This window comes from Mycobacterium sherrisii, assembly GCF_002102355.1.
Classification (GTDB): Bacteria; Actinomycetota; Actinomycetes; order Mycobacteriales; family Mycobacteriaceae; genus Mycobacterium; species Mycobacterium sherrisii.
On sequence record NZ_LQPT01000081.1, the window covers coordinates 1 to 57671 of the forward strand.

The window sequence follows — 57671 nt, forward strand, 5'->3', positions numbered from 1 at the left end:
CAGCGGCACTGACCGCCTAAACCATCAAGTCGAAGAATCACCCGACGGCCTCGTACACCACGTCCCTGGACTTGACCGTCCTGGGAGGATTCGCCGCCGGGCTACCCGCAGACCGCGCCGTACGAATGGTGGGACTGGCATGACTCTTATGGACAGCACGAGCCCACACGATGGTTCGGCGACCCCGACCCGAACGACCCCAACGACATTCGGCCACCGCGCGGCGATCGAGCATGGCGGGACGCGAATATTTCGTCTGAAAACACAAAAGCGCGGTAGCCGTCGAACGGCTACTCGCGCGCTATTCGGGCCGTGCAGAATTCGTTAGAGAATTCGGTGGTTTGCCCGATCGACCTGGTATCCGGCCGGAAACGACTTCTCGATGACCTGCAGTTGGTGGTCCACGCGGGACTCCAGCTCCAGCACGACGCAGCTATCGCCGAGAGATTTCGACTCGAGAACTATGTATCGCTGACCACAATCGGTGATCGGGTCGCCCGAGTGCAATTTCTCGACCGGCACCGACTCCGGAGTTGCATCTGCCTCCATCTCTGACACGTTAGGTCAATTCCGCTGGTGAGGAAATAGCCCGCGCCCCGACGCGACATCAGAGCATGCGTTTCACAAACCACCCGCCTCCGACCCGGAGCCGAGTAAATGCTGCCGGTCCGATGTTCGGCTGGGTTTGTGGACGGATTTGTGACTGTGGATAAGGACGTGGGGTGTCGGGGTTGGGGTGGGGTTGTGGGGCGTGTTTTGTCGTAGCCGGTCGTGAGGATGGGGGTATGTCGTTGACCGGATTGTCGAGCGCCGTGGTGGGGGTCAGCCCGAAGGAGCGGTTGGAGGTGTTGTTTGGGGAGTTGGCGGAGTTGACCGGTCAGCGCAATGCCATTGATGCCCGCATTGTGCAAATCACCGCCGAGATTGAGCGTGACGGGTTGTGCGGGATGACCGGTGCGCGGTCGGTGGCGGCGTTGGTGGCCTGGAAGACCGGGTCGTCATCGACCAACGCCCATACCATCGCCACCGTGGCGCATCGGCTCGAGGAGTTTCCCCGCTGCGCGGCGCAGATGCGAGACGGTCGAGTGTCACTGGATCAGCTCGGGGTGATCGCCGCGGGGGCGGGGCCGGGTTCTGATGAGCATTACGCGGCGCTGGCTCCGGTGGCCACGGTCAACCAGTTACGCACCGCGGTCAAACTCCAACCGCGACCCGCCCCCGAACCCCGCCCGGCCCCGCACGCCTCGATCAACAAGACCTCCGATGAGGAGTTCACCTGCTGGCGGATCAAACTTGCCCACCTCGATGCGGCGAGGTTCGAGGCGGCGTTGGCGTCGCACCGCGAGGCGCTACTCGCAGAGTGGAAACAGGATCACGCCACCAGCAACGGTGAGGTGGTGCCACCGCTGCCGGGGACGATGGAGGCATTCCTGCGCCTGGTGGAGACGGGCTGGGATGTCGAGGCGACCCGCCGCCCACACGGGCAACACACCACGGTGGTGGTGCACCTGGATGTGGCCGCCCGGGCCGCGGCGCTGCATCTGGGTCCGCTGCTGTCGGAAGCCGAACGCCAATACCTGACCTGCGAGGCCACCTGTGAAGTCTGGTTTGAACGCGACGGCCAACCCCTCGGCGCCGGGCGCAGCACCCGGGTGATCAACCGGCGGCTACGCCGCGCCCTCGAACACCGCGACCGCACCTGCGTGGTACCCGGCTGTGCGGCCACCCGCGGTCTGCACGCCCACCACCTCCTGCACTGGGAACACGGCGGTGCCACCGAGCTAGCCAACCTCGTGTTGGTCTGCCCCTACCACCACCGGGCCCACCACCGCGGCCTGATCACCCTCACCGGCCCCGCCGACCACCTGATCATCACCGACAACACCGGCCGCCAACTCAGCAACGCATCACTGGCACGCCCACCCCAACAACCCCCACCCAACGTGCCACCGTGTCCCGGACCCACCGGCGAACGCGCCCAATGGTGGTGGTACCAACCCTTCCAACCCCAACCACCACCCAACTAAACCACAACACCCAAACCCATTGGGACATAGACGATTTCGTCTCACATGGGTGACCCGCACCGGCGCGGAGGTGCGGCACGTCATCGAAGCACTAGGTGGCAACTGAGAACCGATAAGCGTTTCGTCTATCCCGGCGGCGGGCGCAAAGAATCGGGGAGTCAAAGTCAGCATCGGCGTCGCCGCGACCGGTGACGATCACACCGCGGGCATTGAGCTTGGCCAGAGCGTCAAAGTCTGGGTTCAAGCCGACGACAGACTGCACACAGCCGATTGCAAGCGAATGCATTCGAGCGCCTGTCGCCGAAGCCAGCCAATCACCGGTCACCAGAAATCCGACAGGCACACCGCCGTCGGGCTATCGGCAAGCGCTGCCGTTACGCTCGCGGATCGCTCGACGGCCGAACCGACCCGCGAGCCAGTTGGGCCAGCATCGCGTTGTAGGCGGCCAGGTCGGCGTCGTCGTCGCGATCGGCCGCCCGGTCGAGGCGCCGTGCGGTCCGCTCGTCGCTGCGCGCCCACTGCACCAGCAGGGCCAGCATCACGATCACGAGCGGCACCTCCCCCGCCGCCCAGGCGATACCCCCGCCCAGGTGCTGGTCACCCACCAGATCGGTGTGCCAACTCAAACCCAGGGACCGGTAGTAGGCCTCGCCGAGCACGGTGGGGGTGCCCATCAGCTCCACCCCGAAGAAGGCATGCAAGGGCAGCGAGGCGAACACCACACCCACCTTGGCCAGCGGCGGGATCGGCCGGGGTGTCGGGTCCACGCCGATCACCACCCAATAGAACAGGTAGCCGCTGACCAGGAAGTGCACATTCATCGCCAGGTGCCCGGAGTGACTGCCCACCGCGGCGTCGAAAATGCTACTGAAGTACAGGCCGTAAAACCCGGCGACGAACAGCACGGTGGCCACGATCGGATTGGTCAGCACGCGCGACACCTTGCTGTGCAGAGCGGCGAGGAGCCATTCCCGCATGCCGGGTGGGTCGTTGCGTCCGGCGGCGGGCAGCGCGCGCAGCGCGAGGCTAACCGGGGCGCCGAGCACCAGCAGGATCGGCACCAGCATCGACAACCCCATATGCGCGGCCATGTGCATGCTGAACATCGCCGGCATGTACCGGCCAACGCCCGACGAGGTGACAAACAGCAGGGTCAAACACCCCAACAGCCAGGCCAAAATGCGGCCAGCAGGCCAGTGGTCGCCGCGGCGCCGCAGCCGCAGTACCGCCGCCACATACAGCGCCGCGAAGACGATGGCGGCCGTGCCGAAGACCAGATCGAAGCGCCAGTCAAACAAGACGCGGGCCAGGGTAGGCGGTCCGTCGAAGTCGTAGCCGATCTCGGCTTCCGGGATCGACGGCAGCGGGTTCGGTGGTGGCGGCGGCGGGGTGCGGCCCAGCCCGACGGCGATGCCGAACGTCACCCCGAACAGGGCCGCCTCGGCGAGGGCCAACCGGATCAGGGGCTTGCGCGCCGCGGGATCGCGTTGCAGGGCAGCGACTCCCGTCCGGCGCTGCCGCCAGCCCAGCACGCCCAGCGCGCACAGCGCGACGAACTTGGCCAGCACCAGCCGCCCGTAGGTGGTGGTCAGCAGGTCCGACGGCAACACCCGCACCAAGGCGTTCATCACGCCGCTGAACCCCATCGCGACCCAGCACCACAGCGCGATCATCGAGAAGCGTCGCGCGGCCAGCGCGAGGTGGTCGCCCCCGCGCAGCGAATGGGCCAGCAGCGCCAGCAGGCCACCGGCCCACACGCTGGCGGCGACCAGGTGAATCAGCAGGCTGTTGGTGGCCAGGTCATGCGAGCCGCCGGCCGACGAGTGACCGGTGAGCCCGAGGGGAATTAAGGTGATCGCGGCTCCGACGCACAACAGCGGGGTCCACGACCAGCGCAGCACCGCGGAGCTGGCCAGCGTCACCAGCGCGGCCAGGACCGCCGTCCAGCGCCAAGCGGAGGCGGTGCTGATGAGGCTGGCCAGTGACCACAGCCGGAGCGGATCGAGCTGCTCGGACACCCGATGGCCGGACACGTCGGAAATCGTCAGCGGGATCAGCAGGACGGCGCACACCGTCCAGACCGCAGAGGCGACCGTTCCCAGCCGCAGCGCCCGGTAACCGCCGGCGTCCAGCACGCCGGACTGCTGCGGCGGCACCAGAAATGCCGCGAACAGGAACGATCCCACGGCCAGTACCGCGGCGATCTCCCCCACCGCCCGCACGAACGGCAGGCCCAGCGTGGTCGCCGGGCCGGGGTCGGGTAACCCGGTGGCCGTCAATGCCTCGGCCAGCGAGAGCGCTCCGATGCCGGCGGCCGTGCCACCGGCCAGCACCGCGACGCCGGTGAGCAGTGGCCACACCGTCTCCTGCGCACTGGCTGTGGACTGCCGACCCGTCATGCGTCCAGGGTATGGGCGGTCGCCGGCAAACCCCGCGCTACCCGGTCGGTCGGGCGGCGCGCTCCTCGCGTGCCCGGTACTCGCGGGCAAGGAATTGGTTGCGCGCGATGTTCTCGACGTAGTCGAAGTCGCGCAGAATGGCGCGCAATTCGCGCCGGAAGGCGATCCGGCGTTCGGCCAGATCCGGCGCCGGGCCGATCAGATCCTGATCGGCGACGACCTGCCGGGCGGTGGCGAAGAGCAGCGTGGACACCGACTCGCTGCTGCGCACCCGGGTTTGTGCCACGTATTGGCGGCCGACTCCGAGCGCCGACTCCGTGAGTTCCCGCTGCCCGACGTCGGCGGGCGCATCGCGCAGCACGTCGGCGACGATCTCGTAGGCCTCGAAGAACACCCGCAACATCGCGTCGGCCATCAGGGGGCGCTTGGCGAATAGCATCGCGTCGATCTCCTCGCCGCCGGCGGCGACGTGCGCTTGCCAGTCGTCGTGCCAGGCCATCTCCTCGGCGATGTGCTCGCGGAACGCCACCGAGTCGGCGAAATAGAAGTCGAATTTCAGCAGATCACGCAGCCGCATCGCCTGCGCCCAGAATGCCGCCATGCGGTCGCCGTCGACGGTACGGGCATGAGCCAGCGCAAGTTCGACAATCGAGGTCTCCAAGAAGGCGTGGATGACCGAGTTCCGGTAAAACGCGGCGGCGTGCTCGCTGTCGGGTGCGATGAGCCACACCGGTTCTCGCCCGCTGTCGACGCGGGTGATCGGGTGCCCACTCGACAGGGCGTCAACGGCCGCACGCACCCCATCCCGGGTGCGCAGCCGCAGCGCACTGGTGGACACGGGCGTCTGCTTGCGGTCGAGGTAGTCCAAGGAGTCCTGCAGCGTGTGGTGCAGTTGGTCCAGCGTCAGCGCCGCGCCACGCGTGGTCAGCAGCAACGCGCATACCAGACCCGTCGCCGTCACCGGCGTCGCACGCAAAATTCGCCACGCCACTTCGAACGACATCTTTTGCAGCGCAAGGCGTTTCGCGTCGCGGTCGTGGTCCAGCGGGCCGTGCGACGGGCCGAGGTATTGTCGCATCGACACGGCCTCGGGGAAGCGGACGTAGATCTTGCCGTAGTTACGTTCGCCCTGCGCCTTGATGAAGTTGTACAGCCACAGCACGCCCTCGGGTGTCTTCTCCCCGCCGCGAGCGTAGGCCGCGTACTCGGCCGTCTCGTGCAGCTGATCGAAACCGATCGAAACCGGTTGCAGCAGAATGTCTTCACTACGGCCATCGAGATACGCGTCGGCCACATAGGACATCAAACCGAGCTTGGGCGGCAGCATCTTGCCGGTGCGCGAGCGGGTGCCCTCGATCGACCAGCTCAGGTTGAACCGCTTCTCGACGATGTAACCGACGTACTCACGCAGGACGTACCGATAGAGCGGGTTGTTGGCGATGTCGCGGCGGATGAAAATGACGCCGGAGCGCCGCAGCAGCGGGCCCATCAGGCCGAATGACAGGTTGATGCCGGCGAATACATGCACCGGTGGCAGCCGATTCTCCTGCATCGCCACCGGCACCACGGCGCCATCGATGTAGGAGCGGTGCGAGAACAGCAGGACCGCGGGATGGATTTCCAGCGCGTTGCGCATGGCGGCGACCTGGAAGGCGTCATAATCGATTTCGGGGTCGAATCCGCGGCACACCGCCCTGGCCAAGACGGAAACGAGGTCGACGGACACCCGGCTCCACCCGGTGGCCAACTCGTCGAGCATCTTGCCCGCCTCCTCGACGGTCGCGCCCGGAATGGCTTTCAGCCCGGCGCGGAACCGGGAGGACGCCAGGATCTCGGGTTTCAACAGTCGAGGAGATTTGTATTGCGGGCCCAGTATCCGGTACTCGGCCCGCTCCAACGCCAAAAGCGCTCGGCGCGTGACGAATTGGGCGAAGTCGCGCTCGTCCTCGCCGACGGTGGTGTCGTGCCACTGCTGACGGAGTTCGGACACCTTGGCTGCTTCACCGGCTACAACCCGGGCTCGGTGCGGATCGCTACGCACGATGTGGCGCTGGCGACGGGCATTGGGGTGGTAGGGATCCCAACCCGGCAGCAGCCCGGCGACTTTCGCGACTCTGCCGCGATCCGGGGCGGGCAGCCAGAACACCCGCACCGGCACGATAAACCGGTCCTCCCCCGAAGCCAGTTGATCGGCAAGAAGATTCAGCGCCGACGACGACGCGCCGGCGGGCAGTTTGAGCACATCGAGCTTCACATCCGGGTTGCGTGCTCGTTGCTGACCCAGCCAGTCCATCACCAGCTGGGTTTCGACACCAGACCGCATGGACGCCAGCACCAGCGAATCCTGTGCCGTCAGGACTGCGCTGCTAGCCGCGGCCAATTGCGTCACGTGCGCCCTTCGGGCGGGGAGGTCATCTCGGTGTCGGATTCCTTCGGGGCCGGCTGCGGCGTCTGACCGTCTTTAAGCGCAACTTCCGATAGGTTCGGATGCTGCGGGGCGGCCTGGGGTTTGGCAGCAGGCTTGGGCGCCGCCTTCTTGGGCGCCGCCTTCTTGGGCTTCGCTTTCTTGGCCGGCGCCTTGGCCTTCTTGGTCGGGGACTTGGCCGGCCCTGATTTCTTCGCCGCCTTCTTCTCGGCGTACAGATCGACCTCGGGCAGTTCGTCAGCCGGCCAGTTGGCCAACGTGTCCAGATACAGCTGGCGCACCTCGGCGATGCGGTCGGGCAACGTCTCAACGGTCCAGTCCTGCACCGAAATCGGCGGGAACACCGCGACGTCCACCGTGCCCGGATTGATCGTGGTGGAGTTGCGGGCGGCGACGAGCTCCGCGTTACGGATCACGATGGGCACGATCGGAATCCCGACCGCCATCGCGATCCGGAAGGGCCCCTTCTTGAACGGCCCGACCTCGGTGGTGTCCATCCGAGTACCCTCGGGCGCGATCAGAATCGACAGGCCCTTCTTGGCCCGCTCCTCTACCGTGCGCATCGTTTCCATGGCGGCGACCGGATCGTCGCGGTCGATGAACACGCCGTCGGTCAACCGGCCCAGCGTGCCGATGATCGGGTCCTTTTGTAACTCCTTTTTGCCCACGGCGACCCAGTTGTCGCGCACCAGCGAGCCGGCAATCAAGGCATCAACCTGGTTACGGTGATTGAAGATGAACACCGCGGGGCGCTGCGCGGTCAGGTTCTCTTTGCCGATGACATTCAGGCTGACACCGGCGGTCATCAGCAACGACTGCGGGAACGTCGAGGTGAAGAAGTTGACGCCACGGCGGCGGCTGCCGGTCAACAAACCCACCCCCACCGCGCCGGCCGCGACCGGGAACATCGACCCGATGCCGGCCAGGGTCCGTATCTGCCGTCGCAATCCCACCGGACCGCGACTGTTGAAACGCAGGATCGGCCAGCCGCGCCGCTTGGCGACCGCGGCCATCTTGCCTTCAGGATTGGTGGGGCGTGGATTGCCGACCAGATACATCAACGCGACGTCCTCGTCGCCGTCGGCGTAAAAGTAGCTGTCTTTGAGATCGATGTCGTGTTCGGCCGCAAACCGTTGCACCGCAGCGGCTTTGCCCGGTCCCCATAGGATGGGCCTCACCACCTTGCCGGTCAGCAGTCCGTCTTCGTTGGTCTCGAACTTGTTGGTCAGGGTGTTGGTGATGCCCAGGAATCGGGCCACCGGGTTGACCTGGATGGTCAGCGCTGACGAGCTGAGCACCACGGTGTGGCCGCGGGCGACGTGGGCGCGCACCAGTTCCCGCATCTCCGGGTAGATGCGCGACTCGATCCGTTGGGCGAACAGTCGCTCGCCGATCTCGTCCAGGTCGGTCAACAGCCTCCCAGCCAGCGCGGCGGAGGCCTTACCGATCAGGTCCTCGAACTCGATGCGCCCAAGAGTGTGGTTGAGACCCGCCTGAACCATGGAAAGCAACTCCCCAACCCCCATGTCGCGCCGCCGCAGCCGCTCCTGGGTCAAGATGACGGCGGTGAAACCGGCGACCAGGGTCCCGTCCAGGTCGAAGAACGCGCCGATCTTGGGCCCGGGCGGACTGGCGAGGATCTCGGCGACCGAACCGGGTAGCCGCAAATCCTTTGCGGGCGCTCCCTTCTGGTTGTCTTCGGCGGGGCTCATGAGCTCGACACCGATCGCGACGTCGCTTCGGTTTGGGCGACGAACGACGCGGGCACCGCGCGTGGCGGCGGGTCACCGGCGAGCGCGAGGATCTCATCGAAGCCCTCCAGCAGGCATTGGGCGAACAACGCCTCCTCTCGCACCGCCGCGCGGTCATAGCGCACGGTGATGGTGCACCAACCCCCTCGCGAAATCAGCACCACCATCATCGCGACGCCGGGTAACGGACCAATGCCGTACTGCCGCAAGACTTTTGCGCCGGCAATGTACGTGTCGCCCGGGTACACCGGAACATTGCTGGCCTGTACATCCGAGCCGATGACCGAGCCGGTGATGCCCTCTAGCACCGCCGAGGGCAAGACGCTGAGCACCGGCGCCAACGCACCGATGATGTTCATCGCCGGCTCGTCGCGGCGCTGGGTCATCTGGGCGCGGATCTTCTTCATGCGCGACACCGGATCCGCGGTACCCAGTGGCGCGGCCAGGTTCACGCCGGTGAACCGGTTGCCGCCGGCAGTGTCGGCGTCGGCCCGCAGCGAAACCGGCACCGCCATCGGCAACGTGCCGATCGGTACTCCGAGCGCCTGGTGGTAGCGGCGCAGCGCGCCTGATAGACCGGCCAGGTACGCGTCGTTGATCGATCCGCCGCCGGCCTTGGCGGCCTTGTGCAGATCGGAGAGTCGGATGTCGATCGCCTCGGTGCGCGACGCCAGGCTGCGCCGACGCAACAACGGCGAAGGCTCCGCGGCGCGATTGATCACCCGCACTCCCGACACCGCGTAGTCCACGATTCCCGAAACCGTCGACACCGGTTCCAGGACGGCCCGACCGGCGGCCGACACCGCCCCGGCCACCGCACCCACGACACCGCCGACGATGTTCAGCGGCAAGCGGTTTAGGCCCTGGCGCATCAGGTCGTTGGGCGACAGGTCTTGCGGGACCGGCACCGGCGGTGTCGGTTTGGCCGGCGGATCGCGTTCGAGATCGTAGATTTCGGCGAACATCTCGACACCACCCACACCGTCGGTGACGGCGTGGCTGACGTGCAGCAGCGTCGCGGCCTTGCCGTCGGGCAATCCTTCCACCAGGGTGGCCGTCCACAGCGGCCGCGAGATGTCCAGTGGCGACTGCAAAATCAGCTCGCCGAGGTCGAACACCTGGCGCAGCGTGCCCGGTTCGGACACCCGCAGCCGGCGGACGTGGAAGTCCAGGTTGAAGTCGGGGTCGACCACCCAGCGCGGGGACGCGGTGGGCAATGTCGGCACGACGACCTTCTGCCTAAGCCGCAGCACCTTTCGCGACGCGTTCTCGAACCGGGTCCGGAACCGGTCCCAGTCCGGCGTGCTATCAAGCAGTTCCAGCGCCATGATGCCCGAGCGGGTACGCGGGTTGGCTTCGCCACGATGCAGCAGATAGTCCACCGGCCCCAGCTCGTCGGGCAATCTGGGACGTCCGTCGGGCTCAGCCATGATCATCAACTCGACGCGTCAACCTCGTCACAGCCGATCAAGCCTCCTGATTCAGCTTCATCACCCGGATAGCCCCACCAACGCTAGTCGGGATGACGGGCCGGTGAAAGGCACGATTCGGTCGCTACGCGAGCCGGTCACGGGTCGTGAGCCGTGCGCAACTCAGCTGGCTGAGGTCGCCGAGAGCGGCCACGAGTCGATCAGCGAGCTGTCCCGACGGCCGTAGACGATGCCCAAAAAGTCGCCGACGGCGTTGGCGGCCAGCCGCGACCGGGCCGTGGACAGGATGTCGAACGCGTGGTGGGCGTTGGCGAGCTCGGCGTGCGCCACCACCGGGGCGCCGGCCGCACGCATCGCCGCGCAGAAGTCCCTGGCCTGGGTGCAGGGCACCAATTCGTCCTTCTGTCCGTGCAGTACGAAGAAGGGCGGCGCTTGGTCGTGGACGTAGGAAATCGGCGACGCCGCGCGGAACCGTTCGGGTGTCTCGGTGTATCGAGCGCGCATGACGAACTGTTCGAGGAACGGCATCATCAGCTCGTGCATGGTGTCGGCGTTGGTGAAGTCGTAGACCCCGTAATAGGGCACCGCCGCCTGGACCGTGGTGTCGGCCTCTTCGAATCCCGGCTGGAATTGCGGATCGTTGGGGGTCAGCGCCGCCAATGAGGCGAGGTGTCCGCCGGCCGAGCCGCCGGTGATGGCGATGAAGCTGGGGTCGCCGCCGTAGTCGGCGATGTTCTCGCGGACCCAGGCGATGGCCCGCTTCACGTCGATCAGGTGCGCCGGGAAGGTGGCCCGCGGGCTCTTGCTGTAGTCGATCGACACGCAGATCCAGCCCAGTTCGACCATCCGGCTCATCAGCGTGTAGGCCTGACCGCGTTTCCCGTTGACGGCCCACGCCCCGCCGGGGACCTGGATCAACACGGGCGCGCGCCGGCCAGGCGTCGTGTCGTGGCGGCGCCAGATGTCCAGCAGATTGTCGCGACCGTGCGGCCCGTAAGCGATATCGGAGGTCTGTGCGGCATACCGACGGTGTGGGCCGGGTCGCTTCAACAGCCCGCCGCGTGGTGCGCATTCGGACTCTTCGCAGGCGGGGTGGCACACATCGTCGACATATCCCGACCCGAACGTCTCCTCGAGCGCCGCGGTGAGCGTCTGCTCCGCGCGCTGGCCGGCCCAGGTGGCGCCGACCCGACCGATCGCGGGCGTCGAGACTCGCGACAGCGCGTGCCCGGTTACCACGTGCGGGGGAAACTCGGTGGTCAGCCAGCCGGCAAACCAGCCCACGGCGAACGGCGAACCGCGCAGCAGCAGGGCGGCCGCCCGGGACGCGCCCCTGGCCTCGGCCAACAGGCGGAACGCTTGCGCACCAGCACTGGCGTACCGCCCGGTCTTGCTCCTGGCCACGCCCATCGAACGGCTCTCCTCGACCTCATGCACACGCCTCGTTGCGGTTAACAGCCGTTTACCGGCTGATGTTGTCCGTGTGTCGAGGGTCTATACGATAACCGGTTTCGCTAGCGGTGCAATGCTTTTCGCGCGTGTCGCGCCGGCGAGTCGGGGTTGCGGGCATTCTTGGATAGACTGACCTGCGCATTGCCTCCGTAGCTCAGGTGGATAGAGCAAGGGCCTTCTAATCCCTAGGTCGCAGGTTCGAATCCTGCCGGGGGCGCAGGTCAGAGAAGATTTTTAGTGCTTCAAATATACCTCGATTCACCGCTTATTCGGCGGATTTGGAGCGGTACCCGACACGGCCGTGTCGAGCAGGTCAGCGACCTCGGAGTGCACCTGGCCTCGTTTCATGTACGTGTCCTGTGTCATCGACACCTTGGCGTGGCCGAGCTGGTCAGCACCGATGCGGGCAGACAAGCCGCCCTCATCGATCAAGGTCGCGACGGTCTTGCGGAACGAGTGCGACGTCACGTCCGGTACGCCGAGCGCGGCACGGGCCTCGCGCCACTGTTGCGAGAAGTTGTCTGGATCGCGCAACGTGCCGACCGATGACGGGAAGATCACCTCGCACTCCCCTTCGATTGCCCGCCTGCGGCGCGCATTGAGCGCGTCGGCAGCGAACTTCGGTAGCGGTACCGTCCGGGCACTGTCCTCTGTCTTGGTCTCCGCGACACGCATTACACCCTTGCCCGCCGCCCGAACAACCTTTCCTGAGAGCCGTCGTCCGCCGGGATCATGCAATGCCTGTAGCCGAAGCTGCGGTAATCATCCGGCTGCCCCAGGTTTTCCCAGCCGTCAACCCAGAGGGCGCCCGCGGGCAACGGGACATCAGGGACGTCAGGTCGCAGATTATTGGTGGTGGTCATGGCCACTTCCTTTCGAGAGGAGTTGTTTGGAGAAGTATTATTTATAGCATTGCTATAACATATTCAACAAGGGCATTTTCGGCAAACGCCGAAAAACAAGGCGGGGGCGACGGAGATGCTTCTAGCGACGCTATACTGATCGGACCATGAATCACTTGGCCCTGATCAGACGCGCCGTCAGGCGCCGTGAACGGCATCGCGCGGACGACGACGCCGAGATACGTCGCCTCGTCTGCGAAGGCTTCGCCCAGGGCATTCCCGGTCGGGAGCTTGCCGACGCCGTAGGGGTATCAGTGCCCCGGATCTACCAGATTCGCGACGGCCGGCGTTGAGCACGTTCTCCGAGGTTAAGATAGACACATCGACTCCTTGTCAGTCGGTCACTCCCCGGCCTGCTCGCGCAGGCGCGGGGACTCTTCAATTTCTGCCGTTTATTCGGCGAATATGGCGGGCCTACGCCGTTAATTCCCGTTAGCTCCGGTTTGATCCAGTTGGCTTAAACCCTTGTGCCACAGCGTGAGTCGTTATCTCACGTTACTTTCCGGAATGTGCCATAACGCTAAATTTCCTAATCCCTAGGTCGCACGTTCGAGTCGTGCCGGGGGCACCAGCAGGTTGTATTACCTCGGGTGATGCTTGGATCAGGCGGCCGAGTCGGGCTTCGACAGGCTGTCGAGGTCCGGCAGGGGCTTGCTGCAGATTCCGTGAGCCTCGCGGTCGGGCAGTCCGAAGAGGCGTAGAAGTTCCTGGGTCACTTGGTCGGCGATGACTCCGTCATCGCGATCGGGGCGGTCCCTGATGAGGACGCCGGCACCTATCAGGACGCCACCCGCGATGGTGAGCGCTAGGTCTGGGTCGGCGATGGTGAAGCGCCCGGCCTTGATGGCGGCGGAGAGATCGCGTCGCGCTCGCGGGGCGACGCCGCGCTCGGAACTGATGAGCGCGAGCCCGTTGTTCAGGATGATCTGGGACTCCCGCGGACGTCGACGGAACAGCCGTCCGGTCAACCGGAAGCTGCACGCGAAGGTTTCGGCGGGATCGTCGATGGGTGCGGTCAACGCGTCGAGCAGCGCTCCGTGCGCGTCGAGGACGTCGGTTACCGCGGCGTCGAATAGTTCGTCCTTGCTGCTGAAGTGGTTGTAGAAAGAGCCCATCCCCACGTCGGCGGCCTGGGTTATGTCCAGCACCGGGACATTCAGCCGCCCTTCGGCGATGAACGTCTGAGCGGCTTTGATGAGTGCGGCGCGGGTGCGCTGTTTCCGGCGCTCGACCCGGTTCGCCGTCTGCTCGTTTGGAACGGTCATGGGACTCCTTGGCATCGTGCGCTGCGCACATTCTAGGCCCTTATCTCAGAAATGAGGATTTCGTCAAAATGTCTTGACTGAGCGTAACGTCGTATGTGACGATTTCGTCAGACACGCGGGAAGAGGTCCGGTGAGTCACAGAGTCGACGTCCATCACGACATCCACAGTGCGCACGGGGCACTTCGCGGCGAGCATCCCGGAAGGTCGCGCAATCCGGTGATCAAGGTGCGCGACATCGCCTGGCTGGAGTTCGACAAACCCGACCTGGTACGCGCTGAGGCTTTCGCCCGCGCTTTCGGGTTCCAGGTGTCGCTGAGCTCGCCCGACGAATTGCACCTGCGCGGAACCGATCCCGGTGCGGCGTGTGTGATCGTCCGGCGCGGCGATCGCAGTCGCTTCGCCGGAGTTGCCTTCGCCGCGCACGACGAGATCGACGTCATCAAGCTCGCGGACGCCGTCGGAGTGCCGGCGCGACCGCTCCCCGAGACCACAGGGGGCTTGGTGGCCGAGTTGGTCGATCCCAGCGGCATACCGGTGCGCGTCGTGGCCGGCATGCGTGAGTTACCCGCACTCCCGTCGCAACCACCCCAGCCCGTCAATGCCGACCACGAGGTTGCACAGATCAACACGACGCTGCGTCCGCCGCGGGTGCCGGCGCGCGTGCAGCGACTCGGGCACGTGGTCTTGCAGTCGACGAGGTATCTGCAGTCGCTCGACTGGTATCTCGACAACCTCGGCATGATCGTCAGCGACTTTTTGTTCTTCCCGGGTCAGCGAGAACGCGGACCCACCATGAGCTTCATCCGTTGCGACCGGGGCGCCACGCCGACCGACCACCACACCCTGGCGATGGCTCTTGGCCCGCGCGACCGCTACGTTCACTCCGCCTACCAGGTCGCCGACCTCGACGCACTGGCGGCCGGCGGTGAGTACCTGGCCGATCGCGGCTACGCCCGGTCATGGGGCATCGGCCGTCACATCCAGGGCAGCCAACTGTTCGACTACTGGCGCGATCCGGACGGTTTTCTGGTCGAGCATTTCGCTGACGGCGACATGTTCGACGACACCGTCGAACCCGGATGGGCACCGTTGACCGCAACCGGACTAGCGCAATGGGGTCCCCCGGTTTCCAAAGACTTTCTGGGAACCAGCCCCCGGCTCGTCCTCGACGAAGCGCTGTCGATGATCACCGGACTTCGCCGCGACAACGAATTCGACCGCCACCGCCTTTTCGGCCTACTGAGAGCAGCCTCCTCGTGACCATCTCCGTCCTGCGCACCGCCAACGCCTGGTACGTCCGAAACAGCAACGGCGCCAAACGAATTCGCACCGATGCCAGCACCACCGCGGAGTTGCTCGCCGACCGCGCCGCAATCGCGGCCGCCGCCGCCGACAGCGGGGCCGACGTCGTCGACCCCGCCGAACTGCAGCTGCAGTCTCCGCTCACGAAGCCGTGCCGGGTCATCGCACAGATGACCAATTTCGAGTCCCATGTCAAGGATTCGGGGATGGATCCCAAAACCATGCCGCTGACCTTCTTCCGCAAGTCGTCGGCCTCGATCAGCGGCCCCTACGACGACATCGTCAAACCCCGCCACGTCCGCTTCCTTGACTACGAGGTGGAGATCGGCCTCGTCATCGGGCGGGATCTGCCGGTGGGAACCTCGATTACCGACGCTAATTTGCCCGAGGCCATCGCGGGGCTGGTCATCACCAATGACGTCTCTGCGCGAGATGTCCAGTTGCCCCAGACGCAGTTCTATGAAGCCAAGTCCTATCCGACATTCACCCCCACCGGCCCGGCGCTAGTCCTGCTCAGCGCCGAAGAGCTCGTCCGCTTCGGCGATCTGCGGCTGCGGCTGTCGGTCAATGGTGACGAACGGCAGAACGCACTCGTCGAGGGCGACATGCTCTACCGGCCCCTGCGCGCCCTGCAGTCGTTGATCCGCTTCCAGGACCTCTTCGCGGGCGACCTGATCCTGACCGGCACACCCATGGGCACGGCGCTGAGCGCGCCGCCCAAGCCGATCGAGATCATCGGCTCCTTGTTGCCGCCCGCGGTGAGGTGGAAGGCATTCTTCAAACGTCAGGCGGACAACAAGAAATACCTACAGCACGGCGACGTCGTCGAGGCCCGGGTGGCCACCGACGACGGTGCCATCGACCTCGGCACCCAACGCACGACGGTCGTCTACGCGTGAGCCGTTAGCTACTCAGCGCCCTGGTCAGTATGCACACCGAAGGCGTGGAGTTCGTCCCGGTCGTCGTGATCGGCGCTGGACCCACCGGCGTCACGGTTGCGACCCTGCTCGCGCAGTACGGCATCGACGTGTTGATCCTCGATCGGTGGGAGGGCGTCTACCCCCAGCCACGCGCGGTCCACATGGACGACGAGGTCATGCGCGTCCTCGCCCGCCTCGGCATCGCCGACCGATTCGCGGAGATTTCGCGTCCGGCGCTCGGATTGCGACTGCTCGACAAGAGGCATCGGGTGCTCGCCGAGTTCAGTCGTACGACCGACGTTGGCGTGCATGGTTTTCCGCAGGCGAACATGTACGACCAGCCAGAATTGGAGCGTCTGCTGCGCGCCAACCTGCAGGACCACCCGCGTGCCGTCCTGCGCGGTAACAGCGAGGTCACCGAAGTCGCCGAGGGCCACCAGGGCCTGGTGCGCGTTACCTACACCGACCGCGGCGGCGGAGCGGAGCGTGTCGTCGACGCGACCTACGCGTTGGGTTGCGACGGTGCCAACAGCATCGTCCGCTCGCGCATCGGTAGCACCATGCAGGACATGCGCTTCGAGCAGCGCTGGCTGGTCGTCGACATCGCCACGGCCGCAGCTCTCGATCAATGGGAGGGCGTGCATCAGGTGTGCGATCCGGTGCGTGCGGCGACCTACATGCGCATCGGCGAAACACGTTACCGCTGGGAATTCCGCCTTCTTGACGGCGAGACGGCGGAGGACTTCGCCGATCTGCCCGCTCTGGCGCCCTTGATCGGCGCGTGGACGGCCGGCACCGACCACCATGATCTCGAGCTGATTCGAGTCGCCGAGTACACCTTTCGAGCCCGAATCGCCGACAAGTGGCGCCGGGGGCCGATCTTCCTCCTCGGAGACGCCGCGCACCTGACTCCCCCGTTCATCGGCCAGGGACTGTGCGCCGGGTTGCGGGACGCGATGAATCTGGCCTGGAAAACCGCCGGCGTGCTGCACGGCGCGTTGCCCGATGCGGTGCTGAATAGCTATGAGGCAGAACGCAAACCGCACGCTCGTTACATGATCGCGACGGCCTTGGCGATGGGGAGGGCGATGACGGCAGGCGGACGGCTCGGAGCTGCCCTCCGCCATCTGATCGTGCCGCGCCTGCGTCTCGTACCCGGCCTCCATGACAAGCTCGTCGACGGTGTCACCCCCGCACTGCGCCGGTCGGCACTCGTGTCCAGGAACGGCGGGCTCCGCCGTGGACTGGGCGGCCAGCTCGCACCGAACACACTGCAGGCCAACGGCATTCGGCTCGACGACATTCAGGGACGCAGGTTCGCGGTGATCACCACGAAGTCGCCGCGCACAGATCAGCGCGCATCCATCGACGGCCGCGGAGCGTGTCTGATCATCGCCGAACGCAACACCGAGCTGTTCGTATGGCTATCCCGCGCCCGGACCAATGTTGCCGTCGTGCGCCCGGACGGCACCGTGATGGCGGCGGGCAGCGATCTCGACAAACTCTTGCCCAGCCTTCCCCAGTTCGGTTCGGCGAACACCAAACCCGCCAGTGCTCGCCTGCTCTCCGAATAGCCGACGAGGAGACGACGAGGAGACGTCGAGGACAACCCTGACCACCTCCAACGGACCCGTCACGACCCCGGCGCAGGGTTGCCGGCGGCCGGGCAACCGGCGTCGGCAGGCAGGGCAACGTCGGGCGCGATGCGCCGCAACGCATCGGTCAGCTGGGCAACCTGATCGGTGGTAAGCCTGTCGAAGACATAGGTACGCACGGCCGCGACGTGACCGTGCGCCGCGGCGCTCACCTTGCCAAAACCCTTGTCGGTCAGGATCGCATCGGTGAGACGACCGTCGTCGGGGTTGGGCTGGCGACGCATATATCCGGCGGCCTCCAGGCGCTTGACGACGTGCGACAGCCGGGACAGCGACCCATTCGTCACCACCGCCAGCGCTTTCATCCCCAGCATCCGCGTGGGTTGTTCGGCGAGGACACCCAACACCCGGTATTCGTATTGGTTCAGGCTGGCATCCCGCCGAAGTTGCGCGTTGAGCGCCGCGGGCAGCGTGAACAGGACGCGCACCAGCTCCAGCCACGCAGCACTCTCCGCGTCGGTTAACCACTGTGTCCCCTTGGCCATACTCCGACCCTAGATGACTTGACGCTTCAACTGAAGCGGGCTAGGTTGTCTTCACCATTGGCTTGAAGCGTCAACTGACCGCGGAGGCGACCGGATGAACGTCACGTTGTGGATCCTGCAAGGCATTTTGGCCGTTGCTTTCGCCGGCGCCGGCGGGATGAAACTGGGCTTCTCCAAAAAGGCGCTCGCCGACCGCGGCATGAACCTCGACGAGCTTTCCGCCGGATCCGTGAAGGCGCTGGGAGCCGCCGAAGTGTTGGGCGCTATCGGCGTGGTGTTGCCGGCAATCGTGCACATCGCGCCCGTCCTCGTGCCGGTGGCGGCCACCTGCCTGGGGATCGTGATGGTCGGTGCGATCGTCGTCCATGTCCGCCGCGCCGAGTACGCGGCCCTGCTGGCGCCGGCGGTCCTTCTGGTGGCGGCGGCCGTCGTCGCGTGGGGCAGGTTCGGTCCCTACGCCTTCTGACGCCCACCTCGTTCACCACGACGTCACCCGCCGTTATCGCTACGTTCCGGACGAGGGCTCAAACGGGTGAAATGGGCCACCCCGTTGGTAAGGCCACCCTTAGTTTCGCCGTCCGATATGTCAGCATGGGAGCGTGATTGCACGCCGACTCGATGGTCCGTGGGGTGTCGCAGCAGCGGCAGCATGCGCGACCCTGCTGAACCTGTCCATCGCGGCCGTCCCCGCGTCCGCCGCAACGTGCCCCGACGTCGAGGTGACCTTCGCTCGTGCCACCGACGAGGCGCCCGGCGTGGGTGCGGCCGGCCAAGAATTCGTCGATTCGCTGCGCTCGCAGGTGGGCGGTCGCACCGTTGGGGTGTACGCGGTCAATTACCCGGCCGACGACAATTTCGCGCCGTCGGCCTCCGCTGGAGGCAGCGACGTGCACTCCCACGTGCGGTCGATGGTCGCCGACTGTCCGAACACGAAGCTGGTGCTGGGCGGAACTTCGTTGGGCGCCATGGCAATCGATCTGGCCACCATCGCCCGGGCCCCTATCGCGGGGCTGATCCCCGACATCCTCACCGCGGACGAGGCGGACCACGTCGCCGCGCTGGCGCTGTTCGGCAACCCGTCGGACCGCTACCTGGGGGCGCCGGTGAGCGAGGTCAGTCCCTGGTACGGGGCCAAGGCCATCGACCTGTGCGCCACCGGCGATCCGGTGTGCACGCCCGGTGGACCACTGGCGCTGCCATCGCACGACGAGCTGTTTTCGCCGGTCGCGCGTTCCTATGCGCAATCCGGAATGCCAAGTCAGGCAGCAACTTTCGTAGCCGGCCGGCTGTGACGCAGACGGTTCAGCTGGCGGGGGTGAACGCCAGCACCGGAATGAGTCTGGATCCCGCGGTGTCCTGGTATGTGCCGTACGGCGATGTCGCTCCGCCGGCGAGGCCGAACAACCGGTCGCGCTCCGTGCCGGTGACATCCTCGGCGATAAAGCGGCCGCTGAATCGACCCGCCTCGATCGTCACCTCCGGGTGGGCCTTGACGTTGTGATACCAGGCCGGGTGACGGGTAGCGCCGAAGTTCGAGGCGATCACGATGATCCGCCCCGGTCGGTGAAGTAGACCACCGTCGAGGTACGCCGAATTCCGGACTTGGCGCCGGTGTGGGTGAGTAACAATGCCGGAAACGGTGTGACCATCGACAACCGGCCGCCGCTGCACCGGAGCAGGGCCGGATCGAGGCGCGGGGCGATGTTGCGCATCACCCAGATGCCCAACGGCGATGTGGCCAGTTGCGTGACCACACGGCGGGCGAGGGAGCTGGCCGGTACCACCTCGGGAATATGCACATCTGGGATGGTAAACCGGGTTCACCGCGCCGAACCCCATGACAACGACCGCTGCCGAACCGAATCTCCTTGGGACACAACTTAAATCACAATCTCCTTGCGGTGCCACTATGCGGCGAACAGCGCTCGACAATCGAAAATCGCGGCGTGACAGCCGAATTCACTCAAGATGATATTGATTACGGGTACCCGGTCGACAACGATCCCGGAGGGCGCGGACTAAAGCAAACCTGCAACGCGGGGCTGCCACTCACGGTGGTGGGGGCGCGCCGGTATCGGGCGGCGGCTCGGGATACGGCGGCGGTCCGCCCGGCACCGGATGTGCGCAGTCCGGCACGACGATGATCGTTTTCCCGACCATCGTCCACGTGATACCGCATTCCATCGGCACCACCTCGGGTGGTGCAGCGCGGGCCGTCGCCGTATCCCGAGCCATCACGATCGCGGCAGTAATCAGTGCCGGCCGGATGAGGTGGGAAATGAGTTTGCACGCACCGGCCATTCCCCAGCCTGAAATAGCAGACCGTGGAGCGCAACTCGAGGAGCAGCTACGGCCTGCCGGTGCGTTCCCGGTGCTTGCAGCCCGGCCAGCAACACGGCCGGCGCTGGCCTTCCTGCAGCTCTTCCTGAGTCCGCCGAATGCGCCGCCGCCGGGTCGCCTCTTGCTTGGCGTCCTCGACCCAGCAGATGAACTCGTTGCGCGCCAGGGGTGTGATGTCTTTCCAGGCGGCAAAGGCGGTCGGGTTGCCGATCAATGCCTCGCGCAGGTCCGCGGGCAACTCGTGCACCACCCCGCCGGGTATGCGTTGGCTGGCCATTCGGCCAGATTAGCGGGCGGTCAGGAACCCAGCGTGTACTGCCGCACCAGGTCGTCGGGTGGCTGCGGCGTCGCGCATGGCCGCGGACCGCAGCGAACACGGTTGAACCTGCGCGGGCGGGTTAACGTCCGACCGCCAAGTAGCCTTTAGCTCGCCCACTGACGTCGCCGACCCGGAGGTGCCCGATGGCCCAATCCGATTTCGTCCTGCTCCGCGTGGACAATCGCGTCGCGCTCATCACGGTCAACGACCCGGACCGGCGCAACGCGCTGACGGGTGAGAGCTCGGCGCAGCTGCGCGCGGCCGTCGAACGGGCCGAAGCCGACCCGCACGTGCACGCCCTCGTCATCACCGGGGCGGGCAAGGCGTTCTGCGCCGGCGCGGACCTCAGCGCGCTGGGCGCCGCGGGGACCGGTGCCGCGGAATCGGGTCTGCAGCAGCTCTACGACGGGTTCATGGCCGTGGGCAGTTGCACGCTGCCGACCATCGCGGCCGTCAATGGCGCCGCGGTGGGCGCCGGGTTGAACCTGGCGCTGGCGGCCGACGTGCGCATCGCCGGGCCGGGCGCACTGTTCGACCCCCGGTTTCAGAAGCTGGGGTTGCATCCCGGCGGCGGCGCGACCTGGATGCTGCACCGGGCGGTCGGCCCGCAGGTCGCGCGCGCGGCCCTACTGCTCGGCATGCGCTTCGACGCCGACAGTGCCGTGCGGTACGGGCTGGCGCTCAGCATTGCCGACGATCCGGTGGCCGCGGCGTTGTAGCTGGCCGCCGGACCCGCATCGGCGCCGCGCGAGGTGGTGCTGGCCACCAAGGCCAGCATGCGCGCCACGGCCAGTCCCGGATCGCTGGACAACGAGCAGCACGCATTCGCGATGCGTACCGAGCTGGGGCCGCAGGTGTCCTCCATCCAGTCACCGCAGTTCGCCGAGCGGCTGGCCGCGGCGCGTCGCAAGTAGCGCCTAGCCGCGGGGTTCGCTCACCACCCCGGCCGGGCCCTTGACCCGAGACCCTGGGTCCACCCTGCCTGCGGTCACGACGAACGCCACGGCGACGAACGGCGCCAGCGCACCGTAACCCGCTGCGGGAGTTGCGATTTCAGCGCTATTGAGAAGCTGTGGGCTCAGGGCCACGCTCAGCGCCACCACGGCATTGTGCAGCCCGATCTCCAGGCTGACGGCGGTCGCCTGGGGTGCGCCCAGCCGCATCACCCGCGGCACCAGGTAGCCGACGGCCAGGCTGACCGCACAGAAGGACACGACCGCCCCGCTGAGCACACCGACGTTGTGCCACAGCGTCGTCCGGCCCCCGGCGAGAGCGGCCACGACCGCCAAGACGAGCAGCGCCGCGGCGACGACCTTGATGGGACGTTGCAAGCGCCGCGCGAGGCCGGGAAGACGATGGCGGATCGCGATGCCGATCGCGGTGGGAATGAGCACCAGAGCGAAGACGGTAAAGAACTTGTCCACCTGCAACGGGATGAAGCGCCCCTGCCCCAGAAACCAGGTCATCGACGCCGCCAGAATGACCGGCAGGGTGAACACCGACAGCGCGGCGTTGATGGCCGCCAGCGTGAGGTTGAGCGCCAGATCTCCGTTGAACAGATGGCTCAAGATGTTGGCCATCGTCCCGCCCGGAGTAGCGGCCATCAGCATCAGCCCGACCGCCAGCTGCGGCTCGAGGTGGAAGGCCTCGGCGATCAACAGACACAGGATGGGCAGCACCAGGGCCTGGCAGACCAGCGCCACCGCCAGCGGCCGCCGCAGCGTGGCGGCCCGCTTGAAGTCATCGACGGACAGTGTTAGCCCGAGGGCAAGCATGACCACGGCAGCAACCAACGGGAAGTACTGGTTGCCCATAACGCTCCACGATGTCGTCGCGCGCTGGCCGTCGGATTGATCGGCGCGAATAGTCAGCTTGCCTTATGTCGCAGCGGTCCGGCCCGAGGACGGGCAATATGCCGCCACTGCACTGGACCCGGCCGCCCGGCCTCTTCCAGCGACGGCGCGCTCGGATCACGAAAAACAGGCCCGCGAATCACCGTGAGGCTATCGGGAACAATTTGTTGTCAGCTAACGGCTCAAAGCCCCCGAATCCCACAGACTCAGGGGCTTTGAGCGGATCGGTTTTAGTCGGCCTTGATGGTGATCTGGTCGACCTGGGTGAAGCCCGGCGGGTTGCCGCAGGCTCCCGTGATGTAGGTGTGTGCGGACGTCCCGGTCAGGGTGTTGGGATCCCACACGGTGTGGGTGCTAGTTCCGTAGAGGGTGTACCCACCGTCCGGGCAACTCACGTTGCTCATGGTGTCCATCACCCATTGACCGTCGACCAATCGCGCCTGGCTGGCGCCCAATCCGGCCTTGATCCAGAGGCACCCGTTGCCGCAGGAGTTGACCGACCAGCTGTTGTCGATGGAGTGACCGCTCGGCGTCGTGACGGTCTCGGTGTACGACCCGCTCATCGTCGGTGTGTCGGCCCACGCTGCGCCTGCTGAACCGACAGCCAAACCGGCGCAGATAGCGGTTACGGCAAAGGCCCGCGCGATGGTCATGTTCTTGTTCCTTCCGTACAGCCAGTCAGTGCAGCGAGCAACTGTGATGTGGTCGACCAAAGATTACGACAGTTTCGCGGTCTCGGCATTCTCATACGTTTCTGCTCTTTTGCAATCTTGTAAACACCCGAAAAGGCCCGTTGCGCAATACCGCAACATCTCCACGGGGCGACGGCAGCGCAGAAACATCACGGTAACTCCAACGTCATAAATTCGCAGAGTGGACCGGCGAATATTAACGGTTTTCCACCGCGTCCCGTGGAGCCCGACCGCCGGCGTAGCGAACCTCAGCGCGGAACGGATTCGCCGGCACGGCGCAGCAGTGTTGCCGCATGCTTGAGCACCGGCGAGTCCACCATTTGGCCCTCGAACGCGAACACGCCGCGCTCGTCCCGCGCCGCCGCCCACACCCGGCGCGCCCAGTCCAGCTTCTCCTCGGTCGGGCGAAAAGCCTTGCGCACCACGGCAACCTGGGTGGGATGAATGCACACGGTACCGGCGAAACCCAGCGCCGCCGCGTCTTCGGCCTCGGCTCGAAGCCCGTCGAGGTCTGGGATGTCCAGGTGCACGGCGTCGAGCGCAGCCCGACCGAAGGCGTTCGCGGTGAGCAGCGCCGTCGACCGCACGTGCCGGGCGACGTCCCGGTAGCAGCCGTCGGCCGTGCGGCTAGAGCTGCCACCGAGGGCGGCAACCAGGTCCTCGGCGCCCCACATTAGCGCCACCGTGTTGTGTGACGCGGCGATTTCGGTCGCGAACACCGCGCCGCGTGGGGTCTCCAGCAGCGCGATGACGGCGCGCGGCGCCAGGGCGGTCACCTGCGCGGCGGATTCGGTCTTGGACAGCATCACCGCGGTGTACGCGGTGCCGGCCAACGCGTCGAGGTCGCGGGCATAGTCGGCGGTATCGGCCGCGTTGACCCGGACCACGGTGCGCTCCGGGTCCAGCGGGGTCTCCTGCAACGCCTTGCGGGCGGCGGGCTTGTCCGCTTCGGCCACGCCGTCCTCGAGGTCGAGGATGACGACGTCGGCAGCGGCGGCGGCCTTGGCGAAGCGCTCGGGCCGATCGGCCGGGCAGAACAGCCACGCGGGGCCCGCGGCTTGCAGATTCACTCGGCCTCCTGGTTGCTCGGGCGCTTCTGGACCAGCGTCGTTCGCACCGCGCGGGCGACGACGTCGCCGTGCTGGTTGCGACCGGTGTGCTCGAGGGTGACGATGCCCTCGCCCGGGCGGCTCTTCGACTCGCGCTTAGCGGTGCAGACGGTTTCCGCGTACAGGGTGTCGCCGTGGAACACCGGCTTCGGGAACGAGACCTCGGAGAAACCGAGGTTGGCCACGATGGTGCCCAACGTCAACTGCGATACCGACAGCCCGACGAGCGTCGAAAGGGTGAACATCGAGTTGACCAGCCGCTCACCGCGGAAGCCCGGCTGCTGCGCCGCCCAGGCCGCGTCGAGGTGCAACGACTGGGTGTTCATGGTCAGCGTGGTGAACAGCACGTTGTCGGCCTCGGTGATGGTGCGGCCCGGCCGGTGCAGGTAGGTCGTGCCGATCTCGAACTCCTCGAACCACAAGCCACGCTGGACGACGGCTTTGCCGCCTTGCCCGGCCGAAGTCACGACAGGCCCAGCGATCGTGCGATGAGCATGAGCTGCACTTCGGTGGTCCCTTCCCCGATTTCGAGGATCTTGCTGTCGCGGTAGTGCCGGGCCACCGGATACTCGTTCATGAAGCCGTACCCGCCGTGGATTTGGGTGGCATCTCGGGCGTTATCCATCGCGGCCTCCGAGGAGATCATCTTCGCGATGGCAGCATCCTTCTTGAAAGGCTTGCCCGCCAACATTTTTGCCGCGGCATCGTGGTATGCGGTCCGGGCGACGTGGGCCCGGGCTTCCATCCGCGCGATCTTGAAGCTGATGGCCTGGTAGGAACCGATCGGCTTACCGAACGATTCCCGCTCCTTGGCATATTTGACGCTCTCGTCCACGCACCCCTGTGCGACGCCGGTGGCCAGCGCGGCGATCGCGATGCGCCCTTCGTCGAGGATCGACAGGAAGTTCGCGTACCCGGTTCCGCGAGCTCCCAGCAGGTTCTCCCTGGGGACGCGCGCGTCGGCGAAGGTCAGCGGGTGGGTGTCCGAAGCGTTCCAGCCGACCTTGTTGTAGACCGGCTCGACGGTGAATCCCGGTGTGCCGCTGGGCACGACGATGGTCGAAATCTCTTTCTTGCCTTCGCCGACCGTGCCGGTCACCGCGGTGACGGTAACCAGCGAGGTGATGTCGGTGCCAGAGTTGGTGATGAATTGCTTGGCGCCGTTGAGCACCCATTCGCCGCCGTCCAGCCGCGCGGTGGTGCGGGTGCTGCCGGCGTCGGAACCCGCGCCCGGCTCGGTCAGCCCGAACCCGGCCAGCGCCCGCCCCGCGACCAGATCGGGCAGCCACCTTTGCTTCTGCTCCTCGGTGCCGAACCGGTAGATCGGCATCGCACCCAGTCCCACACCGGCTTCGAGGGTGATCGCCACCGATTGGTCGACCTTGCCGAGCTCCTCGAGCGCGAGCGCCAGGGCGAAGTAATCGCCGCCCATGCCGCCGTACTCCTCCGGGAACGGCAGCCCGAACAACCCCATCTCGCCCATCTTGGCGACAACTTCATACGGGAAGCTGTGCTCCTCATCGTGTTTGGCCGACACCGGAGCGACGACGGTTCGCGCGAAGTCGGCGACGGTGCTGCGGAGTTCCTCATATTCGTTGGGTAACGTGCCCGCGGGAATGGTTGTCGTCATGATCTTTCATTCCTTGCTTTTTTCGGAGCCTTGTTCGGAGTCTGGAGCAGGCGGGCCAGCACCTGGTCAACCGTCACCTGATCGCCAACCGCCACGAATAGCTCCACGCGGCCGCCAACCGGCGCGGTCAACGAGTGTTCCATCTTCATTGCTTCGACGACCACGACGACATCACCCTCGGACACCTCGGCGCCCGAGTCCGCCTGCACCGCAATCACGCTGCCGGGCATGGGGCTGAGAATCTCCGCCTGCCGGTCATCGGCCGCACGGTGGATCTTGACCTCGTCGGCCTCACGCAGCTGCCATGTTCCCCGCTCGTCGGCGATCCACAGATGGCGGTCGGCCTGCGCCCAACGGTATTCGCTGCGCAGGCCATCCAGTGTCACCGTGCAAGTACGGCGCTCGACTTCGATGGTGGCCGAAAAGATTTGGCCGTCGCCGACCTGCACCTCGGCGGCCGACGGCAGGCCCCACACCGCGACGGTTTCGGTGCGCAGCGGCGTACGCATCGCGGTGCGCACCGGTGCCGTGCATCCGCCGCCGCGCCACCCGCTCGGCTGCGCCCATGGGTTGCCCTGCGCGCGCCGGGCCAGCGCCCACTGGCGATAGAGACCGCCGGCGGCCAGCACGTCGTCGGGCGCCGGGAGCGGGCTGAAGTCGGGCAGCCGTTCCTCGAGCAGCGCGGTGTCCAGGTCGCCCGCCCGCACCCGCGCGTCGGACAGCAGGAACCGCAGGAACTCGATATTGGTCTGCACGCCCAGGATCGTCGTCTGCGCCAGCGCCCGATCCAACTCTGCGAGGGCCTCGTCGCGGTCGGCCCCGCACGCGATCACCTTGCTCAGCATCGGGTCGTAGTCGCTGCCCACCACGGTTCCCGACAGCAGTGAGGAGTCCACGCGCACAACGGAACTCGCGGGCTCGAACACGTCGAGCACTCGCCCACCGGTGGGCAGGAAGCCGCGTCCGGGATCCTCGGCATATACCCGGGCCTCGATCGCGTGGCCGCGCAGCTCGATGTCATCTTGGCCGAACGAGAGCTTCTCGCCGGCGCCGACGCGCAGCTGCCACTCGACGAGATCGAGCCCGGTGATCGCCTCGGTGACCGGGTGTTCGACCTGCAGCCGGGTGTTCATCTCCATGAAGAAGAACTCGTCGGGCCGCTCGGCGGAGACGATGAACTCCACCGTGCCAGCGCCGACGTAGTCGACGCTGCGGGCGGTGTTGCAGGCGGCGGCCCCGATCCGCGCACGGGTCTGTGGATCCAGCAGCGGTGACGGGGCCTCCTCGATGACCTTCTGGTGACGTCGCTGCAGGCTGCATTCACGTTCACCGAGATGCACCACGTTGCCGTGGCCATCAGCCAGCACCTGCACCTCGATATGCCTGGGCCGCAACACGAACCGTTCGAGGAACAGCGTGCCGTCGCCGAACGACGACGCAGCCTCGCGGCGCGCCCCGGCCAGGGCTTCGAGCAGCCGGGCCGGGTCTTGCACCAGCCGCATGCCCTTGCCGCCGCCGCCCGCCGACGGCTTGATCAATACCGGGTAGCCGACCTGGTCGGCCGCCGCGACGAGTTCCTCGTCGGTCAGTCCGGGTTTGGCCACCCCGGGAACCACCGGCACATCGAAGGCGGCGACCGCGTTCTTGGCGGTGATCTTGTCGCCCATCACCTCGATCGCGCGCGCGGGCGGGCCGAGGAACACGACGCCGGCGCGCTCGCACGCGGCGGCGAAATGAGCGTTCTCCGAGAGGAATCCGTAACCCGGATGAATCGCTTGGGCCCCGGTGCGGGACGCGGCGGCCAACACCTTGTCGATATCGAGGTAGCTTTCGCGGGCGGCGGCCGGGCCCAGCCGAACCGCGGTGTCGGCTTCCCGAACGTGTCGCGCGCCGGAGTCGGGATCGCTGTAGACGGCGACCGACCGGATGCCCAGCCGACGTAAGGTACGGATCACCCGCACCGCGATCTCGCCGCGGTTGGCCACTAAGACGGTGTCGAACACTGCATTCACATCCGGAAGACGCCGTAGGAAACGGGTTCCAGTGGCGCCTGGGCGCACACGGAAAGGGCAAGCCCGACATAGCTTCTGGTCTCGGCGGGATCGATGATGCCGTCATCCCAGAGCCGGGCCGTCGAGTAGTACGGGTTGCCCTGGTCCTCGTACTGCTCGCGAATGGGCGCCTTGAACGCCTCCTCTTCGTCCGGCGACCAGGGTGTGCCCGCCGCGCTGAGCTGCTCGGAACGCACGGTCGCCAGCACCGAGGCGGCCTGCTCGCCGCCCATGACCGAGATCCGGGCGTTGGGCCACATCCACAGGAAGCGCGGTGAGTAGGCCCGCCCGCACATCGAATAGTTGCCCGCGCCATACGATCCGCCGATCACCACGGTCAGCTTGGGCACCCGGGCGCAGGCCACGGCGGTCACCATCTTGGCGCCGTGCTTGGCGATACCCCCGGCTTCGTAGTCGCGTCCGACCATGAAGCCGGCGATGTTCTGCAGGAACAGCAGCGGGATGTTGCGCTTGTCGCACAACTCGATGAAATGTGCTCCCTTGAGGGCGGATTCGCTGAACAGAACGCCGTTGTTGGCGATGATCCCGACCGGGTGGCCGTGGATGTGTGCGAACCCGGTGACCAGCGTCTTGCCGTAGTTAGCCTTGAATTCGCCGAATTCGCTGCCGTCGACCAGCCGCACGATCACTTCGTGTACGTCGTAGGGCACCCGGGGATCGGGGGGTACGACGTCGTAGAGCTCGGACTGCGCGTGCTTGGACTCGACCGCGTGGCGCACCTCCCACGGGCTGGGCTCGCGGGGGCCGAAGGTGGCCGCGATCGCACGCACGATGCGCAGCGCGTGTTCGTCGTCGTCGGCGAGGTGGTCGGTGACTCCGGAGACGCGGGAATGCAGGTCTCCACCGCCGAGGTCTTCGGCCGAGACGATCTCGCCGGTTGCGGCTTTGACCAGTGGCGGGCCGCCGAGGAAAATCGTGCCCTGCTCGCGGACGATGACGGCCTCGTCGCTCATGGCCGGCACGTACGCACCGCCGGCCGTGCACGACCCCAGTACCGCGGCGACCTGCGGGATCCCCTTGGCGCTCATGGTCGCCTGGTTGTAGAAGATGCGCCCGAAGTGCTCACGGTCGGGGAACACCTCGTCCTGGCGGGGTAGAAACGCGCCGCCGGAGTCGACCAGGTAGATGCAGGGCAGCCGATTCTGCAGCGCGATCTCCTGTGCGCGCAGGTGCTTTTTGACCGTGATCGGATAGTAGGTGCCGCCCTTGACCGTTGCGTCGTTGGCGACAACCACACACTCGCGCTCGGACACCCGCCCGATACCGGTGATGATGCCGGCACCCGGGGACTCGTCGTCATACATTCCGTTCGCGGCCAGCGGCGTCAGCTCCAGAAACGGGCTGCCCGGATCCAGCAACCGGTCCACCCGCTCGCGCGGCAACAGCTTGCCGCGGCTGACGTGACGCTGCCTGGCGCGCTCGTTGCCGCCCAGCGCCGCGGCGGCCAGCTTGGCGTTCAGTTCGCCGACCAGCCGCCGGTGCTCGTCGACGAACGACGGTGCGGCCTTCGCGGGCGCGCTCATGACTGCCCCAGCAGCTCGTCCATCGCCGCAGCGGCCTCCTCGCCGTCGGAATCAATTCAGTTAATGTCCATTAACTGGACCTGAGAATACCATCGGCGGCATTGCCGCGTCCAGGGACGAATTGGTCCCAGGCCCAGGACCGATCGTCAAACGACAACACGAGTTTGCTTTCCCGAGGCGCCCAAATTTCCTACATTTCAATCATCCGGTCTGTCGTCCGGCCTCTCGTGCGTCGCGTTCGAGAAAGACAATCACCGCAAAGGGAGTCATGCCAGAATCGCCGCCGCACACGACCGCCGCCCGACCCGGTTTCGCCGGGCGACCGTCGTTGCAGGCCCGGATCAGCGCTCCGGCGTTCGGTTTCTGGCGCACGCTCACCGGTCTGGTCGGCCTCGACCTGGGTACCGGTCTCAACGCGTTGATGGCCTCTCGTCAACCACCCCGATTGGTGACCCGGGGCTTGACCGTGCAGCACCACGATTTCCACGGCTGGGACCTGTGGACGTTGCGAGGCAAATCGCTGTCGGGCAAAAACGTGCTGGCGGTACACGGTGGCGCGTTCGTCTGCGAAGCCACCGTCCTGCACTGGGGTGACTACGCCGCAATCGCCCGCGACACCCGGGCGACCGTCCTGGTGCCTTGCTACCCGCTCGCGCCACGGGGCACCGCAGGCACCGTCGTCCCGCAGATGGCCGACCTGATCACCGAACTGGTCGCCGAGTACGGACCCGACAACGTCAGCATCTACGGCGACTCCGCCGGTGGCGGCATCGCACTCAGCGCCGTCCAGGAATTGGTGCGGCGAGACGAAACCGTCCCGGCCGGGATGGTGCTGCTGTCCCCGGTCGTCGATGCCTCGTTGAGCAACCCGGCCATCCGATTCGTCAACGACCCGGTCCTCAACATCGATGTGCTCAAGGCGAATTTCGCACGCTGGGCGGCAGATCTGGATCTGACCGATCCTCTGGTCAGCCCGCTGTACGGATCGCTGAGCGGGCTTCCGCCGACCGCCGTCTACGCCGGGTCGCTCGAGATACTCGCCCCCGATGCCATTGCGCTGCAAGAGAAATCGTCCGTCACACCGGATGCGGAGTTCACCTTCGATCTGCGCGCCGGCGTGATCCACGACTGGGCCATGACGTCATGGTTGCCCGAAGCCCGCGCCGTGCGCTCCCGGATACACCAACAGCTGCGGTGCGCCTAGGCTCGCGCACCGACAAAGGACGCCACGTGGACCGCGACGCGATGAACGACCTGTGGGAACACCACATGTCCTGCGAGTTCGAGCTGAAGGATGCCGATCTCGCGGTCGCCACCATGGTCGACGACGCGACCGTCATGCACTTGCCGACGATGAGCGGCGGTGCCGGCAAGGAGAACCTGCGGCGCTACTACGCCGACGTGTTCATCCCGGGCATTCCACGCGACACCAGCAGCGAGCCGATCGCCCGGTCGGTGGGCGACGACGTTTTGGTCGACGAGTTCATCATGCGGATGACCCACGACCGGGACATGCCGTTCCTGCTGCCGGGATTGGCACCGACCGGAAAAACCGTGGAGGTGCCCGCGGTGGTAGTGGTGAAGTTTCGCGGCGACCTGATGGCCGGCGAGCGGCTGTACTGGGACCAGGCCGCGGTGCTGCGCCAGCTCGGGCTGATCGGTGCAGACCTGCCGATCGCCGACGTGACGGAGGTGTCCGCATTCCTGCGCAATTTGGGTTAACCGTGAATAACTCGTGCTATGTTAGTGATGATTAACCGAAACTTCCGGCCGTAGGCAACGTCATGACAGCGTCCAGCCCGGATCGCGCAGTCGATCAGCCCGAAACCCCAAATCGCCGCAGCCGGTTGAAGTCCGACCGGCGACTACAACTGCTCGCCGCGGCCGAACATCTTTTCGCCGAACGGGGCTTCCTCGCGGTCCGGCTCGAAGACATCGGCGCCGCCGCGGGGGTCAGTGGTCCAGCCATCTATCGGCACTTCCCCAACAAGGAGTCGATGCTGGCCGAATTGCTGGTCGGGATCAGCGCCCGGCTGCTCGCCGGGGCCCGGGAGGTGACCGCGCGCAACGAAAATGCGGTCGACGCGCTGGGCGGCCTGATCGACTTTCATCTCGACTTCGCCTTCACCGAGCCCGACTTGATCCGCATCCAGGACCGCGACCTGGCACACCTGCCCGCGCCCGCCGAACGGCAGGTCCGCCGAGCGCAGCGCCAATATGTCGAGGTGTGGGTCGCGGTGCTACGCGAGCTGAATCCGGTCCTGGCCGAGGCCGACGCCCGGGTGGCGGCGCACGCCGTGTTCGGGCTGCTGAACTCCACACCACACAGCATCAAGGCCACGGAGAAGCCCGCCCGTGCAGCGCGATCGCGCGCGGTGATGCGGGCCATGACCGTTGCGGCGCTGGGGGCCGAAGACCTGGGCGGCTGATCCGGGCAGGATCGAGCGAATCCCCGCCCGAGCGCCCCGCTTCGGTACCCTGCAATTTGTGAGGTGGACATGAACGATCCACGTCGACCCGACCGGCATGGTCGCCCCGACGTGTGGTCCCAACCGACCGGGCCGATCGGCCCGCGGAATGCGCCACTCGCGGATCCGGCGTACGCCGACCAGACGCCCTACGCGCCCAGCTACGGCGGGTACGACCCGCAGTGGGCGCCGCGTAACGAGACCAACCCCACCCGAGAATTGCCCGCGTACTGGCGGCAGGATCAGCTGCCGCCGACGGGCACGGCACCCGACGGCACGGCTCCCCCGCCGCCGGACGGGCCGCGATCACCGCGCTGGTTGCTCATCGGCGCGGGCGCGGCGGTACTGCTTGTCGTCGCGCTGCTGATCGCGCTGGTGCTGACCAACGGCGCGATCAAGACGCAGACGGCGGTGCCGCCGCTGCCGGCCATGCCGGGATCGAGCGCACCAAGCCCGACGTCCACGCCCTCGACACGGACGTCGCCGCGAACGGTGCTGCCCGCGCCGCCGCCGAGCGGCTCGGCCGGTCCGTCGGCCACCCCCGGCGCGATGCAAAACGTCGTCTACGACGTCAGCGGGGAAGGCCGTGCGATCAGCGTCACCTACTGGGACACCGGGGACGTGATCCAGACCGAATTCAATGTCGCGCTGCCGTGGAGCAAGCAGGTCAGCCTGTCGCAGTCCGCGGCGCACCCGGCCAGCGTCACCATCATCAACATCGGCCACAACGTCACCTGCACCGTCACCATCGACGGGGTTCAGGTGCGCCAGCGCGTCGGGGCGGGCATCACCGTCTGCGACTCCGCCGCACGCTAGAGCTGGTCGACCACCGCGTGGCGCGGCGGCACCCGGACCGCCAGCATCGCGAGCAACCCGGCGATCAGCACCAGCGAGATGCCGCCCAGCCCGGCGCGCACCGCGCCGAAGACGTCGACGAACACCGAGAACAGCCACGGCGCCACGAAGGCGACAGCCCGGCCCGTCATCGTGTACAGGCCGAACGCCACCCCTTCCCGGCCGTTGTGGGCCATCTGCAACAGCAGAGCCCGTGCCGAGGATTGCGACGGCCCGATGAACAGGCACAGCGCCAGCCCGCACACCCAAAAGGCGATCGGGCCGGACAGCGCCATCATGGTGAGCGCCATGGCGATGATCGCTATCAGCGACCCGACGATGACCGGTTTGGACCCGACCCGGTGATCGGCCAAGCCGCCGGCCACCGCACCGATCGCGGCGACCACGCTGGCCGCGACCCCGAAGATCAGCACGTTGGCCTGCGAGATTCCGTACACGTTGACGCCCAGCACCGCGCCGAACGCGAAGATCGCCGCCAGGCCGTCCCGGAAGAGCGCGCTGGCGCCCAGAAAGTAGACCAGGTTGCGGTCGCGCTTCCATTCCGCGGAGATCTCGCTCCAGAGCTTGCGGTAACCGCCCAGCATGGTCGTCGGTCGGTACACCTCGCCGGTGTCGGGCAGCCGGTGCGCGACCATGAGCAGAGGTAAAGCCAGCACGGCCAGCCAGGCCGCCGCCGCCAGCATGGCCTCCCGGACGTAAAGGCCGTCGGCGACGGGCACGTGCAGCAGTCCGCGCACCGCACCGGGCCCCGACCCGGAACCGGCGATGAAGCCCGTGTAGATCAGCAACAGCAGCAGGACGCTGCCGAGGTAGCCCGAGGCCCACCCCAGGCCGGAGATCCGGCCGGCCGTCTGCGGCGTCGAGAGCTGTCGCAGCATGGCGTTGTAGGGCACGCTCGCCAAATCACCGCAGGCGGCCGTCGCGCCCAGCAACGCCAGACCGGCCCACAGATAGCCGGGCCGGTCCTGGATCAGAAACATGGCACCGGTCAAGGTGACCGCCAGTCCGGTCAACACGCTCAGCACCACCCGCCGGCGATGCGGGGACTCCACCCACACGCCGACCAGCGGCGCCAGCACCGCGACCGTCAGCCCGGCCAGCGCCCCGGCCCGGCCCAGCCAGCTTTCCGGCGTCGTCTTGCCGGGCAGACCCTCGCCCACGCTGCTGGTCAGGTACACGGAGAAGACGAACGTCGCCACGATCGCGTTGAGGCCAGTGGATCCGCAGTCCCACAGCGCCCATGCCACCACCCGGGATCGCTCGATCACGCTCGTGCCCGGCTGTGGCTGACCCATTCCCGGCACTCTATTTGTTGGTCCGGCCGGCCGCCGCGTCCGGGCGCGCCGCTGCTGTGGTCGTTGTCGGGCGAAGAGGGACGGCTGGCTACGATTGGCGGCATGCCGGTACCCGCTCCCAGCCCAGATGCGCGCGCCGTTGTCACCGGAGCGTCGCAGAACATCGGTACAGCGCTGGCAACCGAATTGGCCGCGCGCGGGCACAACCTGATCGTCACCGCCCGACGTGAGGAGCTGCTCGACGCCCTGGCCGCGCGGCTGACCGAGCAGTTCGGCGTCACGGTGGAGGTGCGTCCGGCCGACCTCGCCGACCCCACCGAGCGGGCCAAGCTGTGCGAGGAGTTGGCGGACCGCAACATCTCGATCTTGTGCGCCAACGCGGGCACCGGAACGTTCGGTCCGGTGGCAGGTCTGGACCCGGCGGGTGAAAAGGCTCAGGTGCAGCTGAATGCCGTGGCGGTGCACGACCTTACGCTGGCCGTGTTGCCGGGCATGGTCGAACGCGGCGCGGGCGGCATCTTGATTTCCGGCTCGGCGGCCGGCAATTCGCCAATTCCCTACAACGCGACGTACGCCGCCTCGAAGGCGTTCGTCAACACGTTCAGCGAGTCATTGCGCGGGGAGCTGCGCCGCTCGGGTGTGCATGTCACGCTGCTGGCGCCCGGACCGGTGCGCACCGACCTGCCCGACGAGGCGGAACGTTCGCTGGTCGAGCGGCTGGTGCCGGACTTTCTGTGGATTTCGACCGAGCACACCGCGCGGGCGTCGCTGAATGCCTTGGAGCGCAACAAGATGCGCGTCGTTCCGGGGTTGACCTCAAAGGCGATGTCGGTGGGCAGCGGATACGCCCCGCGCGCGATCGTGGCGCCGATCGTCGGCAGCTTCTACAAGAAGCTGGGCGGCGGCTGACACGCAGTGCCGTTCGGCGATCACCGCGAGCCTGACCTGGTGGCGAAGATCCGGGCGATATGTCGCCATGCCGTTAGATTCGCGGGCGCTGGGCTAAGAATTATTTGCGGCGCCGCCCGGTACCGAAGATGCTCTTGACCGCTTCGCGGATCGCGGTGTTGATGCCGCTTTTCACGGTCGGGTTCTTCAGTACTTCCTCCCACATGGCCGGGCCCTTGGGTTCGTAGGGCTCCGGCATCGGCGGGATGTCGACGTCGATGCCGGTTGGCGGCGCCGGGACATCGGGCTCAGCGCGGGGCTCCGGAGCGGGCGCCTTGGTCGCTCCGGGCGCTTTCGGGGGTGCGGGCTGTTGCACCGTCTGGCCGTATTTCGCTTGCAACGCACTGGCTTTCACCGCGGCGGCCATTGCTTCGGCGTCGATGGCGCCCATCAGCGAGCGCGGCACCCGCATGCGCGTCCACGCGACCGGTGTCGGTGCCCCCTTCTCGGACAGCACGGTGACCACGGCCTCACCGATCCCCAGCGAGGTCAACGCCGACTCCAGGTCGTAGACATCGGTTTTCGGGTAGGTGCGGACCGTCCTGGCGAGCGCCTTCTGGTCGTCGGGGGTAAACGCGCGCAGGGCGTGCTGGACGCGCGCGCCCAGCTGCGAGAGCACATCGTTGGGCAGGTCGGTGGGCAACTGGGTGCAGAAGAACACCCCGACGCCCTTCGACCGGATCAGCTTGACGGTCTGCTCGACCTGTTCGAGGAACGCCTTGGACGCGTCGGTGAACAGCAGGTGGGCCTCGTCGAAGAAGAACACCAGCGTCGGCTTGTCGACATCGCCGACTTCGGGCAAAACCGTGAACAGATCGGCCAGCACCCACATCAGGAAGGTGGAAAAGATGACCGGCCGCAGCGCCTGACCGCTGAATTCGAGCAGCGAGATGATCCCCCGGCCCTGATCGTCAACGCGTAGCAGATCGTGCGGGTCGAGCTTCGGCTCGCCGAAGAACGTGTCGCCGCCCTCGGATTCGAGATTCACCAGGGCCCGCAGGATGACACCCGCCGTGGTCGACGACACTCCGCCGAGGGATTTCAAGTCCGCCTTGCCCTCGTCGCTCGTCAGGTGGCTGATGGCCGCGCGCAGCTCGCTCAGGGTCACCAGCCGACGATCGTTCTCCTTGGCCCAATGAAAGATCAGCCCCAGCGTGGACTCTTGAGTCGCGTTGAGCCCCAGCACCTTCGACAGCAGCACCGGGCCGAAGCTGGCGATGGTGGCCCGCACCGGCACCCCCGCCCCACCGGTACCCAGTGACAGGAACTCGACGGGGAACGCCGTCGCCGCCCAATCGTCGCCGGTGTCGTGGGCACGCGCGGCGGTTTTGTCGTTGGCCGCGCCGGGCCGGGACAGGCCCGACAGATCGCCCTTCACGTCGGCCATCAACACCGGCACCCCCACGGCGCTGAGCTGTTCGGCGATCAGCTGCAGGGTTTTCGTCTTGCCGGTTCCCGTCGCGCCGGCCACCAGACCGTGCCTGTTGATGGTCGCCAGCGGGATGCGAATCTGCGCCGCGGGGTCGGCGGTGCCGTCGATGACAACCGACCCGAGTCCCAGCGCCTGACCTGCCACGGTGTAACCGCTCGCGATCCGTTGCGCCGCCCCGCCCGCCGATTCGGTACTCATCGCGCCCCGCCCTCTCCCCCCTGGGAGTTGCAAAGTCCAGCAAGGCTCACACTACTTGCCAGGGTGCGGCGGGGGCAGCGCCCCACATGGGCATACGCTGAGCGCTGTGCGCGACGAATTGGTGTGGATCGACTGCGAGATGACCGGGTTGGATTTGCAGTCCGACAAGTTGATCGAGATCGCTGCCCTGGTCACCGACGCGGATCTGAACGTTCTCGGCGACGGCATCGACGTGGTGATCCACGCGGACGACGCGACGTTGTCGTCGATGATCGAGGTCGTCACCGACATGCACACCCGCTCCGGGCTGATCGAGGAGGTACGGGCGTCCACCGTTGACCTGGCCACCGCCGAGGCGATGGTGCTGGATTACATCGGCGAGCACGTCAAGCAGCCCAAGACGGCGCCGCTGGCCGGCAATTCGATCGCCACCGACCGCTCATTCATCGCCCGCGACATGCCCGCCCTGGACGCGTTTCTGCACTACCGGATGATCGACGTCAGCTCGATCAAAGAGCTCTGCCGTCGGTGGTACCCCCGCATCTACTACGGCCAGCCGGCCAAGGGGCTGGCGCACCGGGCGCTGGCCGACATCCGCGAGTCCATCCGCGAACTACAGTTCTATCGCCGCACCGCGTTCGTGCCGCTGCCGGGCCCATCTACCAGCGAAATTGCGGTGGTCGCCGCCGATCTGACGGACGGACAGGACGCACCACAGCCAATTGATTCGGCCGTCGAGCCACCTAACCGCTAGTATCGACAGTCGCTGCTTGTTAGGCTGCGGCCGGCAGTAGCCATGGTGGGTGTAGTTCAGTTGGTAGAGCGTCAGGTTGTGATCCTGAATGTCGCGGGTTCGAGTCCCGTCACTCACCCCACAAGTCAGAGGGCATAGCGCCCTCTGACCTTTTTTGCTCGGCGATTGCCTTGCGGCGCAAGGACGTTGCCGCCGCGCGCCGATGCCAAGACCGCCCGGTCGCCGACGCCCGCGCGAGGCATGCGCCAAATTTGCCGGCAGCCACCTATCACCGCTGCTGCATCGCGTATTATCGCGAAATTACTTAGCTACGGAGTGGTCATGTCTGGTCTGAAGTGCAAAGTCGTCCTCGCCCTGGTGCTTGCGTTCACGGCCCCCGCCGCGTCGGGCTGCACGTTCACCGTGGTCTGCGAACCCCTGTTCGTCTGCGCCTAGACAGCTACCGCGCGGCCGGACGTAATCCGCTGCGGCGCAACCGGCTTCTGCGCGACGCGGTCACGTGTCGGCGTTGCCGGCCTTCCACTGCGGCCAGGGAATGTTCCAGTCACCCAGACCCTCGTCGCCGGGCAGGGTCGGCCCGACGGTGTTGACGACCACCACGATGTCCCCGCTCTTGCTGTGGTCGTAGAACCACTGGGCGTTGCTCGGGCTGACGTTCAGGCAGCCGTGGCTGGTGTTGGTGTGACCTTGTGCACCGACGGACCACGGCGCGGAGTGAACGAAGACGCCGCTGTAGGACATCTGGGTGGCCCAGTCGACTTCGGTGCGATATCCGTTGGGCGAGTTCACCGGAACACCGTAGGTCGAGGAGTCCATGATGATGTGTCGGTAGCGGCCGCCGATGATGTAGACGCCGTTGGCCGTCGGGGTGCTGTCCTTGCCCATCGACGTGGGCATGGTCTTCACCACCTCACCGTTGACCCGAACGGTCACCATCTTGGTGGTGTCGTCGGCGGTGGAAATCACCTCGTCACCGATGCTGAAGTGGGTCTTGACGTTGTCCTCGCCGAACATCCCGTCGCCCAAATCCACCCCGTAGGTGTTGACCGCCACATCGACGGTAGTACCGGGCTTCCAGAAATGTTCTGGGCGCCAGCGCACTTCGCGGTTGTTCAGCCAGTAGAACGCGCCCTCGACGGGGGGGTTGGTGGTGATTTTGATCGCCTTCTGCGCCGCGGCGCGGTCTGCGATGTTCTCGTCGAACCGGATGGCTACCGGCTCGCCGACGCCGACGACCTCGCCGTCGGCCGGAGCGACGTAGGGCATCGTCAAATGGGCGGGCGAGCTGGTCGAAAAGGTCATTTGGCGGCTCGCTGCGCCGCCCAGCCCGAGCGCCTTGACCGTCAGCGTGTAGCGGCGGTTGTAGCCGAGCTGCTCGGTGGTGGACCAGTGCAACCCGTCGGGGCTGAGTTGGCCGTTGATGGTCCGGCCGTTGTCGTTGACCATGGTGACCGAGCCGAGCACGCCGTCGGCGACGCTCACCGTCACCGGCGAGTCGACGGTGACGCCCACGGCTCCGTCGGCGACCGAGGCGGTTAGCTTGGGGACCAGCAGGTCGGCAAATGGGGTGCCCTTGTCGAAAATGACCTTCGCCGGTGCGGCGGGATGGCTGCTACTACACCCCACAGCAAACACAGGAATCACAGCAAACACAATCATGGCGATAGCCAGCCACGATTGTTTACTGCGCAAAGGACCCATCAAGTGACCTTCCACATCATTCTGTTACGTCCGGTCACCGCTGACCCTGCATTGTTGCCAGCATTCTAATGGCAATGTCGGCCGCCTTAAGCCCACTTCGGCGGGTTGCCCGCCAGGGTGTCGCGGCCGCGAAGACTACGCCGGTTGACCGGCACGAGTCTGCCGCGCCGCCGCCGCCACCGCGCGGGCCGCGGCGACAGCTGGCCACGCGAGTTGACGACCGCGGCGGCCATCATGACGATCGTCAAGCCTTGATGAGCGCCGCCGGCCGCAGCGGTTACGCTGGAAGCGATCCGAGATTTCGTGCTGCGGCAGAACGCCTGTTATTGTCGCAAAGCGGTCTGGTGACCGAGGCGCCGTTAGCTCAGTTGGTAGAGCAGCTGACTCTTAATCAGCGGGTCCGGGGTTCGAAACCCTGACGGCGCACTTCCTTCGAGATCGCCCACCGGCGAGGCCGTCGAGCCTGGGTCGTACCCGAATATCCGCGCCGGCTCCCGCGCCCGTCGAATGCGGCGAAACCCGCAATCGCCATATGCCATCTGGATATACCGCTCGAGACGCCGGCGTTTTTGAATTGCCTGCTTTGGTCGCGGTCCGACGGGAGCGCCGGGGCATGACGCGGACAGTGCTGTCCAGCTTTCGGTGGTCGCCGTCAGGCGGTTGCGGTCCGCGCTAGAACCAGGGTTGTCCGGCGTTTGCGAGCCCGATCGGGAAACGCAGCACCGACGGGATATCGGTGGTGATCGGTTCTCGGGTGAAAAGTAGGTCGGCGCCGGTGTGGACGGGGTTGACCACCGCAACATGATTGAAACCGTGATGTTCGGCGGCGGGCAAGAGGCGTTGCACGCTCTCCGGATCGAGCCAGCTTGCTTCGACAAACAGATACCGTACGTGGCTGAGTGCGGACCGCGCGCCGCGCAACACCGCGCCCTCGGATCCCTGCACGTCAACCTTCAAGACGTCGACATGCTCGATCGAGTGCTCGGCCATGAATGAATCGAGCGCGACGCACCGCGTGGTTTCGGTCTCGATCTTGTCCGGTTCGAGGAACGCCTCGACCGCCGCCGGTTGCAGGCTGTTGGCCTGCTGCGAATCGGGGTGAACGTAGAGCGTTACGACCTCATCGCGCTCACCCACCGCCAATTGGTGCACCGAAATGTTCTCGGCGGCACAGTTGTGCGCGAGCATGGGTTGCAGTCCCTTGGCGGGTTCGAACGCGTGGATGTTAGCGGCCGGGAATTTCTGCGCACACAGGGCGGCGAAAATCCCACAATTGGCACCGACGTCGAAAATGGATTTGGCATCGCCGATCAGCTCGACCATGCGGGCGATCTTCGGCACTGAGTGGCGGGCGTGATAAAGCGCCGTGGATTCCGGGTTCAGCCAATAGTCCCCGCCATTTACTTTGACACGCACCGGCTTTCCCCGTCGAACGAGGGCGTGCAGCCTCGCAGCGTCAATCAACGCGCTGACATGATCCAGGAATAGGATTGTTTCCCTCCCTTCGCGTCCGCTCGGCGCGCACCCAATCTCGTACACACGTCGAGGAACGGAAGTCTTGAGTGCCCCTCTGATGCCCCCGCTCCCCACCTACCCAGCACGCCGCACTTCGAACCAGCCTGCTGCACCCCACCCTCAAATCGAGGTTAATTGACGTGAAGGCAACATTCAATGTCAACGACTCCCCGGGCTGGACAGATCGGCCCAACCCGTGGCTGAGGATCGGCAAATCCTGGCCGATCGGTGGTTGCTGGGAGTAGTTTCTTCTCGGCGTCAAACGCCAAGCGAGCTGCGTCGAAGGAGCTGCTATGGGGTTCATCCGGCCAAACTTGCCGGTCGTTGACGTTGCGGAATGGAGCACGCTGCCCCGCGCCCAGCGGATCATCCCGATGACGCGCCACATCGCCGAGAACGGATTCGGCACGCCCCTGGTGATGCACGTCATGTACGGGATCAAGATCGCGCTGTACATCCTCGGCGGCTGGTTCTTCGCGTGGACCACGAACGGCATCGGCAACTTCACCGCTGTCGGCAGCTGGTGGGCGGAACCGATCGTTTTCCAGAAGGCAGCGCTGTTCACCATGCTCTTCGAGGTGGTCGGCCTCGGTTGTTGTTTCGGGCCGCTGGCCGGTCGCTACTTCCCACCGATGGGGTCGATCCTGTACTGGCTGCGGCCGGGCACCATCCGGCTGCCACCGTGGCCCGACCGAGTACCGCTGACCAAGGGCATCGACCGAACGCCGTTCGACGTGCTGCTGTACGCGGCGCTGCTGGCGCTGATCGCGCTGGCGCTGGTATCCGACGGCAGCGGCCCGATTCCGGCCCTGCACACGACGATTGGTGTGCTGCCGCGCTGGCAGACCGTCGCGGTCCTGGCGGTCTTGGCGGCGATCAGCTTGCGCGACAAGGTGATCTTTCTGGCCGCTCGCGCCGAGGTGTACGGGCCGCTGGCGCTGGTGTTCCTGTTCTCCGGGGTCGACATCGTAATCGGGGCCAAGCTCGTGTTCATGGCGATTTGGCTGGGTGCGGCCGCATCCAAGCTTACAAAGCACTTCCCGTTCGTGATCTCCACGATGCTGGCCAACAACCCGTTCCTGCCCTCGGGAGTCCTGAAGCGCTCGTTGTTCCGGCGCTTCCCGGACGACCTGAGACCCAGCGCGCTGTCCGGCTTTATCGCCCACTTCTCCACCGCGGTCGAAGGATTGGTGCCGCTGGCCCTGCTCTTCGCACACGGTGGCTGGCCAACGGCGATCGCGGCGTTCGTGATGGTCGTGTTCCACCTGAACATCCTGCTGGCCTTCCCGATGGGGGTCCCGCTGGAGTGGAACGTCTTCATGATCTTCGGCCTGCTGTGGCTGTTCGTCGCCCATGCCCCCGTCGGCCTCGCCGACCTGGCCAGCCCGTGGCCACTGGTGCTGTTCGCGGTCATCGCGACGGTCGTCGTGCTGGGAAACCTGTTTCCGCGCAAGGTTTCGTTCCTGCCCGGCATGCGCTACTACGCCGGCAATTGGGACACCACGGTGTGGTGCGTCAAGCCGTCCGTCGATGACAAGTTCCGCACGGGTTCGCGCGCCCTGGGCCCGATGCAGCACCTGCAGCTGGAGCGCCTCTACGGCAGCAAGGAAGAGACGCTGGTGCCGCTGCACCTGGCGCTGGCGTTCCGGGGGATGAACACCCACGGTCGTGCGTTGCTCACCCTGGTCCACCGCGCCCTGGCCGGCTACGACGAGGACGACTACAACCTCTGCGAGGGTGAGGTGCTCTGTTCGATGGTGCTGGGCTGGAATTTCGGCGACGGCCATATGCACAACGAGTGCCTGGTGCAGGCGATGCAGCAGCGGTGCGGGTTCGAGCCGGGCGAGGTGCGAGTGGTGATTCTGGATGCGCAGCCCATCGGCCGACGGCGCCAGGAGTATCGACTCGTGGACGCGGCGACCGGCGAGTTCGAGCGCGGCTACGTCGAGGTCGACGAGATGGTTACCGCCCAGCCGTGGTCCGACGACCTGCGGGTGCACGTGACCAGCAGCGCCCCCGCAGGTATGTCCTGACCTGTCCCGACCGAGTCACCGGTCGCCACGCGCAGACGACAGCAGGCGCCGCGCGGCAAGGTCCAGCACGTAGCCGATGACACCGATGACCACGGTGACCGCAACCACCTGGCCGTAGGCCAGCTGATCGCGCGCGTTCAGTATCTGGTAGCCCAAACCCGAACGCACACCGAGCATCTCGGCCGGCACCAAAACCACCCACGCGATTCCCAATGCGACTCGCAGGCCGGTCTGCAAATGCCCGCGGATGGCAGGCAGCACCACGACCGTGAGCAACTCCCCGCGGGTGGCGCCGAACGACTTTGCGACCTGCAGGTAACCAGGATCGACGGCATGGACCCCGGCGGCGGTGTTGATCAGGATGGGCCACACCGCCGCGGCGGCGATCAAGAAAATGACCGGCTGGTTGCCGATCCCGAAAATCGCCACCGATATCGGCGCCCAGGACAGCGGCGAGATCATCCGCAGAAACTGCACCACCGGCCGGCTGGCACGGTCGGCGAAATCGTTGAGCCCGATCAGCAGGCCGGCGGGTACCCCGATGACGGCGGCCACCAGCAGGCCGACCAGCAGGCGCCACAAGCTGACCTCGGCGTCGGAGACCAGCACCCCGCGTCTGTAGAGCTCGGCAAGCGAGTGGACCACCTGCCCGGGGGTGGTCTGGTGCAACAGCGAATGCGGGGAGGCCAGCACCGCGGTGCCCAGCCACCAGATCGCCACCGCCACCGCGATCGCCAGTGTCGGTGGCCAGAAGCGGTGCAGCAACGACCATTTGGGCGTCGATCCGGCCGGCGGTATCACTGCGGCACCGGCAGCCAAGTCGTCGACGGAGCTGATTCCCTTGGTGGTCATAGCGGCTGCACCTGTTCAATTCGGGTCAGATCGGTTGGTAGACCGAAGTTTTGCGGACCACCGTGCGCGGTCAGCGCACTGCGCACAAACGTGTCGTCGACCAGCTGCGCGTGCGCGGTAGCGGGGTCGAGCCGGTTCAGGAACTGACGATCGCCGTCGACGACGGTGGTATGCATGGCTTCCACCAGCTGGCTGGTGAAACTCGGGAACGGGAACGGCTGAAATCCCAGCCGCTGCGGTTGCCAATCCGGGTGCGCGAAATGGTAGTCCTGGGCCCGGTAGGTCAGGGCGGTCTTGATGGCCGGCGCCGGCTGCGGCAGGTAACCCCCCGTCGACAATGTCGTCGCCGCCGCGGCGCGGTCGGCGTTAATCCGTTGCTGAGCAAGAACTATCGAGTTGACCAGGGAGGCTGCCGCCTGCGGTCGATTATCGATGAGGTCCTGGTGGGCAATCACCACACAGCAGGCGTGGTCGCGCCAGACATCGCCGAGAAAGGTGTGAATGCGTCCGATGTTGCGGACCTGGGCCATCGCGTTGAACGGGTCGGCCACCACGTAGCCGCTGATCGATCGATTGGCCAGCGCCGGCACCATGTCGGACGGGCTCATCACGATCAGCTCCACCGTCCGGGCGCCGCGTGAAGCGCTGCGGCGCACCACCGGAACCAGGTCGTGGGCCCGCAACAGCTCTTGCAGGATGATGTTGTGGATGGACCACCAAAACGGGATCGCAACCTGAGTTCCCGCCAACTGCCCGAGGTCGGTAATGTCCGGGGCGACCGTTAATGCGCTGCCGTTGGTGTGGTTCCAGCTCAATACCCGGACCGCACTGCCCAGCAGAAAACGCAGTTGCAAAGCGGTCGGCATCAGCATGTGCACGGCATCGACCTGGCGGGTGACGAACGCCTCGGCCAACGACGCCCAGCTGCGAAAGAGCACGGGACGAGCCGCACTCACCACGCCCGGCTGATACAGGCCGGCCGCATGGGCGATCAGCAGCGGCGCCGCATCGGTGATCGGCAGGTAGCCGATGCGCAGTTGCCCGCTGGTATTGGTGCGGTCGACCGTCGCGGCGCGAGCCAGGTCTGCCAGGCCTGCCAACCCGCCGGCCGCCGCCACCGCGACCGCGCCCGTCAGCGCCGAGCGACGAGAGAGCAACCGGCCGTTCATTGTTCGGCCTCCCGGTAGTGATCCAGGATCTCCTGCCGAAGCTGGCCCCTCTTGGTGTCGATGTCGGTGCCGGCATCGCCAGGGCGCCATTCGCGGCGGATCCGGCCGTCGGCGCCGAGCAGGACGATGCGGCTGGCCAGCAGCAAGGCCTCATCGACGTCGTGGGTGACCAGGACCACCGTGATGCCGAGTTCGGCGGCCAGTTCGGCCAGCCAGGTCTGCAAATCGCCGCGGATGGCGGGGTCGAGGGCGCTGAACGGCTCGTCCAGCAACAGCAGCCGCGGCCGGGTCGCAACCGCCCGGATGATCGAAACCCGCTGGGCCTGCCCGCCCGAGAGTTCGTCGGGGTACTGGTCGGCGACGCGCTCCAGGTCGAAACGGCGCAGCAGCTCGCGGGCGTACTCGGGCTCGAAGAATTTGCGATTCGCGGCAAATCGCCCGGCGAATAGCACGTTTTCGCCGGCCGTCAACCACGGCATCAGCAACGGCTGTTGGAACACCACGCCGGTGTGCGGGCGGGCCACGCCGTCACTGCCGGACCATTCGACGGTCCCCGACGTCAGGTTTTCCAGACCGGCGATCACCCGCAGCAAGGTGGACTTGCCGCTGCCACTTCGCCCGAGAACCGCCAGGAAATTGCCGTCGTCGATGGTCAGGTCGATACCGGTCAACGCGGGACGGGACGCACCGAACCGCTTGTGGCCATTGACTATTCGTACTGTGCCAGCTGCCACTCCGGTAGTCCTTTCGCTGGTAGTCCTTTCGGCGCGATCCGGTACCGGCTACGCGTGTCACCGGGGCACGGCACGGTCGCGACGCTGCCACAGACAGACGCTCTGTCTATCGCACTGCGGCCGGTGTCCGCCGTCCCGTGCTCGGTGGACGCGGGCGGGCGCCGCGGTGGCCGTCGGCATCCCGCTCAACGTGCTCAATCGCCGCAGCGAAAACCATTGTCGTGCAACTCAATAGGCATCTCACTGGCTGAGCGCCGACGCGTCGGGTGCTGACATGACGCCGACGCGACCACAGGGTTGCCGGCCACCCGAAATCGGATCGCGCTGAGCGGAACCGCCCGGAACCGTCGGCCGGGTCAGCGCCGCCGGGCTCGGTTGATGAAGTCGGCGGCCAGGCCCCGGCCGATCTCGATCGGCACGACGGATTGCTCGAGCTTGGAGCCCGCCAACGCGCCGTCGTAAAGCAATTGCAGCTGCCGAGCGGTCGCGGCGGGCCGCGTGGCACCGGCGGATCGCATCAACTCCGTCAGGCATGACCGCACCCATTCGCGGTGCGCGTCGATCGGCGCGAAACGTACGGCGGGAAATTCCGTAGCGACGTTGGCGTACAGACAACCCGGAAAGTCGCAGCGCGGCCCGTTGGCGATGGCCAAATCGAAAAAGACCAGCGCCTTTTCGGCCGGGTCGGCCCGGGTCGCGGCGGCCTCTTCCCAGCGCTTGCGATCGGCGTGGTCCAGGGCCGCCAGGTAGGCACTGATCAGGCCCGCTTTGGAGCCGTACAGGTCATAAAGGCTGGCCTTGGCGCATCCGGATTCGCGAAGGATCCGGTCGATGCCGACCGCCCGGATGCCGTGCGCCGCGAAAAGCTTCGTGGCCGCGGTGAGCATCCGATCGGCCGGGGACGACGTCCGTCGCGGTTCGACGGCCGCAGCAGCGGTATCCCGGTCGAGGATGTCCATTTCCAGGACGCTAACAGAGGCGCCGGCGCTAGACAGAACCGTCTGTCTAGCCCGCGGCGCGGGGGTCAGCGGTTCCTGACCCGGCGCACCACCACCACGACGACCAGGGCCCCGACGCCGGCCAGTGACGCGGCGACCGCGGGTTTGGTGACGAATCCGATCACCCGGACCTTGATGTCGTCGGCCAGGCGGCGCGGGTTGGCGCGCTCGGCAAGGGAGTCGACGGTGGCCGCGAGCTGGTCGCGGGCGGCATCGATCTCCTGCTTGATGGTGTCGGGATCGCGGTCCACCACGTGTCTGTCCTCCAAGTCGCCCGGTGCGCCTGACGAACTACCCTAGTGCCGACGCCCTGGCGAACCGAAAGGGGAAGCACCTTGACCGAGACCACGCGCCTGGCACCGGGAGACAAAGCGCCCGCCTTCAGCCTGCCCGACGCCGACGGCAACAAGGTGTCGCTGGCCGATTACAAGGGGCGACGCGTCATCGTGTACTTCTACCCCGCCGCCTCGACCCCGGGCTGCACCAAACAGGCCTGCGATTTCCGCGACAACCTGGCCGAGCTCAACGGGGCAGGTCTGGACGTCGTCGGGATCTCGCCCGACAAGCCGGAGAAGCTGGCCAAGTTCCGGGACGCCGAGGGGCTGACGTTCCCGCTGCTGTCCGACCCGGATCGCAAGGTGCTGACGGCCTACGGCGCTTACGGCGAAAAGCAGATGTACGGCAAGACGGTCACCGGCGTCATCCGATCCACCTTCGTGGTCGACGAGAAGGGCAAGATCGCCGTCGCGCAGTACAACGTGAAGGCCACCGGGCACGTCGCTAAGCTGCGCCGCGACCTGTCTGTCTAGGCCAGATTGGCCAGCAGCAAGGCTTCGGCGATCGCCGCGCGCTCCAGCACACCCAAATGCAGGCTTTCGTTGATGCTGTGGGCTTGCGTGGCGGGGTCCTCGACACCGGTCACGAGAATTTTCGCCTGGGGAAACGCGGCGGCGAACTCGGCGATGAACGGAATCGACCCGCCCATGCCCATGTCGATCGGGTCGGTCCCCCACGCCCGCCGAAACGCCTGACGGGCGGCGTCGTAGACGCTGCCGCTGGCGTCGATCGCGTAGGGCTCGCCAAGGTCGCCCCGGGTGACGCGAAGCTGGGCGCCCCACGGCACGTGCGCCTGCAGGTGAGCGGTCAGCGCGTCCAGGTGCGCGGCGGCGTCACCGCCCGGCGCGACGCGCATGCTGATCTTGGCCCGCGCTCGCGGGATCAGCGTGTTCGACGCCTTGTCGATGGGGGTGGTGTCGATGCCGATCACGGTGATCGCGGGTTTGGCCCACAGTCGCTGCGGCACCGACCCGGAACCGATTTCGGACACGCCGTCCAGCAGTCCCGCGTCCGCGCGCACTCGCTCGGGTGGGTAATCTACTGCGGCAGCAGAACTTTCGTGTAGCCCGGCGACGGCTACGTTCCCGTCGTCGTCGTGCAGGCTGGCCAGCAGCCGGACCAGCACGCTCAGCGCGTCGGGGACCACCCCGCCCCAGAGGCCGGAGTGCAGCCCGTGGTCGAGCGTGGCGACCTCGACCACACAGTCGACCAGACCACGTAGCGTCACGGTCAGCGCCGGGACTTCGGTGCTCCAGTTGTCCGAGTCGGCGATCACGATCACGTCGGCGGCCAACGCGTCGCGGTGGGCGTCCAGCAGCCGGCCCAGCGACGGCGACCCGGACTCCTCCTCGCCCTCGACGAACACCGTCACACCAACCGGCGGATTGCCGTCGTGGGCCCGAAATGCGGCCAAATGCGTTGCGATACCGGCCTTGTCGTCGGCGCTGCCGCGCCCGTACAACCGGCCCTCGCGCTCGGTCGGCTCGAAAGGCGGCGATGCCCACTGACTACTGTCACCCTCGGGTTGCACGTCGTGGTGGGCGTACAGCAAAACCGTCGGCGCGCCGTCGGGCGCCGGGTGGTGGGCGATGACGGCCGGGGCGCCGCCCTCGCTGACGATGCGCACATCGCCAAACCCGGCCTGCGACAACAGGTCCGCCACCGCTTGCGCGCTCTTGTGCACTTCGCTGCGCCGCTTTGGGTCGGCCCACACCGATTCGATGCGCACCAGATCCTCGAGGTCACGGCGCACCGACGGCAATACGTCGCGGACGCGCTGGGCTAGCTCGGTCACGGTTTCTCCTCACGCACGACGCCGAAGGGGGTGCCGGCTACAAACACCGGCGCGCATTCGTTGCGGGCCGCAGGGGCGTTAACCGGCCGTTTCGAGGATGGCCACCGCGGCGGCGGTATCGCCCTCGTGCGTCAGCGACACATGAATGGTCACCTCGGCAAGATGTTTGGCGATATCCCCGGTCAGCCGGACCCGCGGCCGTCCCCACATGTCGGTGACGACCTCGATGTCGCGGTGGATGTCCTCCGGCAGCACGGGACGCTGGGCGAACCGCGATCCCGACCATGCCTTGATCACGGCCTCCTTCGCCGCCCAGCGCGCCGCCAGATGACGCGCGGCCGACGAACTCTTGTCCGAGGCGTCCCGACGCTCGCCGGGGGTAAACGTCTCGGAGAAGACGGTCCCCGGCTGGTCGACCTGCTCGGCGAAATCAGGGATGGATACGACGTCTATCCCCACACCGACGATGCCCATGGCTGGCCAGGCTAACCGATCGCCGAAATCACCCGGCAGGCACCTCGTAGGCGTCGTCGTCGCCCAGGCGCGCGACCGGATTCAGCAGCATCGTCGCCTCCTGCCGCTTCTCCGGAGCGCTGTGATCGAAGCGACGGTCCGGCGGGCGCTTGTACATCGGGTCGCCGCCGGCGATGGCCGACACCAGTCGGCGCTGACCGGCCAGCAACCGTGCGTTGGCGCGCCGCTGGTAGTCCTCGCGCTGGCTCGGATCCAGTGCGGCGATGAACGCCTGCGGGTGCACCAGCGCGACGAGCCCGGACACGTGGCCGAACCCGAGGCTGGTCACCAGGCCGGCCTTGACCGGGAACTTCTCGCCCAGCCGCAAAGTGTCGCGCACCCACACGAAGTGAGCCGACCCGGATAGTTCGTCGTCGACGCAGTCCAGGCTGCGGTTGGGCGGGATGACGCCGTCGCGCAGTATCTGGCACAGGCCCATCATCTGGAAGACCGCCGCACCACCCTTGGCGTGCCCGGTCAGGCTCTTCTGCGACACGATGAACAACGGCGCACCCTCGGACCGCCCCAGCGAGTCGGCCAGCCGCTCGTGCAGCTCGGTCTCGTTGGGGTCGTTGACCAGCGTCGACGTGTCGTGCTTGGAGATTACCGCGACGTCGTCGGCGCTCACCCCGAGCTTGGCCAGGGCGCGGGCCAGCGGCGAGTCCTTGCCGCCCCGACCGGACGCCAGGGCGCCCAACCCCGGAGCCGGGATCGAGGTGTGCACACCGTCGCCGTAGGACTGCGCGAACGCGACGACGGCGAGCACCGGCAGACCCATCTTCAGCGCGAGGTCACCGCGGGCCAACAGGATCGTGCCGCCGCCCTGGGCCTCGACGAACCCGAGGCGCCGTCGGTCGTTGGGCCGGGAGAACTTCGAATCGTGAATGCCCCGGGCTCGCATCATCTGGGTGTCGGCGGTGGCTGCCATGTCACCGAATCCGATGATGCCTTCCAGCGTCAGGTCGTCGATACCGCCGGCCACGACCATTTCGGCCTTGCCCAATCGGATCTTGTCGATACCTTCCTCCACCGAAACCGCTGCGGTAGCGCAGGCGGCGACCGGGTGGATCATCGCCCCGTAGCTGCCGATGTAGGACTGAACCACATGCGCGGCAACGATATTCGGCAGAACTTCCTGGAAGATGTCGTTCGGCTTGTTCCGGCCCAACAGGTTTCCGTGGTACATCGTCTGCATCGAGGTGCCGCCACCCATACCGGTGCCCATGGTGTTGGCGACCAGGCTCGGGTGCACGTAGCGCATCACTTCGGCGGGGCTGAATCCGGCCGAGAGGAATGCGTCGACGGTCGCGACGATGTTCCACACCGCGAGCCGATCGATGGAGCTCGCCATGTCCGCGCTGATGCCCCACACCGTGGGGTCGAATCCCGTCGGGATCTGCCCACCGACGACGCGCGACAGCTTGTTCTTCCGCGGCACCCGGATCTCGGTGCCCGCCTTGCGGATAACCTGCCAGTCGCTCGAGTCGGGCACCGGGCGAATCACGGTGTGCTCGGGATCGAACTCGGCGAAGGCGCGGGCGTCGGACTCGGAGGAGACGACGAAGGCGAAGTCCTTGTCCAGGAACACCGACACCAGCAGCGGCGACGCATGGTCGGGGTCGATCGATCCGTCGTCGACGAACTCCCGGATGCCGCAGCGCTCGACGACCACGTCGTGGTAACGCTCGACCAGGTCGGCCTCGTCGATCAGCTCGCCGGATTGCGTGTCATACCAACCCGGTTGGGGGTCGTCCTCCCAGCGGATCAACCCCGTGGTCCAGGCCAGCTCGAGCACGCCGGCCGCCGACAGCTCGTTGTCGACCTCCATCTCGAAGCGGGTGCGCGACGACCCGTACGGGCCCAGTTCCGCCCCACCGACGATCACCACCAGGTCGGCGGGGTCGACGTCGAGGTCGGCCCACTGGGGCGGCGGCGCCGGGGTGAAACCGCGTGGCGGGGATGGCAGCGCGGCGATGGCGCCTTCGGCCGGCCCGTCATCTTCTGTTGTCTCCGAAGACATCTCCTCGCGCGCCTTGGCGGCCAGTTCGGCCATGTCGAGTTCGATGTCGCCGAGACCGCCGGTGAAATCGGCCTTGATCGGCTGGCTGGCCGCCGCCACCTTCGACTCCACGTCGCACAGGTTCAGCAGCATCGCGGCCATCTCGTCGGTGGAGTAGGTGGTGACACCCGCTTCTTCGACGGCGTCGACGATGGCGTCGTTGTGGCCCATCAGCCCGGTACCACGTGTCCAGCCAATCAGTGCGTGCGCCAAGCTGACTCGCGTCGCCCACGACGACTCCGCGTGCCAGCGACTGACCAGGGCGTCCAGGGCGGACTTGGCCTCGCCGTAGGCGCCGTCACCGCCGAACATTCCGCGGTTGGGCGAGCCGGGCAGCACCACGTGCAGTCGCGAGGCGATGTCCCGCTCGGCGCCGATCTTCGACAGGCCGCCGATGAGCCGCTGCACAGCCCACAGCAGGACCTTCATCTCCATCTCGGAACGCGAACCCGCCTCCGACAGGTCGCCCGCCACCCGCGGCGCAGCGAACGGGAACAGCAGCGTCGGGGTTTGCGCGTCCTTGATGTGAATCGACTGCGGCCCAAGGCTTTCGTTCTGTTCGGTACCGACCCACTCGACCAGGGCGTCGATGTCGGAGTACGACGCCATGTTGGCCGGCACCACCCACAGCGCCGCCTCGAACCGGGCGTGGTCGCGATACAGCTTGCGGTAGAACGCCAACCGGTCGTCGTCGAGCTTGGACGTCGTCGCGATCACGGTGGCACCACCGTCGAGCAGCCGCGCCACGATCGAGGCGGCGATCGAACCCTTCGATGCGCCGGTCACGACGGCGATTTCGCTGCTGTACGGACCGGGGTCCGGGTTCTCCGCACCCGCGGCAATCCGGCCGTACAGCGACGCGTGGATTCCACGGCCGGCCGCCAGCGCCTTGCCCTGCCACCAGGTGGCCTGGGTGGCGACGATGTGGCCGGCGCCCTCGAAGCGCTCGGACAGGCGTTTCCAGTCGGCGTCGATATCACCCTCGTCGGACAGCCACAGCTTGACCAGATCCTCGCGGGCGCTGGCCCAGCGGTCGTCGAACACGACCGCCTTCTTGGCCTCGAACGCCGGTGCCACCAAACGCGGCCAATCCGAACCTAATTCGGAGGTGACCAAATCGATGAGCTCGGCGTCGGTCGCCGCCGGTGAGACGCTGACCGGGTCGTCCAGACCCAGCTGGCCCAGCACCAGGCGGGCCGCCGAAGCCAGCACGCCGTCCCGGCCGGTGATCTGGTCGGTGAACTCGCTGAGCGCAGCCGCGTCGATCGTGGCGCCGCCGCCACCGCCCGCCGAGGGCAGCGCGACCGAGACGCCGTGGCGCGCAGCCACCGAGGCGACGGCCGCGTCGATCACCTTGTCGACGGTGCCGGCATCGGCCAGTGCGCCCTCGTGCAGGTGCCCCAGGGCACCGCCGCGAACGCTGGTGCCCTCGCGGGTGCCCAGCGCGACCTCGACCGTCACGTGCTTGGCCCAGCCCTCGCCCAGCTCCCAAGTCTTGGTGACCCGATCGGTGATCGCGGCGGGCCGCTTGCCGGACGGACCAAGAACCGTCCGCAGCTGGTCATTGATGGCGTCGGAAAGCACTGGGCCGTAAGGCTTGTAGGTGCGGGCCAGCTTGGTCACCTGCGCCCGAAGCCCCGCCAGGTCGGCTTCCGCGGCTCCGTCGATCGCGCCGAGGTTCAACTCCGAACCCAGGTCAACCAGAAGTTGGTTGCGCCGCGACGACGCGCCGTCGGTGATGGACTCGATAGAGTCCAGCGACTCGATCTGGTCGATGCGCATCTTGGCCGACAGCGCGATCAGCGCCAACGTAGCGTCGGCCGCGTCGAATCCGAGGTCGTCGGGCCTCGGAGCACCGGACGGAGCTCCGGCGGGAGCCGCAGCGACGGCCGGGGCGACGTTAGAAAGGGGTGCACCGTCCGCGGCGACAGCCGCGGAATCATCCGCAACCACCTCGACCTCCTCGGCCTCCGGCTCCGGGTCGGTGTCCGTGGCGAACAGCACCGCCGCATCCCGCTCGGCATTGAGCACTTCGACTGTGCTGTGGGCATATTCGGGCAACTTGAGGGTGTTGGTGGCCAGTCCGGCGACGGTCGGCGCGGACTTGACACCGATTTCGACGAATCGTTCCACGCCCAGGCCGCCGGCGGCCTCCTCGATGAACAGCAGGTCCTGGGTTTCGATCCAGCGCACCGGGCTGGCGAACTGCCAGGCCAGCAGCTCGATGAAGATGGTCCGGGCCATTTCCCGCGGCCGCTCGCGTAGCCAGGTGTCGTAGTCGGCCAGGATCGGGTCGAGCGGCTCGGCCGGGACCAGGTCGCGGATCTCCTGGATGAAGTCGCGATCCAGCGTGAACGGCCGCGGCACCAGGTTGGGGATGTAGCGCCCGATGATCAGCTCTGGGTCTTGGTCACGCGGCATGACACGTTCCAGCGAGCGGCGGAAGTCGGCAACACCGACCCGCAGCACCCGCGAGTGGAACGGGACGTCGATGCCCGGCACCAGGATGAATGAGCGCTTGCCGCCGGTGATTTCACGGCGCCGCTCCACCTCTTCCTCGAGGGCTTCGAGACCGCGCACCGTGCCGGCGATCGCATACTGCGAACCGCGCAGGTTGAAGTTCACGATTTCCAGGAATTCCCCGGTGCGCTCGGCGATTTCGGCGACGAAGTTCTTGACCTCGTCGTCGGGCAGGTCGATCTGCGACGGCCTGATCGCCGCCAGCCGGTAGTTGGACCGGCCCATCTCGTCGCGGGGCACGATGTCGTGCATGTTCGACCCGCGGTGAAACACCGTCTCCAGCAACGCTTCCAGCTCGTAGACGCCGAGCACGCAGGCCAGCGCGGTGTATTCGCCGACCGAGTGGCCGCAGGCGATAGCGCCTTCGACGAACGCGCCCTGCTCGCGCATCTCGGCGACCTGGGCGGCCGCGACGGTGGCCATCGCGACCTGAGTGAACTGCGTCAGGTACAGCACACCGTCGGGGTGGTGGTAATGCACACCGCTGGCGATGAGCGTGGTCGGGTTGTCGCGCACCACGTGCAGCACCGAGAAACCCAGGGTTTCGCGGGTGAACTTGTCCGCGTCGTCCCAGATTTTGCGGGCGGCCTTGGAGCGGGCCCGGACCTCCATGCCCATGCCCTTGTGCTGGATGCCCTGACCGGGGAACGCGTAGACGGTCTTGGGTGCGGCCAGGCGCGCGGTCGCCGACATCACCAGATCGGATCCGACGCGTGCCGCGACCTCCAAAACCTCTGCGCCCTGGTCGATTCCGACTCGGTCGACGCGGAAGTCGACCTCGTCACCCGGACGCACCATGCCCAGGAAGCGCGCGGTCCAGCCGATCAGCCGAGCCGGCGGACGGGCCTGGCCGTCGGTAGCGGTCACCGTGTGCTGTGCGGCGGCGGACAGCCACATGCCGTGCACGATGGGCGATTCCAGTCCGGCGAGCAGCGCAGCCGCCCGGTCGGTGTGGATCGGGTTGTGGTCACCGGACACCACCGCGAACGGCCGCATGTCGACCGGCGCGGTGATCTTCACGTCGCGGCGGCGACGCCGCGGGGTGTCGGTCGCGTTCTTTGACACCGCGCCTCCGGCCCGGGGCGGGTCGGAGAGTTCGCCGGGACCGGTACGCCCGAGGATGGCGAACCGTTCTTGGAGGGTGGCGATCGGCGCGCCGTCGGAACCGACGACCCGTACCGAGACCGGGACCACCCGACCCATGTCGGTGTCGGTGGCGGGCGAAGCCGTTGCGGTAACGGTCAATTGGTCGGGGTCGGCCGGAAGCTTGCCGACCACGTGAGCGGCGTGGTCGAGGTGCACCAGGCTCAGCAGGCCCTCGACAACCGGGACCCCGGCGTCGGTGACCGCCGATCCGATCGTCGCGAATACCGCGGGCCAGCACAGGCCGACCAGTGCGTCGGGCACGATGGTCAGACCGGGCGCCAGCCGCTCACCGAAGGTGGCGGTGACTCCGGTGTGGTCGGCGACGCGCTCGGGGTCCCAGTCCACCGTCACGGTGGCCGAACCGTCGGTGACCGGCGGGAGGAGCTCCGGACCGTCGACGCCGGCGGCGATCGCCAGGACCGCCCGCATCGCGGCGGTGGCGTCTTCGGTGGAAACTACCGGTGCTCCGCCGTCAATTGTGTTGGCGTGCAATGTGAATGGGATGTCGATCCACACGCCGGACACCGGCACGCTGAGCACGACCTGCTCGGTTCCGGCGCCATTGTCCGACTGCACCTGCAGGCGCGCGCCGGTGGACGAATGGGTGGCGCGCTGGCCTTCGTGCACCAGCCAGTCGGCCGGGTCGGCGATGCGGTGTACCGGGTTGGTGGTGGTGCGTCCGGCCCACACTACGTCGGGGGCATCCAGCACGACGGCCAGCGGTCCCATCACGTCGGAACGGCCCAGCCGCCGCGAACGCACCGGCGTCGGTTCGACGCCGGTGCCCAGCACCTCGTCGATGGCGGCCTGCTCGAAACGGTCGAGCAGTTCACCGACGGGCTCGTCCATCTTGGTGATGCCGGCAACCGCGGCGATACCCGGGATGATGCAGACCTGGTCGGCGTCGTAGCGGGCGTCGTGTGCCTGCCACAGCGAGTCACTGCGCCACCAGCGGCGCACGTCTTTGTCGATGACCGGCACGAAGTTGACCGGCTTGCCCAGCGTCTTGCACAAGGTCACGAAGAATGGCACGTCGGCCGGGTGCAACTGCACGGTTTCGGCCTCGGGGTAGTGCTGCAACAGCGTCGCGATGGCCTGGCCCGGGTTTTCCAGCAGCGCCTCGTCGTCGAATTGGGTTTGGATCGGGCCGTGGTCCTGCGGGTGCAGTCGGGCCTCGGCTCGTTGCAGCATCTGCTGGAAGCGGTCGCGCCAGGTGTCGGCCAGCCACGGGCTGTCGGGCCCCAACATTCCTGCGGTGTCCGCGGTCGAGTGGCCGTCGCCGATGGTCAGTTCGACGTAACGCTGCAGCCACTGCAGGTACGTCATTTCCCCGACGTCGCCGAAGTAGGGCTTGGCGGTGCGGGCCATCGCCGCAATGATCTCGTCGCGGCGCTCGGCGACGGCGTCCGCGTCGCCGGCGACCTCGTCGAGCAGCCGGCCGCAGCGCGAGGCGCTGTTGTCGATCTCGTGAATGTCGGCGCCCAACTGGCTGCGGCTGGAGGCCATGCCGCCCTGGGCTTTCCCGGCGCCGATCCATTGGTCGGTGCCGGTGGTCTCGACCAGCATCCGCTTCACCGATGGTGAGGTGGTCGACTCCAGCGTGGCCATCGCCGCGGTGCCGACCAGGATGCCGTCGATCGGCATCGAGGGGAACCCGTACGGCTGCGACCAGCGACCGGACAGATACTCGGCGGCCCGCTCGGGCGTGCCGATGCCGCCGCCGACACACACGGTGATGTTGGGCCGCGAGCGCAGCTCCGAGTACGTCGCCAGCAGGAGGTCGTCGAGGTCTTCCCAGGAGTGGTGACCGCCGGCGCGGCCGCCCTCGATGTGCGCGATCACGGCTTTGGTGGGTGCTTCGGTCGCGATGCGGATGACCGAACGGATCTGCTCGACGGTGCCGGGCTTGAACACGACGTGGCTGATGCCGACGTCGTTCAGTTCGTCGATCAGCTCGACGGCTTCCTCGAGGTCAGGTATGCCGGCGCTGATCACCAACCCGTCGATGGCGGCGCCGGACTGGCGGGCCTTCTGCACCAGCCGCTTGCCGCCCACCTGAAGCTTCCACAGGTAGGGGTCCAGGAAGAGGGTGTTGAACTGATAGGTGCGGCCCGGCTCGAGCAGCCGGGACAGCTCGTCGATGCGGTTGGCGAAGATCTCCTCGGTCACCTGACCGCCGCCCGCCAGCTCGGCCCAGTGTCCGGCGTTGGCCGCCGCGGCAACGATTTTGGCGTCGACGGTGGTCGGGGTCATGCCGGCCAGCAGAATCGGCGACCGGCCGGTCAGCCGGGTGAACTTCGTCGACAGCTTGGTGCGCCCATCGGGCAGGGTGACCACGGTCGGCGCGTAGCTCGACCACGGACGTGCCACCTCGGGGGTGGCGCCGACGGTGAACAGGTTGCGCTGCCCGCCGCGGGTGGCGGCGGGCACGATGCCGACGCCGAGGCCGCGGATCACCGGGGCGGTGAGCCGGGTCAGGATGTCACCGGGACCCAGGTCGAGAATCCAGCGCGCACCGGCCTCGTGCACCCGGTTGATTTCCTCGACCCAGTCGACCTGGCTCACCAGGATGGACTCGGTCAGTTGCCGAGCCAGCGCGACGTCCAGGCCAACCTTCTCGGCCCAGCCGCCGACGATGTCGATGCCGTCGGCCAACCGCGGGGTGTGGAAACCCACCTCGACGCGTACCGGGTCGAAGACTGGCGCGAACACGTCGCCGCCGCGCAGTTTGTTCTTGCGCTCCGCCTCTTCCTTCTCGGAAATCTGCTGGCAGTACAGCTCGAAGCGGGACAGTTGCT

48 protein-coding genes, 3 tRNA genes and 2 pseudogenes (1 of these 53 running past the window's edge) are annotated in these 57671 nt (G+C 66.9%); 20 read left to right on the forward strand and 33 right to left on the reverse strand.

Annotated features, from left to right (window positions below):
- Positions 1-78: 78 nt before the first annotated feature.
- Positions 79-279 (forward strand): annotated as a pseudogene (locus tag AWC25_RS14700) (hypothetical protein); the annotation flags it as partial.
- Between the two features lie 45 nt (positions 280-324).
- On the opposite strand, the gene AWC25_RS14705 reads toward AWC25_RS14700, so the two are convergent.
- A complete protein-coding gene (locus AWC25_RS14705; RefSeq protein ID WP_069399430.1) occupies positions 325-549 on the reverse strand; it encodes a hypothetical protein in 225 nt (74 codons plus the stop codon).
- A gap of 236 nt (positions 550-785) precedes the next feature.
- Between AWC25_RS14705 and AWC25_RS14710 the strand changes: the two genes are divergently transcribed.
- On the forward strand, positions 786-2027 hold the full coding sequence (locus tag AWC25_RS14710; protein ID WP_085167005.1) for an HNH endonuclease signature motif containing protein: 1242 nt from the start codon (positions 786-788) through the stop codon (positions 2025-2027).
- Between the two features lie 374 nt (positions 2028-2401).
- Here AWC25_RS14710 and AWC25_RS14715 read toward each other — a convergent pair whose 3' ends face one another.
- From AWC25_RS14715 to lipQ, 5 genes are all read right to left on the reverse strand, one after another.
- Positions 2402-4426, reverse strand: a complete 2025-nt coding sequence (locus tag AWC25_RS14715) for a bifunctional copper resistance protein CopD/cytochrome c oxidase assembly protein (protein WP_069398869.1) — start codon at positions 4424-4426, stop codon at positions 2402-2404.
- 37 nt (positions 4427-4463) lie between these two features.
- Complete coding sequence (locus tag AWC25_RS14720) at positions 4464-6815, reverse strand: glycerol-3-phosphate 1-O-acyltransferase (RefSeq protein ID WP_085167006.1); 2352 nt, start codon at positions 6813-6815, stop codon at positions 4464-4466.
- Entirely contained in the window at positions 6812-8563 is a 1752-nt protein-coding gene (locus AWC25_RS14725) for an HAD-IB family hydrolase/lysophospholipid acyltransferase family protein (protein ID WP_085167007.1), read from the reverse strand. Before AWC25_RS14725 ends, AWC25_RS14720 begins: the two co-directional genes overlap by 4 nt.
- Positions 8560-10032, reverse strand: a complete 1473-nt coding sequence (locus tag AWC25_RS14730) for a wax ester/triacylglycerol synthase family O-acyltransferase (protein ID WP_142278851.1) — start codon at positions 10030-10032, stop codon at positions 8560-8562. Before AWC25_RS14730 ends, AWC25_RS14725 begins: the two co-directional genes overlap by 4 nt.
- A 162-nt stretch (positions 10033-10194) precedes the next feature.
- On the reverse strand, positions 10195-11442 hold the full coding sequence (gene lipQ, locus AWC25_RS14735; RefSeq protein ID WP_085167075.1) for an esterase LipQ: 1248 nt from the start codon (positions 11440-11442) through the stop codon (positions 10195-10197).
- A 185-nt stretch (positions 11443-11627) separates the two neighbouring features.
- On the opposite strand from lipQ, the gene AWC25_RS14740 reads away from it, so the two are divergent.
- Positions 11628-11701, forward strand: a tRNA-Arg gene (locus AWC25_RS14740).
- Positions 11702-11742: 41 nt separating this feature from the next.
- Here the strand turns inward: AWC25_RS14740 and AWC25_RS14745 are convergent.
- Both AWC25_RS14745 and AWC25_RS14750 read right to left on the reverse strand, forming a co-directional pair.
- On the reverse strand, positions 11743-12159 hold the full coding sequence (locus tag AWC25_RS14745) for a tyrosine-type recombinase/integrase (RefSeq protein ID WP_085167009.1): 417 nt from the start codon (positions 12157-12159) through the stop codon (positions 11743-11745).
- Complete coding sequence (locus AWC25_RS14750; RefSeq protein ID WP_085167010.1) at positions 12159-12347, reverse strand: hypothetical protein; 189 nt, start codon at positions 12345-12347, stop codon at positions 12159-12161. The genes AWC25_RS14745 and AWC25_RS14750 overlap by 1 nt, the downstream gene beginning before the upstream one ends.
- 146 nt (positions 12348-12493) lie before the next feature.
- Between AWC25_RS14750 and AWC25_RS14755 the strand changes: the two genes are divergently transcribed.
- On the forward strand, positions 12494-12679 hold the full coding sequence (locus tag AWC25_RS14755; RefSeq protein ID WP_085167011.1) for a hypothetical protein: 186 nt from the start codon (positions 12494-12496) through the stop codon (positions 12677-12679).
- A 309-nt stretch (positions 12680-12988) separates the two neighbouring features.
- Here AWC25_RS14755 and AWC25_RS14760 read toward each other — a convergent pair whose 3' ends face one another.
- A complete protein-coding gene (locus tag AWC25_RS14760) occupies positions 12989-13651 on the reverse strand; it encodes a TetR/AcrR family transcriptional regulator (protein WP_085167012.1) in 663 nt (220 codons plus the stop codon).
- Positions 13652-13781: 130 nt separating this feature from the next.
- Here AWC25_RS14760 and AWC25_RS14765 point away from each other — a divergent pair, with 130 nt between their 5' ends.
- The 3 genes from AWC25_RS14765 to mhpA are packed head-to-tail and all read left to right on the forward strand — an operon-like array spanning position 13782 to position 17448.
- On the forward strand, positions 13782-14912 hold the full coding sequence (locus AWC25_RS14765; RefSeq protein ID WP_085167013.1) for a VOC family protein: 1131 nt from the start codon (positions 13782-13784) through the stop codon (positions 14910-14912).
- Positions 14909-15853, forward strand: a complete 945-nt coding sequence (locus tag AWC25_RS14770) for a fumarylacetoacetate hydrolase family protein (RefSeq protein ID WP_069398855.1) — start codon at positions 14909-14911, stop codon at positions 15851-15853. The genes AWC25_RS14765 and AWC25_RS14770 overlap by 4 nt, the downstream gene beginning before the upstream one ends.
- A 29-nt stretch (positions 15854-15882) precedes the next feature.
- A complete protein-coding gene (gene mhpA, locus AWC25_RS14775; protein ID WP_085167014.1) occupies positions 15883-17448 on the forward strand; it encodes a bifunctional 3-(3-hydroxy-phenyl)propionate/3-hydroxycinnamic acid hydroxylase MhpA in 1566 nt (521 codons plus the stop codon).
- A gap of 59 nt (positions 17449-17507) precedes the next feature.
- Here mhpA and AWC25_RS14780 read toward each other — a convergent pair whose 3' ends face one another.
- A complete protein-coding gene (locus AWC25_RS14780) occupies positions 17508-18014 on the reverse strand; it encodes a MarR family winged helix-turn-helix transcriptional regulator (protein ID WP_085167015.1) in 507 nt (168 codons plus the stop codon).
- Between the two features lie 94 nt (positions 18015-18108).
- Between AWC25_RS14780 and AWC25_RS14785 the strand changes: the two genes are divergently transcribed.
- Together AWC25_RS14785 and AWC25_RS14790 are read left to right on the forward strand one after the other, a co-directional pair.
- Positions 18109-18480 (forward strand): DoxX family protein, encoded by a 372-nt coding sequence (locus tag AWC25_RS14785; RefSeq protein ID WP_069398852.1) that lies wholly within the window; start codon positions 18109-18111, stop codon positions 18478-18480.
- Positions 18481-18613: 133 nt separating this feature from the next.
- The gene (locus tag AWC25_RS14790) at positions 18614-19306 is read left to right on the forward strand and encodes a cutinase family protein (RefSeq protein WP_372513527.1); all 693 of its coding nucleotides are present in this window, start codon (positions 18614-18616) and stop codon (positions 19304-19306) included.
- 10 nt (positions 19307-19316) lie between these two features.
- Here the strand turns inward: AWC25_RS14790 and AWC25_RS26850 are convergent, their stop codons facing one another.
- The 4 genes from AWC25_RS26850 to AWC25_RS14805 form a co-directional block, all read right to left on the reverse strand.
- Positions 19317-19559, reverse strand: a complete 243-nt coding sequence (locus tag AWC25_RS26850; RefSeq protein ID WP_158089754.1) for a nitroreductase/quinone reductase family protein — start codon at positions 19557-19559, stop codon at positions 19317-19319.
- Complete coding sequence (locus AWC25_RS26855; RefSeq protein ID WP_158089755.1) at positions 19556-19813, reverse strand: PNPOx family protein; 258 nt, start codon at positions 19811-19813, stop codon at positions 19556-19558. Before AWC25_RS26855 ends, AWC25_RS26850 begins: the two co-directional genes overlap by 4 nt.
- Positions 19814-20063: 250 nt before the next feature.
- Positions 20064-20252, reverse strand: coding sequence for a hypothetical protein (locus AWC25_RS14800; RefSeq protein WP_142278852.1), 189 nt, complete (start codon positions 20250-20252; stop codon positions 20064-20066).
- 109 nt (positions 20253-20361) lie between these two features.
- Complete coding sequence (locus tag AWC25_RS14805) at positions 20362-20631, reverse strand: YdeI/OmpD-associated family protein (protein WP_069398848.1); 270 nt, start codon at positions 20629-20631, stop codon at positions 20362-20364.
- 185 nt (positions 20632-20816) lie between these two features.
- Here AWC25_RS14805 and AWC25_RS14810 point away from each other — a divergent pair.
- Positions 20817-21587, forward strand: a pseudogene (locus tag AWC25_RS14810) (enoyl-CoA hydratase).
- A 3-nt stretch (positions 21588-21590) separates the two neighbouring features.
- Here the strand turns inward: AWC25_RS14810 and AWC25_RS14815 are convergent.
- From AWC25_RS14815 to AWC25_RS14845, 7 genes are all read right to left on the reverse strand, one after another.
- On the reverse strand, positions 21591-22487 hold the full coding sequence (locus AWC25_RS14815) for a bile acid:sodium symporter family protein (RefSeq protein ID WP_085167018.1): 897 nt from the start codon (positions 22485-22487) through the stop codon (positions 21591-21593).
- Between the two features lie 269 nt (positions 22488-22756).
- Positions 22757-23179 (reverse strand): hypothetical protein, encoded by a 423-nt coding sequence (locus AWC25_RS14820; RefSeq protein ID WP_142278853.1) that lies wholly within the window; start codon positions 23177-23179, stop codon positions 22757-22759.
- Positions 23180-23466: 287 nt separating this feature from the next.
- Positions 23467-24288: an HpcH/HpaI aldolase/citrate lyase family protein gene (locus AWC25_RS14825; RefSeq protein ID WP_069398844.1), complete on the reverse strand. Its 822-nt coding sequence runs from the start codon at positions 24286-24288 to the stop codon at positions 23467-23469.
- Positions 24285-24794 carry a MaoC family dehydratase gene (locus tag AWC25_RS14830; RefSeq protein WP_069398843.1) on the reverse strand — a complete coding sequence of 170 codons (510 nt, stop codon included), beginning with the start codon at positions 24792-24794 and terminating at the stop codon, positions 24285-24287. The genes AWC25_RS14825 and AWC25_RS14830 overlap by 4 nt, the downstream gene beginning before the upstream one ends.
- Positions 24791-25957: an acyl-CoA dehydrogenase family protein gene (locus tag AWC25_RS14835; protein WP_069398842.1), complete on the reverse strand. Its 1167-nt coding sequence runs from the start codon at positions 25955-25957 to the stop codon at positions 24791-24793. Before AWC25_RS14835 ends, AWC25_RS14830 begins: the two co-directional genes overlap by 4 nt.
- The gene (locus AWC25_RS14840) at positions 25954-27960 is read right to left on the reverse strand and encodes an acetyl-CoA carboxylase biotin carboxylase subunit (RefSeq protein ID WP_085167019.1); all 2007 of its coding nucleotides are present in this window, start codon (positions 27958-27960) and stop codon (positions 25954-25956) included. Before AWC25_RS14840 ends, AWC25_RS14835 begins: the two co-directional genes overlap by 4 nt.
- Positions 27961-27965: 5 nt before the next feature.
- Positions 27966-29552 carry a carboxyl transferase domain-containing protein gene (locus AWC25_RS14845; RefSeq protein ID WP_069398840.1) on the reverse strand — a complete coding sequence of 529 codons (1587 nt, stop codon included), beginning with the start codon at positions 29550-29552 and terminating at the stop codon, positions 27966-27968.
- A gap of 268 nt (positions 29553-29820) precedes the next feature.
- Here AWC25_RS14845 and AWC25_RS14850 point away from each other — a divergent pair, with 268 nt between their 5' ends.
- The 4 genes from AWC25_RS14850 (at position 29821) to AWC25_RS14865 (ending at position 32836) form a co-directional block, all read left to right on the forward strand.
- Entirely contained in the window at positions 29821-30756 is a 936-nt protein-coding gene (locus AWC25_RS14850) for an alpha/beta hydrolase fold domain-containing protein (RefSeq protein ID WP_085167020.1), read from the forward strand.
- A gap of 26 nt (positions 30757-30782) precedes the next feature.
- Entirely contained in the window at positions 30783-31274 is a 492-nt protein-coding gene (locus tag AWC25_RS14855) for a nuclear transport factor 2 family protein (RefSeq protein WP_069398838.1), read from the forward strand.
- A gap of 62 nt (positions 31275-31336) precedes the next feature.
- On the forward strand, positions 31337-31981 hold the full coding sequence (locus AWC25_RS14860; RefSeq protein WP_069398837.1) for an SACE_7040 family transcriptional regulator: 645 nt from the start codon (positions 31337-31339) through the stop codon (positions 31979-31981).
- Between the two features lie 69 nt (positions 31982-32050).
- Positions 32051-32836: an MmpS family transport accessory protein gene (locus AWC25_RS14865; RefSeq protein WP_069398836.1), complete on the forward strand. Its 786-nt coding sequence runs from the start codon at positions 32051-32053 to the stop codon at positions 32834-32836.
- On the opposite strand, the gene AWC25_RS14870 is transcribed toward AWC25_RS14865, so the two are convergent.
- Entirely contained in the window at positions 32833-34170 is a 1338-nt protein-coding gene (locus tag AWC25_RS14870; protein ID WP_085167021.1) for an MFS transporter, read from the reverse strand. The two genes, AWC25_RS14865 and AWC25_RS14870, sit on opposite strands and share 4 nt — an antisense overlap.
- Before the next feature lie 102 nt (positions 34171-34272).
- Here AWC25_RS14870 and cmrA point away from each other — a divergent pair, with 102 nt between their 5' ends.
- Positions 34273-35079 (forward strand): mycolate reductase, encoded by an 807-nt coding sequence (gene cmrA, locus AWC25_RS14875; RefSeq protein ID WP_069398834.1) that lies wholly within the window; start codon positions 34273-34275, stop codon positions 35077-35079.
- 100 nt (positions 35080-35179) lie between these two features.
- Here cmrA and AWC25_RS14880 read toward each other — a convergent pair whose 3' ends face one another.
- Positions 35180-36748: a helicase HerA-like domain-containing protein gene (locus AWC25_RS14880; RefSeq protein WP_069398833.1), complete on the reverse strand. Its 1569-nt coding sequence runs from the start codon at positions 36746-36748 to the stop codon at positions 35180-35182.
- 106 nt (positions 36749-36854) lie between these two features.
- Between AWC25_RS14880 and orn the strand changes: the two genes are divergently transcribed.
- Together orn and AWC25_RS14890 are read left to right on the forward strand one after the other, a co-directional pair.
- Complete coding sequence (gene orn / locus AWC25_RS14885) at positions 36855-37502, forward strand: oligoribonuclease (protein ID WP_069398832.1); 648 nt, start codon at positions 36855-36857, stop codon at positions 37500-37502.
- A 45-nt stretch (positions 37503-37547) separates the two neighbouring features.
- Positions 37548-37623 (forward strand) — tRNA-His (locus AWC25_RS14890).
- A gap of 374 nt (positions 37624-37997) precedes the next feature.
- Here AWC25_RS14890 and AWC25_RS14895 read toward each other — a convergent pair.
- Positions 37998-39161: a L,D-transpeptidase gene (locus AWC25_RS14895; protein ID WP_244899524.1), complete on the reverse strand. Its 1164-nt coding sequence runs from the start codon at positions 39159-39161 to the stop codon at positions 37998-38000.
- 395 nt (positions 39162-39556) lie between these two features.
- On the opposite strand from AWC25_RS14895, the gene AWC25_RS14900 reads away from it, so the two are divergent.
- Positions 39557-39629 (forward strand) — tRNA-Lys (locus AWC25_RS14900).
- A 246-nt stretch (positions 39630-39875) separates the two neighbouring features.
- Here AWC25_RS14900 and AWC25_RS14905 read toward each other — a convergent pair.
- On the reverse strand, positions 39876-40793 hold the full coding sequence (locus AWC25_RS14905) for an FkbM family methyltransferase (RefSeq protein WP_142278855.1): 918 nt from the start codon (positions 40791-40793) through the stop codon (positions 39876-39878).
- Between the two features lie 218 nt (positions 40794-41011).
- Here AWC25_RS14905 and AWC25_RS14910 point away from each other — a divergent pair, with 218 nt between their 5' ends.
- Complete coding sequence (locus AWC25_RS14910) at positions 41012-42751, forward strand: DUF3556 domain-containing protein (protein ID WP_069398829.1); 1740 nt, start codon at positions 41012-41014, stop codon at positions 42749-42751.
- Between the two features lie 15 nt (positions 42752-42766).
- Here the strand turns inward: AWC25_RS14910 and AWC25_RS14915 are convergent, their stop codons facing one another.
- The 5 genes from AWC25_RS14915 to AWC25_RS14935 form a co-directional block, all read right to left on the reverse strand.
- Positions 42767-43603, reverse strand: a complete 837-nt coding sequence (locus tag AWC25_RS14915) for an ABC transporter permease (RefSeq protein WP_084229135.1) — start codon at positions 43601-43603, stop codon at positions 42767-42769.
- Positions 43600-44772 (reverse strand): ABC transporter substrate-binding protein, encoded by a 1173-nt coding sequence (locus AWC25_RS14920; RefSeq protein WP_069398828.1) that lies wholly within the window; start codon positions 44770-44772, stop codon positions 43600-43602. The genes AWC25_RS14915 and AWC25_RS14920 overlap by 4 nt, the downstream gene beginning before the upstream one ends.
- Positions 44769-45506, reverse strand: a complete 738-nt coding sequence (locus AWC25_RS14925; RefSeq protein ID WP_232326894.1) for an ABC transporter ATP-binding protein — start codon at positions 45504-45506, stop codon at positions 44769-44771. The genes AWC25_RS14920 and AWC25_RS14925 overlap by 4 nt, the downstream gene beginning before the upstream one ends.
- A gap of 356 nt (positions 45507-45862) precedes the next feature.
- Positions 45863-46465 (reverse strand): TetR/AcrR family transcriptional regulator, encoded by a 603-nt coding sequence (locus tag AWC25_RS14930; RefSeq protein WP_069398827.1) that lies wholly within the window; start codon positions 46463-46465, stop codon positions 45863-45865.
- Positions 46466-46530: 65 nt separating this feature from the next.
- Entirely contained in the window at positions 46531-46758 is a 228-nt protein-coding gene (locus tag AWC25_RS14935) for a DUF3618 domain-containing protein (protein ID WP_044507168.1), read from the reverse strand.
- Between the two features lie 81 nt (positions 46759-46839).
- Between AWC25_RS14935 and bcp the strand changes: the two genes are divergently transcribed.
- On the forward strand, positions 46840-47313 hold the full coding sequence (gene bcp / locus AWC25_RS14940; RefSeq protein ID WP_085167023.1) for a thioredoxin-dependent thiol peroxidase: 474 nt from the start codon (positions 46840-46842) through the stop codon (positions 47311-47313).
- On the opposite strand, the gene AWC25_RS14945 is transcribed toward bcp, so the two are convergent.
- The 3 genes from AWC25_RS14945 to AWC25_RS14955 all read right to left on the reverse strand — a co-directional run.
- Positions 47310-48635 carry a dipeptidase gene (locus AWC25_RS14945; RefSeq protein ID WP_069398825.1) on the reverse strand — a complete coding sequence of 442 codons (1326 nt, stop codon included), beginning with the start codon at positions 48633-48635 and terminating at the stop codon, positions 47310-47312. The two genes, bcp and AWC25_RS14945, sit on opposite strands and share 4 nt — an antisense overlap.
- A 78-nt stretch (positions 48636-48713) precedes the next feature.
- Positions 48714-49109: a holo-ACP synthase AcpS gene (gene acpS, locus AWC25_RS14950; RefSeq protein ID WP_069398824.1), complete on the reverse strand. Its 396-nt coding sequence runs from the start codon at positions 49107-49109 to the stop codon at positions 48714-48716.
- Between the two features lie 28 nt (positions 49110-49137).
- A protein-coding gene (locus tag AWC25_RS14955; protein ID WP_069398884.1) for a type I polyketide synthase crosses the window boundary here: on the reverse strand, positions 49138-57671 show its 3' portion. The gene runs 739 nt beyond the window's last position; 8534 of the gene's 9273 nt are visible here — the last part of the coding sequence; its start codon lies off the right edge, out of view; it ends in the stop codon at positions 49138-49140.

Excerpts from the sequence above, each read along its gene's own strand:
- AWC25_RS14705 (WP_069399430.1), bottom strand. The coding sequence starts at position 549 with ATGGAGGCAGATGCAACTCCGGAGTCGGTGCCGGTCGAGAAATTGCAC.
- AWC25_RS14710 (WP_085167005.1), top strand. The coding sequence starts at position 786 with ATGTCGTTGACCGGATTGTCGAGCGCCGTGGTGGGGGTCAGCCCGAAG.
- AWC25_RS14715 (WP_069398869.1), bottom strand. The coding sequence starts at position 4,426 with ATGACGGGTCGGCAGTCCACAGCCAGTGCGCAGGAGACGGTGTGGCCA.
- AWC25_RS14725 (WP_085167007.1), bottom strand. The coding sequence starts at position 8,563 with ATGAGCCCCGCCGAAGACAACCAGAAGGGAGCGCCCGCAAAGGATTTG.
- AWC25_RS14730 (WP_142278851.1), bottom strand. The coding sequence starts at position 10,032 with ATGGCTGAGCCCGACGGACGTCCCAGATTGCCCGACGAGCTGGGGCCG.
- lipQ (WP_085167075.1), bottom strand. The coding sequence starts at position 11,442 with ATGGGCGTGGCCAGGAGCAAGACCGGGCGGTACGCCAGTGCTGGTGCG.
- AWC25_RS14745 (WP_085167009.1), bottom strand. The coding sequence starts at position 12,159 with ATGCGTGTCGCGGAGACCAAGACAGAGGACAGTGCCCGGACGGTACCG.
- AWC25_RS14750 (WP_085167010.1), bottom strand. The coding sequence starts at position 12,347 with ATGACCACCACCAATAATCTGCGACCTGACGTCCCTGATGTCCCGTTG.
- AWC25_RS14755 (WP_085167011.1), top strand. The coding sequence starts at position 12,494 with ATGAATCACTTGGCCCTGATCAGACGCGCCGTCAGGCGCCGTGAACGG.
- AWC25_RS14760 (WP_085167012.1), bottom strand. The coding sequence starts at position 13,651 with ATGACCGTTCCAAACGAGCAGACGGCGAACCGGGTCGAGCGCCGGAAA.
- mhpA (WP_085167014.1), top strand. The coding sequence starts at position 15,883 with ATGCACACCGAAGGCGTGGAGTTCGTCCCGGTCGTCGTGATCGGCGCT.
- AWC25_RS14780 (WP_085167015.1), bottom strand. The coding sequence starts at position 18,014 with ATGGCCAAGGGGACACAGTGGTTAACCGACGCGGAGAGTGCTGCGTGG.
- AWC25_RS14785 (WP_069398852.1), top strand. The coding sequence starts at position 18,109 with ATGAACGTCACGTTGTGGATCCTGCAAGGCATTTTGGCCGTTGCTTTC.
- AWC25_RS14805 (WP_069398848.1), bottom strand. The coding sequence starts at position 20,631 with ATGGCCAGCCAACGCATACCCGGCGGGGTGGTGCACGAGTTGCCCGCG.
- AWC25_RS14815 (WP_085167018.1), bottom strand. The coding sequence starts at position 22,487 with ATGGGCAACCAGTACTTCCCGTTGGTTGCTGCCGTGGTCATGCTTGCC.
- AWC25_RS14820 (WP_142278853.1), bottom strand. The coding sequence starts at position 23,179 with ATGACCATCGCGCGGGCCTTTGCCGTAACCGCTATCTGCGCCGGTTTG.
- AWC25_RS14835 (WP_069398842.1), bottom strand. The coding sequence starts at position 25,957 with ATGACGACAACCATTCCCGCGGGCACGTTACCCAACGAATATGAGGAA.
- AWC25_RS14845 (WP_069398840.1), bottom strand. The coding sequence starts at position 29,552 with ATGAGCGCGCCCGCGAAGGCCGCACCGTCGTTCGTCGACGAGCACCGG.
- AWC25_RS14850 (WP_085167020.1), top strand. The coding sequence starts at position 29,821 with ATGCCAGAATCGCCGCCGCACACGACCGCCGCCCGACCCGGTTTCGCC.
- AWC25_RS14860 (WP_069398837.1), top strand. The coding sequence starts at position 31,337 with ATGACAGCGTCCAGCCCGGATCGCGCAGTCGATCAGCCCGAAACCCCA.
- AWC25_RS14865 (WP_069398836.1), top strand. The coding sequence starts at position 32,051 with ATGAACGATCCACGTCGACCCGACCGGCATGGTCGCCCCGACGTGTGG.
- AWC25_RS14870 (WP_085167021.1), bottom strand. The coding sequence starts at position 34,170 with ATGGGTCAGCCACAGCCGGGCACGAGCGTGATCGAGCGATCCCGGGTG.
- cmrA (WP_069398834.1), top strand. The coding sequence starts at position 34,273 with ATGCCGGTACCCGCTCCCAGCCCAGATGCGCGCGCCGTTGTCACCGGA.
- AWC25_RS14880 (WP_069398833.1), bottom strand. The coding sequence starts at position 36,748 with ATGAGTACCGAATCGGCGGGCGGGGCGGCGCAACGGATCGCGAGCGGT.
- AWC25_RS14895 (WP_244899524.1), bottom strand. The coding sequence starts at position 39,161 with ATGATTGTGTTTGCTGTGATTCCTGTGTTTGCTGTGGGGTGTAGTAGC.
- AWC25_RS14910 (WP_069398829.1), top strand. The coding sequence starts at position 41,012 with ATGGGGTTCATCCGGCCAAACTTGCCGGTCGTTGACGTTGCGGAATGG.
- AWC25_RS14915 (WP_084229135.1), bottom strand. The coding sequence starts at position 43,603 with ATGACCACCAAGGGAATCAGCTCCGTCGACGACTTGGCTGCCGGTGCC.
- AWC25_RS14920 (WP_069398828.1), bottom strand. The coding sequence starts at position 44,772 with ATGAACGGCCGGTTGCTCTCTCGTCGCTCGGCGCTGACGGGCGCGGTC.
- AWC25_RS14930 (WP_069398827.1), bottom strand. The coding sequence starts at position 46,465 with ATGGACATCCTCGACCGGGATACCGCTGCTGCGGCCGTCGAACCGCGA.
- acpS (WP_069398824.1), bottom strand. The coding sequence starts at position 49,109 with ATGGGCATCGTCGGTGTGGGGATAGACGTCGTATCCATCCCTGATTTC.